Genomic DNA, 51,472 nt, shown 5'->3' with positions numbered 1-51,472 from the left:
GTCGGCGGCGAAGGACGCGGCGAACTTTGCCTTGTCGAGGAGCAGGAAGCCATCGACCGGCGGCAGGATTGGCGGCACCGGCGCGCCGGCCGGCGGGTTGGCGATCAGCGTTGAGACGGACTCGCCCTTGTCCGGCGCGAAGGCGGCGATGTAGACCACGGATTGAACCTTCTCATCCGTGCCGGCCTCGCTGATGACGACGCCGCCATAGGAATGGCCGACCAGCACGACCGGTCCCTCGCTCTTGGCGATTGCCTGCCTGGTGGCAGCAACGTCGGCAGCAAGCGAAGTCGTCGTGTTTTGAACGATGCTTACGTTGTAGCCGTCCTTCTTCAGGATGTCGTAGACCCCCCTCCACCCGGTGCCATCGGCGAAGGCACCGTGAACCAGAACGACAGTCTTTGCCCCCTTCTCGGCGGCGAATGCGGTGGTGCCGGTGGCGACCAGTAAGAGCGAGGCGGCAGCGGCAAGCAGAGACTTCTTCAACATGTGCGCAACTCCTTTATTTGTTAGCGCGACAATCATTATCGCGATAATTATTTAAATACGCCCCGTCGAGCCAGCTGTCCAGTGTTTTATTATCGCGATAATGATTTCCGTGGTAAGATCATGAAAAGCCACGGACAAAACAGGAGATGACCGATGACCACCCCGGCGCCACTTCCGCTCGACAGCCAGCTGTGCTTCTCGATCTATGCAGCCGCGATCGCCATCAACCGCGCCTATAAGCCGATGCTCGACGCACTCGGCGTGACCTATACGCAATACCTCGCCGTCAGCGCGCTGTGGGAACAGGATGGCCTCAGCATATCGGCCATCGCCGACCGGCTCGGCCTGGAGCCGAGCACCATCACGCCGGCGGTCAAACGGCTCGAAGCGGCGGGTTTCCTTTCAAGACGCAGAAGCACCACTGACGAGCGGTTGGTCGAGGTCTTCCTGACGGCCAAGGGCAAGGAACTGCACCCCAAGACCGCGTGCCTTACCGACACGCTGCTGCGTCGCTCAGGCTTTAGCGTGCCCGAGATGATCGACCTCAACGAAAAGGTCCAGATGCTGCGCGACGGCCTCACGCGGGAAGAACAGCCGGATGCCCGCAGTTAGCTCCATCTGCGCGCAATGAAATTGCGCTTCCACGACCGGCAATCGCGTGCCCCGAACTTGGAAATTCCCGTTGGAGCGCTACACTTTAGAGAAAGGTGTTGGACCATCGCCTGCGAACACCGGAATAAGTCGCGCCTCCTGCGGGTCGCACAAGGCATCGGGCAGAAATCCATCCCGCCTCCTGCATGACAGAGGATCGTCGACATGAAACATGCTCTTGCCGCCCTGACCGTCACCCTCCTTCTCGCTGGCTGCACCACGGGCGTTTCGACCTACGGATACTCGCCGAACCTTGAGCCGATCCCCGGCAGCATCACCTATGGCGGCCAGCCGCGCACCAAGCTGACGAAGGCCCCGGTCGGCAGCATCGTCCCGCATCAGTTCATCGACCAGTACGGCCGACGGGTCTCCGAGACCTACGTTATCGAACCGGACCGCTCGCTGCGCCTCGTCAGCCGGCGCTGGCGGCCGGATGACATTTTCGATTTCGACGACTGAGCCTGCCGCGGGACGGCGAGCGGGTGATGCAAGGCGACGGGTAAAGACGGAAAGTGCCCGCCTGTAGATCGACATGGCCAATACGCCCGCGCGCGTTCTCAGAACGCCCTTCACTTTGTTTGCCTGCGTCTCTCTGTGGATCGCTTCCGTCTTAAGGCGTTGTGCGTTCAAGCGGACCGACGAACTGCGCTGAGACCCAGTCGCGCAGCACCTTCGTTGCCGATCGATCGGCCGCGCGCGGGCTATAGACGAGATCGTAGCGATAACTCTCGAGCGAGAGCGCAAAGGGCTGGACGAGGATGCCGGAGGCAAGCTCCTCAGCGACCAACGTCAAGCTCAAGAGGCCAATGCCCTGCCCGGCAACGACGGCTTGCACCGCATGGATTTCATCAGTGAACGAAAGGCCGCCAGCCGCGTCGATGTTTCCAACCCCGGCGCGCTCCAGCCATTGACGCCAGACCGGCGCGCGCTCGTCGTCGCGCCGCATCGGCCCCCACTCGAAATGGACGAGCGTCGCCTGCCTCAGGTCATCGACGGATGTCGGCGCAAGTCGCGGCACGCAAACCGACGCGAAACGATCCGCAAACAGCGGCTGCGACAGCAGGCCGGGATAGTGCCCGGTTCCGTATCGTATGGCTGCATCGGCGTCGGCATCGAGATCCACCGTCCTGTTCGACGCATCGAGGCGCAGCGTCCAGTCCGGATAGGCCTCGCGAAAGCTGCCGGCAAGCGGCGCCAGCCGCTTGGCAACGAAGGCCACGGTGGACGTCAGCCGCGCCACCTTGGTGTCGCGATTGCGTCTGACTTCACCGATCGCCTGCTCGAAGCGATCGAGCCCGTCGCGCAAGACGGGAAACAGCGTGTGTCCGGCCGGCGTCAGCCGTACCTGGCGCGTGCCGCGCTCGAACAGCTTCAGTTCCAGCAGATCTTCAAGCTGGCGGATCTGATGGCTGACAGCGGTCGCCGACACGTTCAGTTCGTCGGCCGCCTGTTTGAAGCTCAAGCGACGGGCGGCGGCCTCGAAGACCCGTAAGGCGCCGAGCGGCGGCAACTTCCTCATGATCCCTCAACACATGATCTGAGTTCATCTATCGCCTGAAAAATCGTCTTTTGTCAGCCGAGTGGAGCCTCATCATATTGAGTTCAACAGCCAAGGCAACGACGCCAGGCTGAGGAAAACTCAAGCATAGAGAGCTAAGCCCATGTTTCTCGAACAGGTCATCACCAAGCCCGATCCTTACGCCCCGTTCCTGCTGTCGCAGGCCATCAAGGCCAACGGCTTCGTCTTCGTCTCCGGCCAGGCCGCCATCGGTGACGATGGCGAGATCGTCGGCGAGGACGATTTCGACCGTCAGGCCGAGCAGGCCTTCCGCAATCTCGATCGTGTGCTGACCGCCGCCGGCTCCAGCCTTTCCAGGGTGGTGAAGGTGACGATCTTCCTGCGCTCGATGGAGAATTTTTCCAAGATCGTCGAGCTGCGCCGCAAGTGGTTCTCGGCACCCTATCCCGCCGACAGCATCATCGAGGTCTCCTCGCTCTATTCACCGAAGGCGATGATCGAGATCGAGGCGATCGCACTGACTGAGGATCGCTGAGATGAACGTGCACAGCACAGTCGATTCGCCGGTTCTGACCGGAACGACACTGAGACGGTTGGCCTTCGCCAACCGGTTCTCCGTCGCGCCAATGACCCGCATCAGCGCCACTGCCGAGGGCGTGCCGACCGAACGCATGGTTCGCTACTACGAGCGCTTTCCCAAGGGTGGCTTCAGTTTGCTGACCACCGAAGGCATCTACACCGACAAGGCCTATGCGCAGACCTATAGGGGCCAGCCGGGGCTTACCGACCCGGAGCAGGCGGAAGGCTGGAAGACGGTCGTCGATGCCGTGCATGCCGCCGGCGGGCGCATCTTCGCCCAGCTCATGCATGGCGGCGCGCTTGCCCAGGGCAACCGCTTTCGCAGCGACACGGTCGGACCCTCATCTCTGCAGCCGAGGGGCCAGCAGATGGTCTCCTACCACGGCGAGGGTCTCTACGCGGTGCCGCGGGAGATGGACGAGGTGGATATTGCCGAGGCGATCTCAGGCTTTGCCCAGGCGGCACGGCTTGCGATCGACATCGCCGGCTTCGACGGCATCGAGATCCATGGCGCCAACGGCTATCTGCTCGACCAGTTCTTCACCGACTACAGCAACCGGCGGCAGGACCGCTGGGGCGGCGACATCGGCAAGCGGCTGAACTTGAGTCTCGCCGTGCTGGAAGCTGTTCGCGGCGCGGTCGGCAACACAGTGCCGGTCGGCATCCGGCTTTCGCAGGGCAAGGTCAACGACCTCAAGCACAAATGGACGGAGGGCGAGGAAGGTGCAGCCGTGGTCTTCAAGGCGGTGGCCGAAAGCTCCGCGGACTTCGTGCACCTGACCGAGTTCGAAGCCTGGCAGCCGGCTTTTTCGGACGACGGAAAATCGCTGGTGGCCCTTGCCCGCCAGCACGCGCCGGATCTGTTCGTCATCGCCAATGGCGGCCTGCACGAACTCGCCCGGGCCGAACAGGTGCTTGAGGCCGGCGCCGACATGATCGCGCTCGGCCGCGGCGCGCTCACCAACCCCGACTGGCCGCGCATCGCCGCAGAGCAGCGTGAGCCTCGCCCGCTGCAGCTGGAAATGCTGGCGCCGATCAGCGACATCAAGGACACAGAGCTTCGGTATTGAGACGGCAAAGGGCGGCGCATTGAACGGCGCCGCCCCGACCTCTGGCAACCGGAAAGGCCTGCTTTAAGCGCCGGAAAGATCCCCACTCCCTCATTCCGGCCCTGTGCCGGAATCCAGTGACCCGACGTCATCAGGGTCAAAAGACCCTTCAGCCCAAGGACTTGGGCTGACTGGATTCCTGTGACAAGCACAGGAATGAGGGAAATTTAACCGACACCGTTGCAGCGCAAAGCCGCACGTCCAGCTTGGCGATTACGTCTGGCGGCAACCGCAACCTCGCCCCACCCTTAAGCCCCAGCGACGAACCGATACGCGGCACCGTTCCGCTCAGCCCGCCCGACGCCAGGATAGCTCCAGTGGTAGCCGAGCAGCGTCAGCTTTTGCGTGGCCGCCCGGTCGACCAGCATCTTGCGCGTCTTCAGCGCCAGATCCGGGTCGGTATCGAAGCCGAAGTGCCAGTCCGGGTGTTCGAAGAAGACGATGTTGCTGGTCGCCGCATCGCCCGAGATCACCAGCCCGTCGCCGCCTTCCAGCTCCAGCGAGATATGGCCGGGCGTGTGCCCGCGTGTGTCAAGCACCTGCATGCCGGACACGATTTCGTCGCCCGGCTTCACCAGAGTCAGCCGCTCCTTGACCGCGAAGAGGTCGCGCTGCGCGCCGCGGGCAAAGCCGTGCAACGCCTTCGGCATGGTGTTCTCGTAGTTCGGATCCGTCCAGAAATCCCATTCGCGTTCCGAGACGAAATACTGCGCATTGGGAAAGGTGAGTTTACCATCTGCCCCAACCGTGCCGCCGGCATGATCCGGGTGAACGTGGGTGAAGACCACCTTGGTCACCGCGGACGCGTCGATGCCCGCTGTTGCCAGATTGGTCGACAGCTTGCCGGCGCTCGCCTGGAAATTGCCGCCCGATCCATTGTCGACGACGATCAGGTCGCTGCCGGTGCGGATCACCGGGATGTTGGTGTGGAACGGTGCGCCCTCCGGCGTGCCGCCGAGCCGACGCATGATCCCGTCGCGCTCCTCCGGTGCTGCGTCCGGCAACACGATGCTGACCGGCAGGGTCAGGAAGCCGTCGCTGACGACGGCGAGATCGAAAGCCCCGTGGCTGAAGCGGTGGGTATCGGCGGCGTAAACGCCCTTCGGCAGCAGCGGCAAGGCGGCGCCAGCGACAGAGCCGGCCAGAAAGGAACGGCGGTTGAGGCTTGAGGTCTTCTCGTCAATGCGGGTCATGGATCGGTTCCTTCTGTTTTCGGGGAAGAGCGACCGGCCGGTGGCACTATTCGGCGGCACCGGCCGGCGTCAGGGGTCAGGACCGGGCGAAGTCGAGCAGGTCGGCGTTGAGCTGATCCTTGTGGGTGTCGGTGATGCCGTGCGGCGCGCCGGGATAGACCTTCAGGGTGGCGCTCGGAACCAGTATCTTCGAAGCGCGGGCGGCCGCATCGATCGGCACGATCTGGTCGTCGTCGCCATGGATGATCAGCGTCGGCACGTCGAACTTCTTCAGGTCTTCGGTAAAGTCGGTCTGCGAGAAGGCAACGATCGAGTCATAGGTATTCTTGTGCCCGCCCATCATGCCCTGCAGCCAGAAGCTGTCGATCATACCCTGTGAGGCTGTGGCGCCTGGCCGGTTGAAACCGAAGAACGGGCCCGACGCGATATCGCGATAGAGCTTTGAGCGATCCTTCAGGCTTGCGGCCTGCAGGCCGTCGAACACCTCCTTCGGCAGGCCGCCGGGATTGCTGTCGGTCTTGACCATCAGCGGCGGCACTGCGGAGATCAGTCCGGCCTTGGCGACGCGGCCCGTGCCATGGCGGCCGATATAGCGGGTGATCTCGCCGCCGCCGGTGGAGAAGCCGGCCAGGAAGATGTCGTTCAGATCAAGCGCATTGATCAGGTCGGCCAGATCGTCGGCATAATGATCCATGTCGTTGCCGTCCCAGGGCTGGGAGGAGCGGCCGTGGCCGCGGCGGTCATGCGTGATGACGCGAAAGCCGTTGTTGGCGAGGTGGAAGGCCTGTGCCTCCCAGCTGTCTGACGACAGCGGCCAGCCGTGGCTAAGCACCACCACCGGGCCATCCTTCGAACCCCAGTCCTTGTAATAGATCTCGACGCCGTCGCGGGTGATGATGCGGCTGCCCATAGCGGTTGCTCCCAGAGTAGCATTTGTGTTTGCGGGTGTGGTTTCGGCTTTCGCCGGGCGAATGACGGCCGGGACGGCGGCGGCTGTCGCCGCGGCGCCAAAGGCGGCCGAAAGAACTGTGCGGCGCGAAAGGCCGGTGGAGACTGCGGTGGAAACTGCTGTTGCTTCAATCATTGTCCTGCCCTCTTCCATCTCGGTTGATCTGCAATCTCCGTTCCGGAGCGCTGGTTGAATTGATAGAACGAGCGGCCTAACCTCTCGACCGGCAAAGCTGACAACGATGGGGGCAGAAGTGACAAAACCACTCGAAAGCGAACCGGCGGAGATCGGCATCGTCGTTTATCCTCGGGCGCTGAAGTCGGCGGTCCATGGACTGACCGACATGTTCCAGGTGGCCGGCATGCAGGCGATCGAACAGGGTGGCGCAAGCGCACCGCTGGTCCGCATCACCCACTGGCAGCTTCAGGAGGATGGCTCGGTTGAAAAGACCCTCGACACCCATCCCGGCCCCTCCTCCGGCCTCGTGGCGCTGATCCTGCCGCCGACATTGGCGGAGCTGCCGGTCGGCGGGCGCGTGGGCCAGCTGCCCGCCTTCGTGCGCCAACTGCATGCGGGCGGCACCACCATATGTTCGGTCTGCGGCGGCGCCTATCTGCTGGCGGAATCCGGGCTTGCCGCCGGCCGCACCATCACCACTCACTGGTCGCACCAGGACCTGATCGCCGATCGCTACCGCGACGTGCGCATCGACACCGACAAGTTGCTGATCGACGAAGGCGATATCATCACCGCCGGCGGCATGATGGCGTGGATCGACCTGGGGCTGAAACTCGTAGACCGGTTCCTCGGAACCAATGTGATGCTGGCAACCGCCCGTTTCATGATCATCGATCCCGGCGCGCGCGAGCAGAGCTATTACAGCGTCTTTGCGCCGAAGCTCGACCACGGTGACAGCGTCATTCTGAAAATCCAGCACTGGCTGCACGGCGCCAACACCAAGGGCGTGACGCTGCAGATGATGGCCGAGCGCGCCGGGCTCGGCGACCGCACCTTCCTCCGGCGCTTCCAGAAGGCAACCGGCTTCAACCCGACGGAGTATTGCCAGCGGCTGCGGATCGCCAAGTCGCGCGACCTCCTGGAGCGCTCGCACCTGTCGATCGAGCAGGTGGCGTGGCAAAGCGGCTACGACGATACCAACGCCTACCGCAAGATTTTCCGCAAGATCCTCGGCCTGTCGCCCAGGGAGTACCGCTTGCGCTTCTCGGTGTCGGACGGCGGACGCCGCCCGGCCATGGCAGGCCTTGCCGGTGCCCTGCCCGCCTGACCATCGTCTCGGTTCTACCGATCGACGTCCGAGCGCGTTCAGTCAGCGCTCGGCTTTCGCCCCAGGATCTGCCGCGCACCGCTCTTGGAAAAGGGCTGTACCAGCTGGCCGATAAAGCTGCGCGACACCTTGCCGGTAATGCCGATATCGGTCGACGACGGCCGATCGGGATTGAAGTAGGTGCCGAACAGCTGGTCCCAAAGCACGATGTTTTCGCCGTAGTTGCTGTTGCCTTCCGCCAGGTCCTTCGAGTGGTGCCAGCGGTGAAGCCGCGGCGTCGAGAAGATCCAGTCGAGCGGACCGGTGCGCATCTCGACATTACAGTGGGTCAGAAGGCCGGTGAAGGCGGTGACGGCGCCGATCCACAGAAACACCGGCAGCGGCGCCCCGAGCAGATAGAGCGGCAACTGGCTAAGGCTCACCTTGATCAGGGAATCGATGACGTGGAAGCGCCCGGTGTTGAGTACCCAAAGCCGCGTCACGCTGTGATGCAACGCGTGGAAACGCCAGAGCCCAAGCCGCTCATGCGCCAACCGGTGGGCGGCATAGAGCCCGAACTCGGCAATCACCAGCCCGAGCACCACCTGGGAGATCATCGACCAGTGCGCCGGCCAGATATGCGGTTGCGAGCCGAAGAACGGCTGCGCGAAGATGGCGACCAGCAACGGGAACGACGCACCGAAGGCCGCGGCAATCTGCACTATCCCCTTCGTCAGAAATGTATGGCCGAGATTGTTGAGCGTCTCGCCGTCAGGCGCCAGCCAGGCCGGCTCGTAAGGCATGAGACGTTCGAAAAGCGCAATGATCGCCACCACCGAGAGGTAGACGACATTGAACCAGAGCACCGGCGACGATGTGGCAAAAGCCAACCCGGCCGTGGCCAGCCCACCGACGTAGAGCGCCGGCCACAGCAGGATGGAGGTTGCGTATCGCAGCGGCGATGAAGAGCTATCGTGATGAAGAGTCATATCGTTTGACCACTTGTGCTGGAAATCGAAGGGGCGGCATCGCGCGCTGTTCACGCCACGCCTAATCTTCGTCTCGGCGAGAGTACCGTTCCGCTGGGACATCGCAGCTATGGTCATGACGATCGCCGTTGCACCCGTCACCGCAGGGCGGCGAGCGGTACTGGACGAACTGCCGCTCGAGCGCAAAACGATCACTGTCGCTCTCTTCCAAGCGGCTGTGTTCCATCTGTGATGACGCCCCGAGCAGGTGACATGCCAGTAGACCGATCTTGAAAAGACACATGGGATAATGCCAATCCTCATCATTGGAGCATTGGCGGCAAACTCGACTGATTTCATTACACCAGCATTGCAGTTGGGTGCAGCCGCGAGCCATCGCCAACGCATGCATCCCCGCCCCCAACCGGCGCCGTTGAAACATCGCGGTTTCCGTCAGGTCCGCGCGATCACCTGTCGCGCCACGGCGACACGGATCCGGTGTATGATGCCCGCATTCAGATCCAGCGATCGTTCTGCGCGGTGCGGTCGCCACCGGCGTGACCGGTATTGAGCACGCCGCGCGGCTCGATCAGCAGCAGCCGCACCTCGTTTTCGGCAAACGGCTTGTGCTCGACCCCCTTGGGAACCACGAACATCTCGCCTGGGCCGATCCGCACGGCGCCATCGCGAAAATCGATCCGCAGGACGCCCTCAAGCACGATGAACGTTTCGTCCGTCTCCGGGTGGTCGTGCCAGACGAAGTCGCCCTCGATACGAACGAGCTTGAACTGATAGTCGTTCATCTCGGCGATCACCCGTGGCTGCCACAGATCGCCTATCCTTTCGAGCTTTTCGGAAAAATTGATTGCCTTGCGGTCGGTCGTGTCTATCCCATCCATCGTCATGTTCCTCGTTCGATTGATGCGCCAACATGCACCGGCCCCCCAACACCGATCTTGAACGATCGTGCGCGCATCCGGTCGGCACCTCGGCAAAAACGCAGCCGCGGTCATCGCCTAAGGCATGTCGCGCAAGCATGTGCAGCGGTTTTTCGATAACGACATGCCAAGCGAATCTGAAAGATCGCGACACGCTTTAACGCCCTCGGTGCGGGCAGCCGCAGGCGAATATTCCCATATTGCCTGCAATTCCATCTGATGTATCTTGTCTCCCTTCGGCATTGGCTATGGACGTCCATGAAGGAGGTTCGAATGCATGATATCCCGCAAGCTTCGGGCAAACAGTTAAGTCCGGATGATATCGAAATGCTGCAGCGGGTTTTTGACGCCACCTGCTTTGCGGCGCGCGTGCCACGCCGCGGCGAACGGGCCGAGCGGCTGGCCAAGTTCATCATGGATGAGTTTCGCATCGGCAACATCGACGAACGGACGCTGCTGGAATGCGCGTTGTGGCGCGAACGGCGCCGGATAGCGGTAAATACGGAAGAGTTGGAAACGGTCGAGATCTGGGTCGCCAGACCCGGCCGACGTAATCCGCGTTACCACTGAAGCGCGTCGCGCCAATAGAGCACGTCGTTCCAAGGGAGCACCGTTTTTTTTGCGCAATGATCGGAGTGGAAACAAGGGCTCAAGGCGGGTCACTTGAAACCGCTCGTGCGTGCCCACGTGAAGACCCACAAAAAAATGCGGCCTCTCCGTGGATAAACGAGACCGCATTCAAGATGTGTAATGGCTTATTCTATGCCACTCTTGCCAACACGACCACAACTGCAACGGGCCGAATGTGGCTATTTCTGGCCTGTCATCGAAATTTCTCCGAATGCGCCAGCCGAGAAGCTGTCCGGGACGATGGGACACTCAACCGCCGGAAGCTGAAGCACGTCGCGCAAAAGTGTGCAGCGGTTTTGCGATAGCGACATGCGTGAAAACAAGAACTTAAAGCGCGCCAAGCGAATCCTAGAGATCGCGACGCGCTTTAACGAACGCCGCGAGGCGCCTTCCTGGCGTGCAAAAACGGCCGGGGCTGCAAGCAACCCCGGCCGATCCACCGCGCTGTCAAACCGTGACCGCCTTCTGCAGCGCCGGGCGTCCTATCGGACGCGCGAAGGTCGCTGCAGCACTTTGAACTGCTGCGTGTTTTTATCCTTAAATCGAACAGGATTTAAGGAAACACGCAGTAGCAGATCACGGGACCATCCTGCGCATCCACGCGCTCCCCGATACGCTGGAACCCGTTGCGTTCGAGCACCCGTTGGGAGGCGATATTGTCGATCGAGGTCTCGGCTGAGACCGCCGAAATACGGGTATCCCGCTGCGCTTCCGCCAGCAGCGAGGCCACCGCACGCGTGGCCGCCCCCATGCCCTGCCGGGTCGGCGCGACGCCGTAGCCGATGTGCAGTTCGCCCCCTTCGGGGATCCGAACGACCGAGCAAAGGCCGACGATCTCGTCGCCTTCTACGATCATCCAGGCGGCTGGGGAAAAATGCGGACGGAGCCCGTTGGCAAGATCGGCCAGCATCTGCAGCACGTCGGCAGGCGCAATCGGGCTATCCGGCACCAGTCGCAGATCTCGCGGCGCAATGCCGCTCAGCAGTGCGTCAAAGTCACTCTCAGTCGCTTCGATTATCATGTTCAATCCCACACTACAGCGCAGCCCGTCGCACATGATGCGAAGGCTTGCCGTAACGTTCTCATTGTTCTGCATATTTCCCTTGTGGATCGATCCCGATCCGAGAGGTTGTGCAGCAGACACGCCACCAAGGTGGCGCTCCAAAGCCGGGCGGAGAAAGCGCGCCTAGACCGTCATTCCAGTCGCAAAGGCTGTCGTCTCCACCGCCGCAGCCGGTGAGATCTCAAGGATGGCAACCGAAATCAAAGGCACTCTCCCGGAATTGAACCGATCGATGGGCGCCATCGATCCGGCGACCGCAGGCCGCTCGCCTATTAAGCACAACTGGCGGGCGATTTGAAGCCACCGCTGAACGCCGCTCTCATAGCACCATTCGTCGCCCCGACCGGCGGCAGTTGGCCCGGCCATCCTGGCAGTGAACCGCCAGGGAGCCGCAAGCGGCATGCCGGCGAACGCGGAATTTTCGACGCAGTGGAACCACCGTTCGCGTCGCGAATTCTAGCCTCCAGTACGGGAGGTTCATCATGTTTGCATCGGACACGAAAGGACAGTTCAGCCGGGTCGTCAAAAACTGGAACACGCGATACGATCTGGAGGAGTTTATCACCGCATCCGGCCTACCGCCGTTGGAAGCCCGCGAGATTTTCGCGAAATACGGACCCTACAAGGCGGACCTCGACCGATTGATACCTGCGCGCGCGCCGACAGATGCCGGCAAGGCGAAGTAAGACGCCGCCGCATATGGGAGGTTCAAATGCATCACCATTCCAGGCATCCTGCCAACAACCTGGATTGTGCGTTCAGCCCAGCGGAAATCGCCATGCTCCAACGGGTCCTCGACACAGCCTGTCTTGCCGCAGGGATGCCGCGTAGCGACTATCGCGCCGATCGCCTGGCAAAGTTCATTATCGGCGAATTTCGTTCCGGCACACGTAGCGAGGCAGCCCTGTGCGAGCGGGCAATGTGGTTCGAGCGCAGAAGCGCACCATGGTCACCGACGCCCACGCAGTAACGCCGCCGAGGCGAAAGGTTCGTCGACGCCGGGCGTTGCCGGCCATCAGCCATCCGCCTCGCTGTTGCCATCTGACGACGCGCAAAAGCGGCCGGGGTTGCTAAGCAACCCCGGCCGCACCTATCCTATTGTATGGTAACCGCCTTTCGGCCTATCAAGACGTCAAACGATCCCGCCCGCCCGGCCGCAAAGATGCAGCCTCAAAAGACAGGCAAGGGCCGAGGACCGTCACAAGATTGGTTCGCGCACTCAGGACATGTTATAAACGCTCATGACCCAAACAGAAGAAGACCTCGAGCTTTCGGAATTGTCCGGCGAGTTTGCCGACGACGATGTCGTCGTCCATATCCGCATCTCGCGCCCGACGGGTTCCAATCTCGACTGGACCCTCGAGGTGATCGACGAAGAAGGCTACTCCACCGTCTGGGAAGATTCTTTCCCCACCGACCGCGAAGCCTATGAAGAATTTCTCGCCACCATCGAGCGCGATGGTATCCAGACGTTTACGGAACATCCCGTGCAGACGCTTCACTAAAAAGTGCGAAGCGGTTTTCCGTCAGGAAATGCGTAAGAGCGAAGAGATAGAGCGCTACAGAGATTCCGCCCAAGTCGGAAACGCTCTTGCGAAGCGCGATCTCCGGGATTTTCAAGAGCGTTTGGGTGGCCGGCCGTCAGTTCTTCAATGTCTTCTCCGCACCACCGACCGGCCAAAGCAAACCGGTAGGATGGATCACACGATCACCCCTTGCCGACAATGACGAACACGATCCGCCGGATCGCCTCGGCAAAGCTGACGCCGAGCGCCATGGCGGCAATACCGGTGACGCCGAGCGCGCCGATGCCCATCAGTTTCCAGCGCTTGACGTCGTCGGTCACCGGTTTCATCTCTGCGACGTCACCGCCGAGCGTCAAGACCGAAGCCTCGAGATCGCCGACGCGGTCGACGAGTTGGTCCATGCGCTGATGAACACCAGCCCGGCTGCTCGTCGCCTTGTCCTCGGCGCGTTGCGCGCCCTCCTCGATCCGGCGGATCGATTCCTGCAGACTGCGCATGCCTGCGACCAGTTCGCCAAGTTGGCGATGGACGCTCACATCGGTTTCAGCCGGATACATTGTGCCGTCCCCCATGCCGTACGCAATCGGCCTTTGACCAGACCGCGGCGGCACACAGACCGACGACCGTGCGGTCGATCTTGCGCTGGTCTGCCGGCGTCGCGCCGCGTGCGCTGACCAGATCAGTGCCGACGACGCTTTTAAGCCCCTCGACATTTTTCGGCGCCGAAGTCCCACAGCCCGCCAGCATCAATGCAGGTATCGTAATCAAGGCGCTTTTCCTGAGCGCGGTTCGCAGCGTCATCGTTCTGCCTTTCGATCGCTTGAATAACGGACCGGGCGCCATCCGCCCTTAATGCGTGCACCGCCCAGATGATCGCGGCGAGCACGAGCCCGCCGCACAGGATCCTCAGCCAGGCGATCATGCCGGATCGAGCCGCTTGCGCAGGAAGAGGAAGGCGCCAATCACAAAGGCAACGGCAATGATGCCAGCAAATGCCCATTGCAAGGGGCCACTGCCAGTGAACGCAAAACCGAGCGAGGAAAGAATGCCCGCGAGCCAGGAGATATTCTCCTTGCTGACCACTTCAGGCGGCTTCGGCGCAGCCGTGACGGTGTTGGAGGCAACGAACTCGCCCTTTGCCCAAAGGCCGACTTCGGCAGACCGGCGATTGACCAATCCCTTCACGCGGCGGCCGCCCGCATTGACCCACTTCATCAATTCCAGCGGCACGGCGTCGTAATCGCCAGCGTTCAGCTTTTTCAGCAATGTCGACTTGCCGAGCCTGCCGGTGTTGAAATCGAAAGAGACCAGCACGGCGAACTGGTTGTCGGTCACCGGCACCGTGACAAGGCGCGCGACACGTTCCTCGAATTTCGCGAGATCCACCTGAAGGATCTGTTCCGCCTCGGCCTCGGTGATCACCATGTTCGGTTTCACAACGGGCACGCCGGCGGCGCTGGTGTGGCCATAGCCGATGGTCCAGACACCGGCGACGTCGCGATAAGCCTTGGTCTTCAGACCTTCCCACTGTTTGACGAGCGAAAGGCCCGCCGCATTGATGCGTCGGTTCATGTTCATGTCGTTTGTCCTGTTTAGATTGGGAACCAGAAGCAACGATGATGCGTTGCTACGGCATGCCTCCCTGATCGCAGCCGACTTGGGGAGACATGCAGCAATTCAAAGTCCTGCATCGACCTTTGTGCATCCTATTGGACGCACAGTGCTGCAGGCGCTCAAAAGGGGGATTTCGCCATGATGGATGCCGCATTCGTGAAGATGACCACGCTGGCCATCGTCCTTGTCAGCTGTGTCATTATGGTACAGCCCTACTGACAAAGCTGGATGCGGGCGCATCTTTGCAACGGGCCGCGTCGCGCAAGCGACATGACGCCAAGCTGCGCTGATGTTGACCTGTTGGACGGGATAGCCTGCGGTTGTCCGGCAACAGGCATACTGCAGAGCGATGTCCGGCATCGCTTGAGGTTGGCGCGCTGCCGGTGGCCGATACACGGACGACCTGGGCTGAAACAATTTTCGGCCTCATGATAGCGTCGACAATTCTCGCCGGACCGCTGAAGTCCGGTTGCGGTTCTCTCCTTGCCGGAAACCAAAATCGCTCCCGCGCAATAGATCGACACCGGCGCGGGTTGGTATTCGCTGTCGTGTCCGATTGAAAGATCAAAACCAACCGCGCCGGATTGAAGGGTGTCAGGCAAAAGTGTGACGGCATTTCAATAAGGACATCCGCGACAAGCGACGCCTGGAGATCGCGACACACTTCAAGAGACAGATGGCGGCTTTGGCGGCGACAGGGACTGCAACAAGCTCTTGAGGCTCTCGCTGTCGGCGAGATGTGCCTTCTCACCACGATCGTCGCTGCATCTCTCGCGCAGGCTGCGCAGAAAGACAGCGACATCAGAGAGTTCGCCAACCTCGACCCGCACCTGCGCCTGGATCGTCCTGTAAATCTCCTCCAGTTCCAAGGCTTTATCAGCGCTGGCGGAGCCGGAAAGCGCAGAAACCCTTGCCTTGAAATCATCCAGCAGACCATCGAACTCACGCGCGTCGCGTGCGGCCTTGGCCTCCAGGCTTGCAATCAGCATGTCGAGAATATCGAGATGTCGGCGCTCCACTGATTGCAGATCGAAGGCCGCCCGCAGCTCCTTGCGGGTGCGTTCGCCTTTGCGCAAGTGCGCCTTGAGGCGCACGCCATTCTCGGCGCAGCGCCTCATGATGTCATCGATCGAGAATTGCCCCTCCACCAATTGGTCAAGCAGGGGCCGAATCAGCGCCGGCGGCGCCGTGACATTCAGCGCGGCCGAATACAGCGCCAGGTCGATCGAAGCATCCGGCATAAGCTACCTCCGCCTCATATGGCCTCGTGACGCGAGACTAACAGTATCCATCATGCGGGAGGGTTGTTTTAGTGACAATGCTTTCCTAATCGTTAAGCGGAGTCATCGGTTCTTCACTTGGGCACATGCCCGCTATCTGCAGAACGCCGTGAGTTACGACACCAGCGACGAATGCCACCGCCGCTACACCACTTGACGGGGGCCGCTGTGCGCAACAATCCTCGTATCGAGCGGGCAGGCGTTTCCGTCGAAGATGCCGAGGCCGTCGAATTGTTGGCATCGGACTCTGGAAGATGCCGGAAGGACTGACGAGAGACCTCGTTAGCACAGCCCCTTACCCCATCTATTCGCCACATTCGCATAACGCCCCTGCCGGACGTTCGTTCCCTAAACCTGGCTGTTGACTCTCGGCCTAAATGAGAACATTTGTAGAACATACCGATTGAGAAGGCCTGCAGCATGAGTGACGAAACCGGCGCGACCAAGAAGACGGAAAGCGGCCCGTTCGTGCATTTGTGCGAGAATCCGGACTGCAAGGCATGGGGCGGTTTCGGCTTCGCCCACGGCAGCGCGACGCCCAATTGGTATTGCTTCGAACACCGGATCGAATGGCCACCGGCCAAGAAATCCTAATTTCACCGGCGATGCGGCCGCCAACCTAAAACCTGCCAGATGAAAACTCCGGGAAGGCACCCCGGACAAGGAGAAACCATGTTTGCCGCTCAGGAAGCTACCCAGGCCGACGCCGTCGATCTGGCTGCAGACGAATTCACCGCCGCCCTCGCCTGGCACAATGGCGACGCCGTGGCCACGATCAGGACCCTACTCGCCGACTGCCGGCATCTGCGCGAGCAGCTCGCCCTAGCCGAAATTTCGATGAGCCTGGGCTTTACCCGTGGGTGGCGCCCGTGCCGCGAGCCGGCCGCCGCAACTATGGAAAGATCGAGCGCTTCAGGCTGACCATCATGCCGGAACAGAATGGTCTAACCCGCCGCCAGCGCATGCACACCCTGTCCAAGGCCGAGGAAACCCGCCAGATCGTCAGGATCGACTGTATGTACTGCCGCATCACGCATCGTTATCGCTGTCGCGACTTGCTGCAGCTTTGCGGTGACGTGCCAGTCGACGAGATCGCGCCCCAATTTCGGTGCGATATATGCAAACACAAGAATTACTTGAAGGCAGAATTCGAGTTGCCATGGGGCGCCGACACTGGAAAGCTCCGCATCCGAAAGCTGGTGAGGATCAAGACGCTTCTAAAACCAGTGTGGAAAGACGACTTCTACTGAAGGTGATCATGAGCCATGTGCAATCTCTACAATTTGACCACGAACCAGCAGGCTATCCGTGATTTCGTTTCGGTGACACACGATCTGGTCGGCAACCTCGAGCCGTCAGTCGACATTTACCCGGATCGTTTCGCGCCGATTATTCGAAACAACGAGGATCGGCGCGAACTCGCCATGGTGCGTTGGGGTATGCCTTCGTCGAGTAAGGCGCAATTGGAGGCAGCGACGAAGCGCGCGGATAAGCTTCGCGCCAATGGCAAGGAAGTCGACTTTGACGAACTCCTGAAAATGGAGCCCGACGGTGGCACCACCAACGTCCGCAATACCTCAAGCAAGCACTGGAAGCGATGGCTCGGCGTAGAAAACCGATGCGTTGTTCCCCTCACCCGTTTTGCCGAGCCGGACCCGGCTAACAAGGTCGAAGGCGGCCGCACTCCAAATGCATGGTTCGCCAGCATAAGTGACGAGCCGTTGATGTTCTTTGCCGGCATTTGGGTGAAGGATTGGACGAGCGTTCGAAAGATCAAGGAAGGGCTTATCACGATCGACCTCTTTGCCTTCCTGACGACAGAGCCCAACAGCATCGTTGCGCCGATCCATCAAAAAGCGATGCCTGTGCTTCTGACGACGAAGGCTGAGGTCCAGGCGTGGCTAATCGAACCTTGGTCAGAAGCCCATGCCTTGCAGCGTCCCCTGCCCGAGGAGAAGCTCAAGATCGTTCAGGTGGCGGAAATGCAAGCGCCTGCCAACACACCGGAGGCACTGCTATTCTGAAGAAATGGATTGCCGGCTTTGCCACCGCTTTCGTGTGCTGCCATGCGGCCGTCGCTGCCGAACCGCTCGTCGGTCGAGCTACGGTAATCGACGGCGACACGATCGAAATCCACGGACAACGAATCCGTCTAAGCGGCGTTGATGTTCCGGAAAGCTGGCAGCGGTGCGATGATGTCCAGGGCAATCCCTATCGCTGTGGCACGGATGCCGCTCTCGCGCCCGATCGATTTCTAGCCGAATCTCGTCCGACGTCTTGCCGGCCGGTTGATCGTGATCGAAATGGACGCGTGGTTGCCGTCTGCCATCGCGCGGACGGCGCCGACGTGGGCACATGGCTCGCCGAAAAGGGCCATACCATCGATTGGGCGAAATACAGCGGCGGTGCCTACCTTAAGGCCCGGGAGGCAGCGAGAGAAAATGGACGTGGCCAGATCGGCCAGGAGGATCTCTTCCGCCTTGGCCTCGGTGATCATCATGGTGGGCGTCACCTCCGGCGCGCCGGCCGCGCTGGTATGACCTAATCAATGGTCCAGATGCCGCCGACGTCCGGATAGGCCTTCGTCTTCAGGCCTTCCCACTGTTTCCATTTGGTTCACCTTGTTGTTGAGGAAGAAAGGAAAGGGGCGCGCGGAATCCAGCTTCCAAATTTTTCTTGCTCGCTTTAAATGTGACCAGATTTCCACCAGAGGGCGAAAAATTGCTGAATCATCCGCATCGCGACAAGACGACGGAGGTCGCATTCCTAGACGAGTACAAAGAGGTCGGTTTTTGCCTGGTTCGCGGTATTCTCGATAGCGAGGCCTTGCGCCCGGTCGAGGAACGCTGCCTACAAATTCTTGAGCAGTTTTCGGGCCAGCGTTTCTCAGGTTTAGACGATCCCGATCTGGTCAAATATCTGACGGGCAGTCGTGAAGCGGAACAATTCCTGTACCAGGAAATCCGGCGGCACCCTGAGCTTGTCGACCTGTCACTAAACGGGAATATCGCCAGCGTGTTGCGTGCGCTGTTGGAGAAACAGCAAGTCGACCTCCTAGAGAAAATCCCCTTTCGGATTGATTGCCCCATGGTCCTGCGGGAACTGGCTGTGTGGCACCAAGATGTCCACTATGTGAAAGGGGCAACCGAAACCATTACTGCGTGGATTCCTCTTTTTGATGCCGGCTTCAAGGAAGGGTGCCTTCTGGTGATGCCGGGCACTCATAAGCTCGGTCAAATTCCCCATGAGGTGAATGTCCTCGGGAAGAAGTTCTATCCGGCCGGCATCTTCGACAATCCGGTCAAATACGTCGAAATGAAGCGCGGAGACGTCCTGTTCTTCAACTCGTGCCTGTTGCATTCTTCAGGCAACAACATCAGCGACACCATCCGCTATAGCATCCAATCCCGATACCTTGGGGCCGATGCCGTGAGCGACGAAGTGATGGGCAAAAGGATCTCCGTACAATGAAGTCGCGCGACAGCAAAAGCCAGTCCAAGAACGATCTCAATCAGTTCTCCGGCGCCGCCGCGTTGTTCGAAAGTGAAGCGATCGATCTCATCGAGCGGATCGAAGCTTTCCCAAAATACGCTTCGCGCCAATCCATAGCGAAATTCCTCACCAAGTATGAGATATTTAAGAAGATTCTCGGCGTGAACGGATCGATCGTCGAATGTGGAGCTTTGCACGGTGCAGGCACGCTGACATGGGCAAAGCTGTCGGCGATTTTCGAACCAGCGAACCATACTCGCAAGGTTTTTAGCTTCGATACATTCGAGGGGTTCCCGTCAGTCCACGAGAATGACAGCGCTAAGGGAACGTTCAACCAGATGCATGTGGGCGGCCTCACAGGTAGCAGCGAGGAATCGGTGCGCAGGGCCATCGAGGTTTTCGACATGAACCGTCCAATCAGCCACATTGCGAAGGTGGAGCTGGTCAAGGGCGACATCATGCAGACCGCCGATGCATTCGTGGAAGCTAACCCCCATTTGGTCGTCGCGCTCCTTTATCTCGACTTCGATCTATACGAGCCGACGAAGAAGGCACTGGAGGTCTTTTTGCCCAAGATGCCCAAGGGGTCGATTATCGTGTTTGACGAACTCAATGCGCAGATATTCCCTGGCGAAACGCGAGCCGTGGATGAAGTTGTGGGGCTGCGGAACCTGAAGATAGAGCGCTTCCCCTTCGATTCGTACGTTTCCTACGCGCAACTATAGCTTCAGAGGTTGACGGCCGCCGTCCACATGGCGTCGATCTGGCCTTCAGTCAGGCCAAGCGCGGCGCCGACGGTCGCGATCAGCGGGTGCATACGGTTGAAGGTGGTCGCATATTGCCATTCGATTTTGGCGGTTTCCTTGTTGGGCCCCTCCGGCATGGTGTCGATCGCCTGTGTCACCTGCGCCGGGCTGTAGCCACCCGATACCAGACCGAGGCGGAACTGCCGGGCAGTGAGTGGCGGCATCTGGGCTCGCAGCTCTTCGGGTGTCGGCGCAGGCGGCGGCACGTAAGGATCGACCGGGAAGCCCGGATTAGCCGCCAGCCAGTCCTTCAGTACCGGCGCGAGCCCGAAGGGGTCGCTGACGCGATAGGCATAATCAACGATTGCCTCCGGTTCGCCGCCGCCAAATGAGACGGTGAGATTAACCATCAGGGCATCGTCGTGGTTTTCCGTGATCTTCCCCACGGACACAAGGGCAAAGGGCGGTGGCGCTTCTGGTGCTGGTGAGTTGCTGATCTCTTCTTCGACCATCTCTTTCTCCCTTGTTACGCCACACGCTGGAATAGAACCTCGGACCCAGCGTAGGACGTCATTCCACGGCATCGCCATGTTCCAGACAAGGTCGCACCTGTTCCACCGAGCGCCGCCGTTACATATTGAGCGGTGCTACTTGACCAAATTTTGAGGGTGGACGCTTGGTTTCTAGCGCCCTCACCACTCCCAACTGTAACCGCCAAAACTGTTCCAAGCGGGAAGTTCGTTTCACCGCTGTTCGAGCCCTTGTAGATCTGGGCCAGATCGGTGGCATGGTAGCCGTCGACCGTGTCGGCGTTGCCGGCGCCGTTCGCGTAGTTGACGTTGAAGTTGGACGGATTGTAGACATACATCTGGGTGCCGGTGCTACTGGCATCGCCACCCCAAATCCACGCCGGCTGCCCAGCCTGCCCATTCCAGTTGAACTGCATGTTGGTGCCGCCAGCCGCGCCGTTCATCTTCAGGAATCTGGCGGATCCTGCGTCTCCGGTGTTGACAGTGACCTTGTTGAGCAAGGCATTGTAAAGATCGACGCCAAAGCTAAGCATACCGCCGGCAAAGACGACGTTGCCGTCGGTCTGATAAGTGGCTGATCCGACCTGTAGGTGGGCGGCCGGCATCACGTATTTCGAGCCGTCGTAGTGCAAATATCTGGAGCCGCCGCCCAAGAAGACGACGCCAGTGCCGTTGCCACGAGTAGCGGTGATGTCACCATTGACCGTGATGCCAGTGGTTTGAATCGGCCCATCGATCTGTAGCAGGCCATCCGACTCCCTGAACTGTAGAGCCCTGACGAACACGCCGGAGGTATTGTAGAGGTTGAGCCGCAGGGAGTTGTCAGTGACTTCGTTGTAGAGCAGGGCTCGATTGATGCCGATGGCCGTCCTGAACCAGAAATGTTTATTGCCGTTGCTGTTGATGTAAAAGTTGCTTCCGGTCGTGACAATGTCCCCGGACATCCCTAGTGACGTTCCAGTGATCTGGCCGGTAAAAGTCTTCGCCGTCATCGTCGCCGGCAGCCGCGCGTCTGCGATAGTACCTGTCGTCAGGTTTGAAGCATTGTTAGCTCCGAGCGTCGCACGTGCCGTTGCCGCGTCCACGTCATCCAGCAGCGTTCGAGCAAAAGGCGTTAGTGCGGTGGTCGCGTAGGCGTCCAATGCGGTCGTGTAAATCATCTGATCAACAACAGTTACCAGACCGGCGATTGATTGCAGGCCAGCATCATAGGCCTGCACGTTCGTCCCGATTTCAACGCCGAGCGCAGTGCGCGCAGCGCTGGCCGACGTCGCACCGGTACCACCGGCTGTGACTGGACGAGGCGCGTTGGCATCTGCGGCCAAGTCGTCGATCAGCGTGTTGTAAGGCACGCTCTGAATGGTAGTGTTCGGCACGCCTTTCGTGCCGGCCGGAGGGGTGTAGACACCGCCAGTTCTGGGCATGGACATTCTCCATAGAAAAAGCCCCCCCAAAAGGAGCCTTGCAATTTCGGTATTCAGCAAGCCGGATCGCAGAATGGCTCAATCTACGCCGGCAACACGCCAGTCTATGGCAACACGACGGCCAACGTTTACGGCAACACCGCTTACGCAAACACAACCTATACCGGCGGCCAGCCGATCAACATTCCGATGTCTCAGACCACCGTCATCGTCGCAATGTTCAAGGCACCAAACATCCCAGCAGGCGCGCTTAATGCTGCGGAAGTCCACGCCGCCTCAAAGCCGAAGAAGAAGAAAAATGCTCCTTCCACCTGACCTCAAAACTGCCGTTGAAGGGTTCGCCAAGGAGCGCGGTGTCACACGAGAGCAAGCCATCGCCCTGATCATCCGTGATTGGGCGAGCGGCAACGGCTACCTGGCTTTTGTCGACGAGGATTGAGCAAACCCCGTTCTCATCTATTTTGATGCTATGCAGATCGATCACAACCTGCATGAACAGTCCCGCGCAGCGCTGAAAATCATCGGCGTGCTTGCGGCTGTGACTGTCTGTCGGTCTTTATCCCGGTGATCTTCGGGGTCCGTTGGGTCGTTGAATTGCTTCCCGCCGACGCTGTCGGAGCGTTCGGGATTGCTTTCCGCATTTCGAGCTGCCGCACCCGCTCGTTTGACAGCATTTGCTGCTCGATCATAGATCGCGCCACAGCCTTCATTTCCGGGGTCGCAAAGTCGTTCGCCAGCAACTCGTAAAGGCGGGGATCAACGCCACCTGCCGACTGCGCGACCTGAGCCGGCTGTTGCTGATCAACGGCCTCTGCCTGTTCGATCTGTTGCGGGGTCGAAGGCGCGCCGGTGTTAAGCGCGTCCATGATCCCGCCGCGTGCGACTGCAAGCTGCTGCGATCCTTGGAACTGCGCGGGTAGGCCTTGCGGCAACGGCTGCGACAGAGGCGGGGCAAGAAGTGCAGCGACTTCGCGCGGCGGCTCCATGGCGGGCGCCTGAGCATCCCTGCCCGGGAAGCGCGCGGCGTATTCCGCCGTTTGCTCGAATGCCGCGACCTCGTCGGAGAGCGAGCCGCCACCCTCCTGCATTGCCGAGTCGACAAAAGGTGAGGCGAACGGGCTTCCGCTCTGCTGGGGCATGTCGCCTCCGGGCATTGCCGACCCAGCTTCGGCTGCGTTCTGCGGTGCACGCCCGATTTGGCCGGCGCTATCGCCGATCAGCGCCAGCGCCTTTCCACGGTGCCCCGCCATCTGCTGTTCGACCTTGTCACGCACGGTTCCGGGTGCGCCGCCGTTGTTGGCGTCAGATGCGCCATAGCGCCCAACCCTTCCAGCATTGATGGCGCTGTAGATATCAAGCAAGCCCATGCCTGGTTGTACGCCCGCCTTCCGAAGGTAACTGACGACAGCGCCGTTCTCACCGAGCTGAGAAGTGACAGGATTGTTCCAATCGACGCCATGCTCTTTCGACTGAGGCTCCCCGAACTGAATGAAGCCTTCGTGCTGACCGTATTGCGTCGTCGGCCCCTTCTTTCTTGGGTCGAAAGTGCCGGCCGTCTCGTATGAAATAGCTGTTGCGAGCTCAACTGGATCGACGCCGAGCGCTGAGGCTGAGGAAATGATGCCGTTGCGGATCTCGTCATTGCCAATGGTCGCAACGGGCATGTTACCCCTGCTGTCGACCTTCGGCATGGCGCCGGACTTGGTCGCCGTCGCACGCGCGGGCGTGCCGAGGATCGAGTTGTAGAGGGTCGAGGCCGCATCCGTGGCGGCCTTCTCTGCCTTGTCGGCGCGATACTTGCCGAAACCGACGGCGGCGCCCTTCAGCAACGCGCCGATCCCTTCCGCGGCCGTCTTCGGCTGTGCGCCCATGATCTGCTGCGAAAGGGCATCAATCACCTGCCGCTTGCGAGCGAGCGACTGCGCGGTTTCGCCAGTGTCGCCGCCAAACAGAAATCCGACCATTAATAGAGCCCTCCATTACGGCCCATCGTTAAAAAGTTGGCGAGGCCATTCAGCGCCGAGGGCTGGGCAGCTCCCGGGGTCACCGGAAACGCGGCATTTCGCTTCGCCATTCCAGCTGCAACGACAATCGTGAGGGCACCCGCGCCGTCGGCGACGTTCTGGGGCATCGGCTGTCCCATGATCATTGCCTGCCGTTGCTCGGCGAGCTTTTGGCGGTTCTGGGTGGTGTCGGGTTTCTGCAAGCCGGTGTAGACAGCAAACGGGTTCATGCGCTCTTCTTTCTAACCGGGGCAGAGAACAGCATCCCGTAATCGACGCGACGCAAACCGTCCGAACCCTTGGAGACCGCTTCCGGACGCACCTTCTCCACCTCCTGAGCCATCACGCCGATGCGCTTCGGGGCGCTCTTGCCCTCGCCCTTGTATCGGTACTCGTAGAGCCCGCCGATGAGCTTTTTGTCCTTCTTCGCGCGCTCATCCGATAGAGCTGCGAAGCCGGCGAGACCACCAAGGACCGAGCCGATGCCCGCCTGTTTTTGATTGTAAGCGCCGACTTTGTTCGCGTAGTCCTGCTGAACCATGCCGGCGTAATCGATGTTCGGGATGCTCTGCCCCTGAGTCGGAACGAAATTCGGGTTGTTGACCTGAGCGCCGGAAAGCAGGCTCGAAATCTCGTTGATCGGCTGGTTTCGCAGCGCATATTGCTCGTTGAGATATTGCGACCGCGCCTGGTTCTGGGCCGCAAGCTGGGCCTGCTGTGCGTTGAACGTCTGGTCTTTGAGCGCGTTGTTCGCCGCGGTCTGGGTCTGGTTGTTCTGGTACATCTGCTGGTTGGCGGAGTTCCCGAACGTTGCCGAGGCCAGGCCCTGATCGAACTTCTGCTGCTGGGCGGTGTTGTTCGCCTGCAGCTGCGCCTGGTTCTGCCCAAACTGTTGCTGCTGGGCGGTGTTCGCGAACTGACCGCTCGACAGCATCTGGTTATAGGCCTGCTGCTGGGCGTTGTTCTGGAAACCTGCCTGATCACGAGCGAGACCGGCGAGACGTGATTGCTCCTGACCCGCATTGAGGATCGCGCCGAACCGAGCGTCGTTCTCCTGCCTCGTCGCTGAATCGATCGCGCGGTTATAGGCCTCGGAACCCGGCTGCAGTCCCTGATTTGCAAGCTGCGTTTCGAGCACGGATCGGCTCTGCGCGAGCTGCGGGTTCATCCGCTCCATCAGCGCATTTTCATAGCGTGAGGTGTCGGAGCTGTAGTCGTAGGTTTTGGTGATGTCGCCAGCGTTCCCCAGCGATTTCTGAATGTTTCCGGCGTCCGCAATCGTGCTCTGGACGTTGCCAGCATTGCCGAGGCTGGTTTGCAGGTTTGGGCCTGAGCCATACTGCGTGTACTGCGGCAGCCCAACTTTCGAGGGGTCGCCGGCAGCCGGCGCACCGTCCAGATTGAACGGCTTGCCCAGCAGATCCTGTAGCCGTCCTGACTGCGAGTTCGCGAGCTTCGACAGATTGAGTTCGGCGGCATCGTTTTGGATTTTGATGGCCTGCTGCCCGGGCGAAAGCGTCTGCGTTGCAGTCCATGTTGGCAGATCGTAGACGGCTCCGCTCATCGGGTCCGTCCATTTGTTGGTGCCAGTCTGCGAATACGTCAGGCTGCCGTCGGGTGTGACCTGGTTGACGTTGCCAAGATAGCCGTTGGCGATGGCCGTGCCGATGTTCGTCGAGGTCTGAGCCGCCGCCGTTTCGGGCGGATCGGGAGCCTTCGGTGCTTTTGATTTGCCCATGGTTTACCTCCGATTGACGGGATGCGCCCGCCAGTCGTCATCTGTCAGAGTGAACAGGATTTCCGCCTCGTCGCGACCGCGCAGGCGAGGAATGCGATAGGACTTGAAGCCGAAACGTTCGGCGATCTCGATCATGCCGGCATTGCGCTCGGAGACCCGCAAGACAACGACCTGGCAACGGAGTTGATCGAAGGGGTAGCCGAACATGCCTTTGAGCATCGGGCGCGTGAGCCAGCGCCGGCTCGTCCCCGCCGCTGACAGTTCGATGACGCCGGCCTCGGGCGCGTAATTGTGGAATACGACACCAGCGACAAGACGATCGTCGTCAACGAGCCCCAGTGTCGTGAAGTTCTCCCATCCGCGCTCGCAGCTCGGAATTTGTCGGGCAATGAACAAAGCGACGGCTTGGTTGATCTCGGAGGCGCTCTCTCCTCCCCAAACCAGTTTCAAGCGCTGGCCTCACCGACGGACACTTGCAGTGTGGCAAGGTCAACTTCGACATCGAGCTTCACCGCCCCGCCCGACGTCATGACACAGCCGACAGCAAGCATGTCGCCGCTTGCTCTGACGTTCTGGCGAAAATCGTAGCGCATCAACTCCGATACACTATCCCACATCGCGACATCCCAAAGGCCGACGTCCCATTCGGCCGAGGTCGTATTACCAAGGGTGACACCGCTGAAATTTGGCGTGGTCTTGTCGAAGTCGGCCTTAGCGAACAGCCGGACTTTAGGGCGCGACTTCCCGCGAAAATACATATGCGCCATGGTGGCGGTCGCGCGCTGACCAAACTGGCCCGCCGGTGCGAATTGCGAAAGGTAGGTCCCGCTGAATGTCAGCCCTCCATCGGTTCCGCTCGTATCGCCCTGCCAGACATACCCATCGATCGAGCCGAAGAAGAGCCCACCTTGCAGGGTTTCGTAGCAGAGCGCCTGCCAGTTCGTGATGGTCGACCACCGGCCGGTGAGCACGTTCAAAACAAAGGTCGTATCGGCGACGACGGTGTTTTCAGGGAACGCGACGAAGACAAGGTTTTGCTCCGGCCACTGCTTCAGCGTCCAACCGCCACCGGTCGCGTTTGCTGCCCGCTTCCAATCGTCTTCGATCGGCCGCGATACGGAGACGAGGCTCAACGCCTGCCGGTCGCGCTGGAAAACCTGCGAAATCGGGGTGAGCCCGTCACTCGTGGCAACGAGGATATCGGCTCCGGCTCGGATCCAGGCGTTCTTTCCGAGCGGCTTGCCGATCTGATAGACACCCTTCAGCGCAAAGTTGTTGGCGTCGCTCGGATCAGAGCCGGCATAGACTGCGACTTCTCCCTCGGTCGAGACAAAAACACACATATCCGACAGGCCATCGCCGCTTTCGAGCGACCATGAAAAGCCGGTCATCAACGAACCGCCGCGCTTCATGACCCCACCGAGCGGAAACAGGACGGCCGCCCCACCCATGGCATTGATGGGCAGGTAGTAGGCATCAAGCGTTGCGTTCTTCAGGAAGAACTGCCGGTTCTTGAACATCCAGCCATAATTGAGCTGCGGCATGGTCGTGCCGTCGATGAAGGTGATGGCCGGCGCTGTCGTCCAGCTCGTGCCGTTGTAGATCCGCCGATCGTTCGCGCCGTTGAGGCAAATGAGGTTCGCGGCGCCAGCGTTAGTATGCTGGAAGGTACACCAATCACCGCCAGCGAGGCCCGACACATCCGCCGCAGTCGTGGTTGGTGGCGCTGCCGGCGAACTGACATTATAGATCGCGGTGTTCGTCGCGACGAAGAGCTTCTCGGTGGCGCCATACTTGTACTTGAAGGCGCTCTTGATATCGCCCCCGTCAGCCACGAGACCTCTTTTCTGCGAACCGCCCCTGATCTTGCACCCGACCAACGTCGGGAAGAAATTGCGCAGTACGGTCGCTGAACCAGGCTTTTGAGAAGCCATGTCCGTCGCCGTAACGAGGCCGTCGCGCGGTGCAGGGAATGTCACCGGTTGCGATGATTGCATCTGTCCGACACTCGCCGAGCCACGATTGCTTTGGCCGATACGGCCGGGTCTCACCGCCATCTTCATGATGCACCCCGATTGGCGTTGATTTCTTGCAGGAGGTCGGCCTCGAACTCAGCAAGGGCGTCGTCGAATGGTAGGCCCTTCTGCCGCTTCCAGCGCCACAGGATGCCTTTGACGAGCAAACGCTCAGGGAAAAGCGGGGCGTCGTCGTCGGCCGCCAGCGTATCGCCCGACCCTTCAGGGTCGTGCAGCACCCAGAACTTCGACACGTAGTCGATGACCGATGCGACGCCGGATGCTGCCGGCGAAAACAGGATCTGGTTGCCCTTGATGAAAAAATACGGCTGGGCCGATACGACGCCGACAATCACGGCCCACTGTGAACTGTTGGTGATGGGCCGATAGAATGCACCTGCAGCACTGCGCACGGCGCCGCCTGGTGTCATACGCTCGTAGTCAGCCGGCAACGGCTCGGGCGAGCTTTGTGCAACCCGTTCCTTCAGCATCTGCTGCCAGTCAGCGCGGCGCGCGATTTCGTCGCCGGCCTCCTGGGCAAGCGCAACCATCGTCTGCGCATTCGGGTTCGCCGAACCGTAGACGCTGTCGAAGCGATCGAGCGCGACGACGTCGCAAACTTCATTGATCGACGAAAGCAGCGTCATGGCGTCGGCCCTCCAACTACCACTTGGGCATTGCCCCAGCGCGACCGCTCGTCTCCGATTTTCAGGCCGGAGATAGCAAGCAGCTTCAACTGCTGGGCTGCGCCCACCTTGCCCACGTCGCGTTCCCAGATCGCGATCTCTTCGACGAGCGAATAGAGGTAGGCATCTGCCGCCTTGTCCAGGAGCCAGTTCGTCGTATTCGCGGGCGTCAGCGGCGGGATCTTGCCGTAATAGGTGATGGTCAGGTTTCCGTCGCCGACGGGCCGAACATTAATGGTGCTGCCAACAATCGCGTATCCGGTCGGGATGCCGGCGCGGCCCATATAGCTTTCAGTGAGCTGTTGCAGGGCCACGGCCCGAATGGAAGCCCCATTGGCGTTCTTCACCTCACGCGCCTCGAGGAAGTCCACCGGCAACGTCCCGGTGCCGTTGGTGACGGCGACAGTGTCCACGATCTCCATTTCGGCCACGCGCAGGAAGCGATTGAGCTTCAGCTCTGCCAGGCCGAGGAAACGCGGGAAGAGGTGCGCGATATCGTTCCGGCCGCTGTATTCGCCAGCGTCGACGAGCAACGACGCGTAGTCGGCGATGGCGCTCATAGCGGAACCCTCCGGGCACGCTCGGCCTCGGCATACATGCGGGACCGATCAATGAGACGAGAGACGCGCTCATTCGCTTCCTTGTGGCCTTCAGGATCCTGCTCGGCGCTGGGCCGGCTCGCCTCGATGGCCTTCACCTGCCCTTTGACGCGGTCGAACTCAACGATCATAGGTGGCCGTCCTTTGTGCGCCAGGCGCGATTGTCGGAGTTATTCAGGAATTGCTTCACAAAGCGGTCGTCGCCCTCGCTGTGGGCCTGCACGAGGCCGCCATCGTGGGCGATGTTCAGCGGAATCGACGCGACCCGGTGCCAGTCGCCGCGCCATGCCTTTTCGGCGCTGTTGCGGACGTCCTGGTTTTCGCTGATGAGGTTGTCGACGGGGTAGTCGACCCGGAAAACGTCTTTCTCCCCGTCGAAGTAATGCCAGACCGAGCGGCCCGTCATCGGGTCGTGATCGTAGAGCGTCCAAGCTCCATCACGAATGATCATGCGGAATCGCCTGGAAGCGGGTCGGCGCGCCCGGCTTTGCCGGCGTCGATCAGATCCTTGGCGATTTTGACGGGCACCATAAGCTCTGTACCCGCCGGCACCCGCTGTTCGTCCTCGGCCCAGAAATCGTAGAGCAGGCGAATGGGAACACCGGACTTTTCGGGCTTTTCATCCGCTAAGGTCGGCGGGGTCGTCGTTGGCTTGTTAGGATCTGCCATTTCCGTTTCTCCTGAAATGGAAAAGGCGAGCCGAAGCCCGCCCTTTCTCAGATGATGACGATGGTGATGGAGCCGACGCGATTAGCTCGCGCCGGACAGGCCGAAGAGGTCGGCTGCGACGCCGAGGCCCTTCTCGTTGTGCACCTTCAGCGCGCCTTCGCCGATGATCACACCCTTGTCGGCGTCGCCCGTCTTCGCGACGTCCTTGTCTTCCTGGATCTCGCGGAACCAGAGGAAAGACAGCATTTCGGGATCGATGAAGAAGGCGTTGCGCGACTGCTGATTACCGGTCGCCTGCACCCGGTTCGGGTGGATCATGACCGTACCAAACGGGCCTTCGTAGTAGTCAGCCGTTGCAACGATGGTGTTGCGCTCGCCGCCCCTGGAAACAGCGTAGCGGAACGGTGCAACATTGCTGTCCGACATGAAGGTGACGAACACGCTCTTCACGTAGGGCGAAACCGAGACGTGGCGGAAGTTCGCCCCGCTCTGGTAGCCCTGCTGCATAACGCTGTCCAAGATGGGCTTGGAAAACGCACGCTGCGTGCCATCGGTCGGCGCAACTGTCAGGCCGGTACCGGCGTTAAATCCACCGTTGGCGCCGGCGGCGCCGCGGGAGACGTTCGACGTGATCCAGGTATTGAGCGAGCCGAATTCGCGGGTAGCACCACCGACAGAGGCGTTGGTGTCGACGATGGCGAATTCGACGTCCTTGCGGATCTCGACGCCCTTTTTCAGCTTCTGGTACTTGCGTTTTTCGACGCTGCCGGCGTTCTCGACTGCCTCCTGGGAACCCGAAATGATCCAGTCCTTGCGCAGGATCTGAGTATAGTTGCCGAGGCGAGCCGGCGGCTGGATGGTGCCAAACGTATATTCGTCACCTTCGGGTTTGATGTTTGCGCCGGGAGCGGCCAGCTCATCCGTTTCCCATTCGGGATGCGTGCCCTTGGTCGTGCCCTTCTCGATCAGGGAATAGATTGGGGTATCCTCCGGCGTGATGCGGGACACCACATCGGAAAGCTGTTCCCGATTGCCCTTGGCGTTCGTCGTCTGGAAGGTGTTTGCCAGTGCGGCCATGTTTGTATTCCTTTGAAGCTGGGGTTAATCGAAGTCGATGGACATCGCGTCCTTCATCGACCCGGTTTTGGACAACCGCTGCAACGCTTCCTTGTTCTGACGAATTTGCTGGTTGGCGCCACCGTTCGGCCGAGGGTTCGGCGTGGCCGGGGGCGCTGCCGTCACCTTCGTCAGTGCCTTATGCCGCGCCTGCTCTGCCTTCATCCCGATCTGGGCATAGTAGGCCAGGCCGAACAGTCGATGATCCGAAACGCCCTTCAATTCCTGATCGGAGAAACCAAGCTCACGCGCCGCCGTAAACGCCTGATCGAAGAAAGCCTTGCGGCCGTCTTCCTTCGTCGTCTGCGGGAACACCTGCGCCAGCCTCTCACTCTCGGTTTGAAGCGTCTCTTCGGTGGCCGTCGATGCGAGTTCGCCGGCCACAGCGCTTGAATCGTTCGCCAGTTCAATGATCTGGTTGATGTTTGCCAAGCCGTCGTCGTACATCGCCTTTTGGCGGGTGTATGCGGCGGGGTCCTGATATGCCAACGACCGCGGCGGCTCAGGCGGCAAACGTTCTGCCAGGTAGGAAGCGATACCCTTGACCGTGTTGACCACGCGGGTTGTCATGCCCTCAAGAGCGCGGCCCTTGTTGGCGGTCTCCTGAGTTTTGTGTCTGTAATCGCGCTCCCGCATATACCCGAGCTTGAGCTCGGACAACGGCACCTGATCGCCCCCCTTCAGGGTAATGATCTGGCTGGCCGCGTCGCCGTTCTCGGCCCCGGCTGGCTCGTCGCCTTCGGTGTTGTCTACGGTCTCGCCGGCCTCTTGACCATCCACTGTGGTCTCATACGGCGCATTCGTCGACTGCCCGTCTTCCTCTTCCTGCGCGTTGGCCTCTCCGGGCTCGGCAAAGTCGACGTTCGCGGCGTCGTCGATGGTGAGTGCGGCGCGGCCGCTATCACCCTCCCCGACGAACGGGGAATTGGTGGCTGCGTCTGACATGTGCTTGGTTGCCTTCTAAAGGTTTGGCCCGGGCCCTATGCCGGGGCGCCCTTACCGTCGGTATTGGCTTGTTCCTCGGCGAGGAACTTGAGCTTGCCACGAAATTTCCTGATGGCCCGCACTTCGGCCGCAAAGGCGGCGCGGGTTTCGTCGTCAACGAGCGGAGCGTTGATGCAGCCGTTGATGGCTACCATCTCCAACTCGTCCATAACGAGGTGATAGAGTGGGTTGTCGAGAAGGGCCCGCGCTGCGGCGGATTTTTCACCACTGTTCATGCGCCACGTCCTGCACGATAGAGTGCCCCGAAATCTTCATCGTCAACTGTCTGGCGCCAATCTGCCAAACAAGCCGCACCTAACGCCCCGGCGGCTCCCAGACTGTTGAATTGGATGATTTTCTTGAGGATGGGATGTGGGTTGACATGTTCGCGTATTCGAGCCGCAACGTCTGGACCGACGGTCTTTATGTAATTTGGGCCGGTCAGGTAGGCGCGCAACGCCTCCCCCATCAACTCTTTCGACACCACGTCTTTATCGTAACCAACATCACTCGGCCCAAGTCTACGTGGGCCAGGCTTATTACCAGTGAGCAGGGTATCGTAGATTTGAAGGAGCTGATCCTCAAGGCCTTCGGTCGGGATGTTTCCCACGATCTGGTCTATGACGTGGCCGGTTTCGTGCCCAAGAACTCGATGAACATCGTTCGGGTGCAGATCGTTGGCGATGCCAACTAGTTGTGGCTGTCCGGTTCTGGTGTCAACAAAGGTACCACCGTGCCCGCCCCCGATTTCTTCTCGAGGCGTGAAACGAGGAACTTGGTTTGTTCCTCCTTCGACAACTCCTGCCAGTTCTCGGGTAGAGAGACTGGTATCAGCTTGCTCATTCGTCCGCCTTCCCGCGATGTATCGAGCCGTGAGGGGGCGCCCCTCAATATCGAACATGAGGCGGCCTGTGTCATCGGCAACCGCTCCGTCCGGATAATCCGCCTCGAATGGTCGTTGCGGATAGCTTGGCGGATCATGCTCCATTTCCCGGTTTGCGGCAAGAACTCTGCTCCTCGGCTTTCGCATCACGGCAGCGGGAATGTTCCCCGTAACAGCGAGACCGGCGGTATCCATCGCCCGCGAAAGCCCTTCTTCACTCAAAGGGTCGACTTTGCCAGCGTACACATCCCCTGGAAGCGTTAGGCCCGACCAAGCCGCTTTGACCATATCTGCCGGGATACTATCGTTCAGGATGTAGCGAACAAGCTTCTGGCTTGTGCTTTCGTTCATCCTGGATGCCCTCCGATCTGGACAGGCGAAACTGGCTCACGCGTGAGCAGCTGCGCGGCGTTGGTCTCTCGCTTGAGCGCGAGTTCGGCGTCGATCTGGTAGCGCTTCAACGCGCCGTTCTGCTGGATTTCCGCAAGCTTCAGCTCCCGTTCCATCTCCAGCTTGCGCTTGGCGTTTTCGCCGTCGATCCGGGTCTTCTCGGCCGCCAGCTGCGCTTCCATCTGCAGCCTCTGCATGGCCGCATCCGGCTGCTGTTGCTGCTCAGTCGCCTGCATCCGTTTCTGGATGTCCTCGGGCGTCGGCTTGGTGAAGTAGAGGTCGGGCGATTTCAGCCCCGCCGCTTCCACCGTCTTGGCAATGCCGTTGTAGAGGTTGTCGGGCGAGACATAAGGGTTGTCGGGCCCAAGCGTCATCAAGAGCTTTTCCTGCAACTGCTGGATCATCTGGATCATCAGCATGTCGCGCTCGCGTGTGCCGGCGCCAAGGCCGGTGTTGACAGTCGCGTCCATGCCGGCGTTCCAGTGGCGAGGGTCGAAGGTCACCCATTGCCCGCGAAGCCGCACGGCCCGCGGCCGGTCCTGGTGCCTGATGACGAGGCCGAGCAGGCCCTTGAACACCCGTTTCAGCCCTTGCGCAAAGGTGCGCACCATCAGCTCCGTCTGGCCGATGCCCGCCTGCTCCACCAGCGCCGTCGCCTTCGCCGTCATGTTCTGCAGCGCGTCCGGCGCCATGCCGCTGGAGGCGTCAGAAATGCCGGTGCGGTCGGTCGCCTCCTGGTCGAGATAGCCGAGCATCGAAAAGGATTCCCGCGCCACGAACGGCACGGCGGTGTAGCCGACAGCCCCGCGCACATCGACGCCCTGGCCGACGCGGATCGGCTGGCCGAACTTCGGGTTCAGCACCGATTCCGGGTTCTGGATCACACCTTCCTGCACGATCGGCTGCTGGTTGTTCTGCCAGTAGAGATTGTCGAGCGTCTGGCGCAGGAGCACGGTCTTCACCCGCTGGATCTCGGCCATATCGTCGGTGACGGAGTTGCCCTCGCGCTGGTGCGGGCGGCGCTCGGTGATGAGATCGGCAAAGGGCACCTCGTCCCATTCCTCGTCGTCCAGCAAGTTGTCCGGCCCGATACCGCCGGCAAAGACCAGGCGGCGCAGCTCGGCGATACCGTCGTCGTCGGCGTCCACCTTCACGTAGAGTTCGTAGTATTCCACCTCCTGCAGCGCGGTCGGCGTCGCCTCCCCGTCGCCAAAGACATCGCGCCGTCGGGTGAATGCCTCGTCGTCGCCGTCATGGTCGCCGGCGACAGTAAAGCCTTCCACCTTCGCTCGGTCATAGCCCATGGCGATGAGGTCGGAGCGGCGCATGCGCCGGTTGATGCCGGTGATCGGACTGTCGTCGATCGAGATCGCGTCCGGATGGATGAGAAACTCTTCCAGCGGCACCGCGGCAAGCCGCGTCGTACCACGCTCGCCGGTGCGGCGGATCTTCACGTTGAAGACCGGCTGCTCCACGCGCGCCGTCGGCAGCTCGATCGCCTCGACCGATTGCGATTGTTCCAGCACCTCCACCGCATCGTCGGCGATCAGCTGCACCAGCGCCGCCTCATCGAGCCCGGTATGGCTGGAAACCTCGACGGTCTGCTTCTTCTCGTACCACCAGCGGATCACGCCGTTCCTGAGCTTCAGCGCATCGTGCGCCGCGTCCTGCACCGCGTCATAGCCGTCGCTCTCGGGAAAGACGATGTAGTTGATATAGTCGGTCGCCTGCTCGGCGCCCGCCTCGTCGCCCTGGTTGACCGGCTCGTACTCGACCACCTTGTCGTTGCCGAGCACGGTACGAACGAGCGAAGGCAGCACCTTCTTCACCGCCGCGCGCACGTCGCGCGAAACCACCTTGGAGCGGTTGGCGTCGGACGGCACGTCCTTCATCACCCCGTCGTAATATTCCATCGCCCGGATGCGGTCGACCGACAGCGCGTCGCGATAGGTCTCGCAATCCCGGACGAGCTGGCCGACGAGGTCCGCCAGCGCCTGTTTTGTCATCGCTGCCATTACACAACCTTCCGATCCATAAATTTCCAGGCGGCCGCATCGGCCTTCACCCGGGCAAAGCGTTTCATCATCAGCGCGTAGCGACAGGCCGAGAGAACGTCGTCGCGTTCCTTGACGATCCGGCCGTCCTTGCGGTGGTAGAGCCTGAATTCCTCGAACCATTCGCCGCAGGTGGAAAACACCTTGAAGCGCCCGGTCTGCATGCGTTGCAGCATGTCGGATATCCCTGCCTCGACACCGTTGGTGCCGTCGTCGAAGGTCGCCCGCTCCTGGAGCATCGCGAGCCCCTGCCCGCGATATTGCGCTGCCAGTTGCTCGCCCGAGCCCTTGTCGTGCTGCAGGCCGTCATGCGGCCATGACCAGGGCAGCCAGGCGCCCCAGGGTTTTAAGCTGGCGGCATGGATGATCGGCGTCGCCTCGCGCTCGCGGTAAACCTTCGTCACGTAGAAGATGTCCGCATCCCGGTCCCAGGCACAGGCGACGGCAGCAAACGGATGATCCCAGCCAAAGTCGAGCCCGCCGATCTGCACCCAATGGCCGGGGATCTCGAAAGGCTCGATGCGGATCTGCTCCTCGGTCACCGGGAAAATCCGGCCCGACCCCAACGTCGGCACGCCCTTGGTGCGCGCTTCCTTCTCATGAGCGGGATAGCTCGCGATGATCTTCGCCCGCTCCTGCGGCGTATAGTGCTCGGCATCGTCGATCGTCATCGTCACCACCGTCCTGTCGTCGGAAGGCTCCAGCAGGTAGCGGCTGACCACCGAGCTCATGCCCTTGAGCGGCGTAAACGTCACGGCGACCGAGCCTCCGGTCGCATTGGTGCGGGTGATGCCCTCGAAATAGACGTCCTCCGGCGGCTCCTCGTCGAACCAGACATAGTCCACGGTGTTGGCCTGCCACTTGGCGCGGCCCTGCTCATAGGCCTTCAGAAGCAGCGTCGAGGTTGCGCCCGAAGCGTGGCGCACCGTCACGCTGTCGAGCGCGCCCGAGGCGCTCGATCGGCGCGTATGGGAGACGATCGCCGCCTTCGGGATATAGCCGGTGCCCCAGTCCTCTTCGCTCATTGGCGGGCCGACGAGCAGCCGCTGCACGCCATCGCGTGTCAGCTCGTGCGATTCCGAACCACCGATCATCGTGATCGGCCGGTCGAAGCGTCGGCCCGCCCACCATTCCGGGTAGTCGCCAGTCAGGTGCATGGCCGCTTCGGCCGCTCCTGCCAGCGTCTTGCCCAGCTGGTTTCCAGCCATGAAAAGCCGTTCGCGAAAGGTGGCGCCCGCCAGATGAAAGGCGGCCTGCCTGGCATAGGGCCGGTAGTAGCGCAGCCTATTCGTGTTCTGCCGCCGCCCGATCTCCATCGCCAGTTCCATCCGCTCCCTGAGCAGCGAGGAAAGGCTTGATCTTGGCGTCGAGCTTGCGGATCCGCTCGAGGAGTTGCTCATCCGTCATCTCCCCGATCTGGTTGACATTGACGGTCACGTCCTTCGGCATCAGCGAAGCCACGGCCTTGAGGAAATCATGCGGGTTCTTTTCGATCAGCGCCTGGATCGCCGCCGCCCCTCGGCTCTCCCAGGCGCAAAGCATGTCGTCGAGAAAGAGCTCGCCGAGCTTGGAGCGCACCGCCTTGCGGGCGCGCGTTCGTGCAGGTGCACCCGCCCCGATTGGGGCTCCGACCCGCGACTCGCGCGGCAGGAAACGCCCCGTCTTCGGGTCCTTGGCTGGTTTTCCGATACTCATGATCAGGACTCCCATGCAGCGCCAATGGCGCCGCAAAGCTCTTTACAATCGCTCAGGCATCCGCGCGCGCAGCAAGCGGCAAACGAGCAACAGCCTTCCGATATCCACGGGAAATTGCGCGGACCCACTTGACCTTAGGTTGTATTCTGTCACCAATACTAATTTACAGGCCGCGCAAAGGCGCCTCATACCGGATAAGACAGGTGAGTTAGAGACATAACACATTCAAATTGCAGCATAATTTATCCATTCGATCGTCCCGATTTTGAGGAATTATGCCAATGAATAAGACGGGTGTCTGATGATCCAAAACGCAGTCAGAAGGTTGAAGACCATTTTCACGCCGCGGCTGTCCGCCGCAAATGTCTCGCCCAGGTTGCTCGAACTCGCCACGTCAGGAAATCTCGACGCCCAGGCAGTGCTCGGCGAAATCTATTTCAACGATGGCCGCGAGGAAAACTACGCCGCATCCTACCACTGGAACGGACAGGCAGCCCGCCAGGGCCACGCCGCTTCGCAGGCCCGCCTCGCAACGATCTATGACAAGGGCCTCGGCGTCGAGCCCGATCCACAGGAGGCAATTCGCTGGTGGCGCAACGCCGCGCGCAAGGGACATCACGGTGCCCGCCAGGCAATCGACAGGCACAACCGGGATGACGGCGGTGTCGACCTGAACACGGCACCGGCCGGCTTCTGCGCGGCACTCGATGCTCGCGGCAGGCACCGGGGGGCAGCCAAAGGAACACCCGCAGACAGCCTGTCGCCGCAGGCGCTGGAGATATCGGAAGAAGAACAGATTGATGGCGGCCGAGGCTGAGCAGACGAGCAACACCGCGTCGACACAGCTATCGACGTTATCCCGCGGTCTCAGCCCCCTGAAGCTGAGCAACACGGCTTTGACGACGCTTCATCAATCAACTCCCCCGATAGGAGCAGCGACGACGAATGATCCAGCATTTATGGACGTGGCTGCGTGCAATTTTCGCCGGGAAGGCCCGTCGACAGCCTGTATTGGCCGATCCGCCGCCGCCAGGCGCCACGACCATAGCACCGAGACTGATCGAACTCGCCAAGGGCGGAAACGTCGACGCGCAAGCGGCGCTCGGAGAACATTTTTTCGGCGATACCGAGGAAAACCTGGCTGCCGCCTACCACTGGAATGGGCTGGCTGCGCGCGGCGGCCACATCGGCGCTCAAGGGCGGCTGGCCACGATTTACCACGAGGGGCTAGGCGTCGAGCGCAACCCCAAGGAGGCGTTCCGCTGGTGGCATAGCGCGGCCCTCCAGGACCATTACGGTGCGCAGATGATGATCGCGGCCGCCTACGAACTTGGCATCGTCGTGGAAGCTGACCTGGAAGAAGCCGCCTACTGGGTTTCCCGCTCGTATTTCGGCGCAGGCGATCGTCCCGAGGCCCTCGAATTTGTCGGTGCCTATTACGAATCGGTCATACGGAAGTTATCCGAGGAGCAACGTCTTCGCGTTGCTGAACGCTTGCGCCACCTCGCAGAAACGACATCACGATAAGCGTCGCCGAACGACCTTATCAACGTCGTGCAAACGCGCAACGCTGTCCTTCCAGCAAGGACGACACGCGAACAGGGCACGGCCCTTCCAAGAAGCCGAGAAGCACGTGAGGCGCGTCGGCCAATTCGAGAGAGAGAGAGAGAGAGAGAGAGACATCTGGATGGACAGCCGCGGGCTGCAACCTGCAGGAGCGCGATCGACCGTCTCGTGCCTCCAAAAATGAAAAAGGCCGCTTCGATTACGAAACGACCATCCTGAAATATCCTTAGCCCGCTTCCGGCAGAATGGCAACCCCTTCGCACAAAATTTGTTCTAGTTTCGTTCTTTTTTTTGGATGGCGCCCGCCTGGCCAGCCACTGGGCAATCAAAGGCGCGTGACGTGCGCCGCTTTCTCGTGATTTTGGCTTGCCGGCATCAGGCGTTGAATGCCGGGGCGCATCGGGCTGATCCTTGAGATTGCGCCGTCCACGAGAATCGGCACCGCCACCTCATGCACCGGCGACGCTCGCAGACGCTGCCGTTCGCCCTATGCCGGGGTTGCGCGACCACGCATCAGCAGCAAGCCATCCTCAAATCTCGCCGGACATTTCCAACTTGCCCGGAACAACTCAAGCGCCACCTTCGTTGCCCTTTCGGATGAGCCTTTGCCGGCCCTGCGTATCGGTTAGGGATAACGTGCAGGTATTTGGTTGCGCGCGTCCGATTGTGCTATCATCGCCTCAGGGAGGAGAATGTCATGGAGAATTTCTTCGCACTACTCGCCGTTGTCGTCGGTTCCGCCGTGCTGGGCCTTGCCCTCGCCTACGGCATGCGCCGCCAGAGGGACAGCCACCCGCCACCCAAACACGACGATGCCACGCTGAAGTTCTAACGCATGTCGCGCAAAAGTGTGCAGCGGTTTTGCGATAGCGACATGCGTGAAAACAAGAACTTAAAGCAAGCCAAGCGAATCTGAAAGCTCGCGACGCGCTTCAAGGCATCTCGCCCAATGCCCGCCTTCTCCCGGTCGCGCATCGCGCGCCTCCAAACCCTCAGCCATGTCTGCGCCCCTCGGCCGCACACCCGTCAAAACGCGAAGGCCGATTGCATCACCTTCGGATAACACCCTCCTTGCGTCGAAGCCAAAATACGGAACTATTCGCGTGCCTGGCCCTTATTCCTTGGTCACGATCAAGGAGATGCAAGATGCCCCGAACAACGCTGAAGCCGCGCCTGGCCCCTGATAGCCAGGGTCTTCCAGACCCCGAAGCCAGCGACGTGCCGGATGTGCCAACGGACCAGATCCCGGATGGTGCCGACCTGCCAACCGTAGACCAGGGCCGTGTGCCGCCGGTACCTAGCCGTGACGAGGCAAATCTGGAAAGCGACGAGGCTCTGCCCGATGACGCGGAGGAAGAGGTGCGCGAGCGCGATCCGTCGCGGGAAGCCACCCGTTTCGATGAGACCCTGCCCGAATAGGCTCCGCCCAACCAGATTGGAAAACGCCCACAAGGCGGCCTGCCTATCTGCCGCACATGCGGCTGCGGAAGCCGGAAATCCGGCTCCGCCGTCGCCAAAGGCGCCCTTTGGCTTCGCCTTGCCTGTCGCCAATCACGAATCTGCGGTCGCGTCGATCGCAGAGGTCAACGTGCCCTGATGAAATAGCATCTGCCACCGGCCCGCATTGCGCTTCCAGATGGAAGACCGCAGCGCCCGTTTTTCCGATCCGTCGCTCCCCTTGCGAACGGTCCGGTAGATCAGCAACACGGCATCGGGAGAGATCGGCGTCAGCGCGAAGTCCGTCGCCTCAAGCACACCATCCGCCGGCGTGTCATCTTCCTCGCAGAGAAGTTCGATCATCTCGGCACGGTGATATCGCGTTCCCGACGCACCGAATTCGACAAAACCCTGGGCAAGCAGCGCCTCGACGGCCGTTCTTGACCGGCGCACCTCCGGACGGTGCAGCGCCTCCTCGAGCGCCCGGATTTCGTCAATTTGGACAGTACGATCAGCCATGTCTCACACGCTTTCATTTGAGAAGTCGCACAATCTCATGCGCGTCGCGCAAGAATACACCAGTGTCTTGCGACACAGACATAGACAAGAACAAGCGCAGCGGGCGATCCCGGACAGCCTTTGACCGCAGCCGCGCCCGAAAAGCGGCCTGACAGGAACCGCCACCGGTAAGCCTCCGTTAACCCAAGCCCGCCGTTTCCGCGTCCACCGAGGTCGATATACGGCATCTGCCGTATTCCCGGCACCGAGATCCCGCCGTACGAGCGACGAGCCGCGTCGCGTCAACGCCCCGGCGGGTTGCAGCGGCCGAAACCATGTGTGGAAACTAAGGAAACAGCGATGAAAACGATCATTATTACCGCTGCCGCATCGTTCGCCCTGGCGGCGATCGCAACGGCCGCAACGCCCCCAAGTTCGACCCTGAACGCCAAGCCTGCGAAGGTCGAGCAGGCGGGTACCGACACAATCGAACTGGCTGCAGGCCCCGCCAGGACCAGCAGAACCTCGACGCCAAGCAACGGCAAGGGTTACTCATTCTGAGCAAGCCCGCGGGAGCGTGTTGGCTATTTACGCCAATGCCTGTTGGTCAAACCGGTACCCGCGCAACGTCGTCGCGCATTTGAGACCTTGTCTCTCGGCATGGCCATTTCGCGGATGAATGCCGGAGCGCCCGACAGGGCTCCAGTCACCCAGGGAGGATGACCTCCCCGACAAAGACCCCGCCGATCGCAGCCGACCGGCGGGGTCTGTTTCACCTCAATAATACGGCGAGTAGCACTGCTGCCGCGGACCGCCATAGGGCTGGAACGAGTTGTCCCAGGCACGGTAGGAGCGGTAGCGGTCATAGCACCAGCTGGTGTGCCGCGGGTTTACGCCGGTTTCGACGCGCCGCGGCGGAGCGGCAATCGCGCCGCCGATGATGGCACCGGCGCCGAAGGCTGCCAGCGGATACCACCAGCCGTCATTGTGACGGCGGTACCCATCGCGATAGCCGCGATAACCCCGGTGGCCATTGTACCAGCCGTAGCGATACCCGCCGCTTCCCTGCCAGCTCGGACGCGGGCGGTAGCCGCCATCCCAGTGTGGCCGTGGACGATAACCGCCGTCCCAACCCGGGCGTGGGCGGTAACCGCCGTCCCAGCCGGGACGCGGTCGATGTCCACCATGGTTCCAGCCCGGCCGCGGGCGATGTCTGTCGCCACCCCATTCACGATACTGGACGCTCGTAACGTCGCTTTGCTGCCTCAACTGAACGGCCGCAACCGGCATGGCATTCGCAGGCGTATAGCTCGTCAGAGCCGTCACCACCGCAAGGATCACAATGCCTATCTTCTTCATCTCGACACCTATCCGTTTCGAATAGGCGCAAGCTATCCCCCCTGGACGTGAACCCATGGTGAATGCGTTCATTGTCATATTAGCATGTAAAAACACAATGATATCGGCGACACCTCATGTCACCCAATCCCACGGCGGCATGGCGGAAGATCCTGCCGTCGGCGAATTTCGTCTTGCGCGAGATCAGGCATATCTTTGCCGAGACGTCTTCCCTGCGCTCATCGGCGACACCACTTCAGCACACAGCCAGGCAGTGCAGAAGGCGGTCGCTCCCGATTTGCGTGGGGTCACCGCCGGCACTTTATCGGTTTGCCGAAAAAAGTTTCGCGCAAATGTCGGCCCTGTCTCTGGCCGTTCGTCATTCAAGCACAGAGGCCGGTTTGGCTTCGTCGATCAAAGGAGAAAAGACCATGCGCGTGATAGTAATGGTGAAGGCGACCGAGGACAGCGAAGCCGGCAAGATGCCCTCGACCGAGCTGCTCGAAGCCATGGGCAAGTTCAACGAAGAGCTGGTCAATGCCGGCATCATGCAGGCCGGCGAAGGCCTGCATCCCTCGTCCAGGGGCAAGCGCGTCGCCTTCGACGGCGCAAGTCGCATCGTCATCGACGGCCCTTTCACCGAGACCAAGGAACTGGTAGCCGGCTTCTGGATCTGGCAGGTCAAGGACATGGACGAGGCGATCGCCTGGGTAAAGCGCTGCCCCAATCCGATGCCGGGCCCGAGCGAAATCGAAATCCGCCCGGTGTTCGAGGCGGCCGATTTCGGCGACGCACTCACCCCTGAAATCATCGAGCGCGACGACCGCCTGCGCGAACGCATCGGCGGCAATTGAGTCATCTTAGGCCGGCAATGCATTTCGGACAGCCGGGGTTCCCAGTGAATCCCGGCTGTCGGCATAGGCAGCAGCCACGCCATCCTTCCAGTTGCACCGTTGCCATTTCTATCTGGCGATCACCCGGCGGAAGATCCGCAGCCGCCCGGCCATGCGCAGCGAGCCGGTCGCACTGGTGTCGCAATCCCGTGCCGCAGGACAGCAAGGCAAGCGCCAGCCGACATTCGGATGCGCATGCGCCTCACTTCCCCAGTGTGTTCTTGTAGATGATCCCGTCCTTCATGATGATCTTGAAGTTGTTGGCGGCATCGGCCACCAGGTCGATGTTCTCCAAAGGATTGCCGTCGACGAGCAACAGGTCAGCAAGCGCGCCTTCCTCGACGACTCCGAGCTTGCCCGGATAGGGATTGCGCGGACCGGACAGCGCCAGCAACTGCGCATTCGTCCCGGTCGCCATGGAGAGCGCTTCGGCAGGCGTGTACCAACGCTTGAGAGAGGCCAGGATCGCCCCCTGCTGCTGCGCCAAGGCGCGGGAGAAAAGGACATCGGTGCCCCACGCCGTCTTGATCTTGTATTTCTTCGCCAGTTCGTAGGTTCTGCCGATGCCGGGCCACACCTCATCCGCCTTGGCCCTCTCGACCGAACCTTCCGCAAAGCCTTGCCGCAACAACTCGGGTAGCGGCTGCAGGCTGAGCCAGATGCCCTTCTCGGCGATCAGCTTGGCGGTTTCCTCATCCATGAGGAAACCGTGTTCGATACACTTCACCCCGGCGGCTATCGCGATCCTGATCGCATGCGACGTGAAGGCGTGAGCCGCAACGTAGGTGCCCCAATTGTCGGCTATTTCCACCGCGGCCCGCAGCTCGGGCTCGGTAAAGGTGGTCACATCCAGCGGGCTGTGCGGTGACGAAACCCCGCCCCCCGCCGTCACCTTGATCAGCGCTGCCCCTTGCATGAATTGCTCGCGCGCCCGCAGCCGCACCTCGTCCGGGCTGTCGACCACGATGCTCCCGCCGACCTGCTCCATCCGGGCGAATGGGCCACCGATCACCCGCGGCAGGTCGCTCATCTGACGGAAATCGCCATGCCCGCTGGTCACGGTGATCATGGCGCCGGAGGGGTAGATGCGCGGGCCCTCGACAATACCAGTGTCTATCGCGCGCTTGAGACCGAACACCGGTCCGCCCACATCGCGCACGGTGGTAAAGCCGCGCATCAGAGTGTCCGTCGCCTCGTCGCCGGCGACGAGATTGTTGAAGCCGACATCGCCGAACGACTCTGCCGGAGTGGATCGCGCCAGCATTGCGTGCCAGTGCGCATCGATCAGGCCCGGCATCAGCGTGCGGCCGTTCCCGGCAATGCGCTGGGCGCCTTCAGCCTCGACAGGGTCTGTCGAGATCCGAGCGATCACATTGCCTTTGACCAGTACATTCGACGGAGCGGAAAGTGAGGTCGCGCCTTTTCCGTCGAAGATGCGGACGTCTTCGAAGAGCACATCATCCGCCCATGCAGCCGGGCAAGCGCCGAGCACGAAAAGTGCCGCAAGCCATCGTCTGCTGGACAACGGCACCTTGAAAGCTGTGCGGACGCAAGCGTACGCGGCTACGGCGTGGGACAAGGCACGCGCCACAAACGTGGCTTTCATCAACTCCTGCGATGCGAAAGACTTGATACGCACGGCAATTCTCCAACCTGAACAAGGGGATAGGTCGTGGCACGAGAAAAAGTTGCAGTATTCATTGCGATAGGGCCGAGGCGCGAGCCACCGCTCGTCCACGCAATTGCAAGGCCACGTTCGCAGTCAGGCCATCGCAATGCGGCAAGCAACGATATCAACGTCTGCTTTCGGGAACAAGCAGACGTTGACGACGCGAACCACGACTCGCCTCGATCAGGATTGCACGAGGACCGCCACAGCTGGGTTCACATCTGGTCAACTTCCTCGTCGATTGAGAGGCGTGAAAAGCCTTCTGCTTCCCCCACATGCACCCCTGGGCGACGGCGCATTTCGCAAAGATCCTCGAGGAGTTTCAAGCAAGCGTGCATCGTGAGCCGCCGGCCCCGACAGGAGCACCGCTTGATCGCATTCCAAAGCGGGAAGTCTGAGCGGCGCGCCTCAAAACATTTCCAGGAAAAGTGCCAAAGGGCTGTCCGCCAGAAAATGAGAGGATGTTGGGTGCGGGATGCACTGGCTTCCAACTCTCAAGCCTCTAAAACTGGCTGCTTTTGCATTGCCTGCAACCAAATTGTTCCGCCCGTGCCTCGCCGTGATCGGGGGACGGAACGAGACCTCTTATCGAGCATCGTCTGGCTCCGCCCTCAGGCGGCCACAGCATCCAAAAGCGGCCGCCTATGGCTTTTTACCAGAGGTTCAAACCGCCACCCTTTCCCTCGAAAGCCCGAGGTGCCAGTGCAGCTCGGTCAGGCCGCGCTTCAGCCAGACCAGCTGTGGCTCCGGCATGGTGCGCAGCACCTCGTAGTCCATGACGCAGACATTGAAGACCGTCGTTTTCACCCGCGGCCCGTCCGGCAGCTTCAGGAGCACGCCCTCGAGCTCCATCATCCGGTTGGTCGCAACCCTTGCTGCCCGCGTCCGCTCAGTGGTCGTCTCGCCCTCAAACCCTTTGACGCTGAACAGAGACTGCGCCCTGACGCTTGGGAAGGGAATACCGGTCAGGCTGTAGTAGCGCGCCATCTGCCGGGCATATTCGTCGCCCGCCTCGCGCTCATGTGCGGTCAGCTTGCCGTCGAGGAACATCCGCCCGAGCGTGTAGCCGGCGAAGGGACTGCCGGCATCCACGCCCTTCATTCCTGAAAAGTGCTGACGCTGCCGCGCCGCGATGACGACCGAGCGCACCTCTCTTTCCGTTTCGCCGTGCTTGATCTGCCCGCCGGGATAGCGCGCCACGTCCGCCTTGCGCGGCCGGCCCGCCTTGCTTGCCCGCTTGATGCGAATGCGTTCTGCCTTGGATGTCATCTGTTCTTCCTTCTGCTCGTCTGCGTTCCATTGCCCATGCGCATCCGACCGAAAGCCGGAGGCCGGCTGCGGCAAGGCGGATACCCGTTTCGAAAATGCGAATTTGTCAGGGTGCGCCGGGCGCGCCGCTCAGGGCGGCGTCATGCTCGTCCGGCGGTTGGCCCAGCGGCAACTGCGACCCACCGCCGAGGTAGGCGAGCAATCCGCCAGCGGTGACATCCCGCCCCTCGCCACCGATCGCGATCGCCTGTGCCCGGGCCACCACCCTTCGATCCCACCGCTTGGGGGCCGCCTCATCGCCTCACCCTCCCCTTGTTGACCGCGTGCAGCACCGAGGTGTGGTCGCGCCTGAAAATCCGGCCGAGCGCCGGCAGCGACAGGTCCTCGCGCTCGTCATAGACCGCCGCCATGCAGCGGTGACGCGGCTCGACCAGGCGCCGTTCCCGGCGAACCCCGATCACATCGGCCCAGCCGATACCGGGATAGGCCAGCAGCACCTCATCGACGATCTCGCGCACCGGCCGGCGGCTGAAGAGGCCGCCGTCAACGCTCGCGCCGCAAAGCAGTTGCGCCTGCGACAGGATCCGCGCTTCGGCGTCGGCAAGCGCCAGCTCCAGCTGCAGCACCCGCAAGCGCTGCGCCTTCACATGCGCGCTCAGTGCACCGAGCAAGTCCTCCGGTGCGAGCGGCGCGTCGCTCCCCGGCGCCCGGACGGCAGCCGTCGGCGCATCCGCCTCCGTGCCATGCGCCATCGCCAACCCGTCCAAGGGGGCGGTGGCATCGCCGTCGCTGTGTCGCCCGTTGGTCTCCCCGTTCCCTGCGGCGAGGCCTTTCGGCCACATTGTCGCGTCAAGTCCTGTCGCCGGCCCCGCCATCGGCCCCGTCATCGAATCTCTCGTTTCAGGCTGCATGGCTTGCCACCTCCCCGGCAAAATCGATCGTCGAGCCCAAGGCCTTTGCCTCGGCCACATCGTTTTCAAGCCGCGCCCGAAAAGCGCGCTGCTCCGCGGTCGGCTCAGCCGTATCGGGAAGGTCGAGCATCCGGGCAAGCGCCGCAGCCCGCTCGATCGATCGCGCCTCTCCGGGCATGGTCGCCGTCGCGCTGGTCGCCGCTTGCTCGGCACGGAACTGGCGAAGCAGCAGCCGAACCCGCTCGCGGACCTCTGGCGAGCGTTGGGCGACCGGCATTGCCGGGCTCAGCGCCTCCGTCATCTCGCGCTTGCGGGCCAGCTCGGCACGGGCGGCCGCCGCCTCGCTCTTGGCGAGCGCCGCCAGCACGGGCGGCTTGGGAATGGCGCCCAGAAGCACGCTGGCGTTGCCGGCATAGTCGCCGCGGATCAGCTTCTGCGTCGCCGTCGAAAGGCCGCAGGCCGGCACGCCGGAAAGCGCATATTGATAGACCGGCAGAAGCTTTTTCGGGTCGATGCCCTGCGGCATGGTCATGCCGGCGGTCTGCATCACGTTGAGGCTGCGCAGGATCGCATCGTCGCCCGCAGGCGTCAGCCGTTCAGTGAGCGCGGTAATCTCCCGGCTCAAGGTCGAATGTCGGTTGTGTGTTGATAAGGTCATCATGTTCAAGGTTTCCATTGAGTTCGCGTTCTATCGCTTGTCGGCATTCCCGCTGGTGGCGGGCAAAGGCGCTTTCGCCTGGGCTCGCCTGTGGCCGGTGGTTCTTGCGTGGCCGTGCGGCATTGCGCATCCAGTTGCGCCAGGTGGCCAGCCAGTCGAGCTTGGCCGCGTCCCGTCCGGATTTCGCCGTCCAGTAGTCGCGGAATTTTTCAAGCTCCAGCTCCACCTCCGCCTCGCCGAACCCCAGCCGCGCGGCAAAATCCCGGTCCGGCTGGAATTGCTCGGGAAGGCGCACCGCGCGCCTGCCGCCTGACAATCGGTGCGATGGCGAAGGGGGTTGGGTGTTGTCGGGAGAGTTAATTTCTTTAGGGGGTGTGGGGGACCTTTCTTTATCAGAGAGGGCAGCGCCGCCCGTCGCCGTGACCGCCCGTGACGTCACGTGAGCGCGGTGGCGCTGTTGCCGTTCGCGATCGCTCGCCCGGCGCCGGTCGATGTCCGATTGCTGGCCGGCTTCGGCCGCGCGCACGGCGCACAGGATCATCTCCGGTGTCGCACCGCACTGAACCAGAGCCTCGACGATCGATGTGATGCGCATCGCCTAGACCTCGACCGTCACGGCGCGCGCTGCGCCGACGAAGCGTTCGGCTCGCCCCTGCGGCAAATGCCGCAGCACAAATCTGGTGAACCGTGCCGCGACGGCGCCCGGTCGATCAGGCGGTGCCAGCTCCGCCAGGATCTCGCGCTGTGGCGACAGCGCACCGCCCAACAACCGGACGAAGGCAGGCGCGCAGCGCCGCCGCAAGCACCGGTCCGCCTTGGCGCACCGGCCGCGCGTGCGTCGGCTCGAACGAACGGCCGCGCCATCCGTCCATTCCGCCGCACTCTCTGTTGCCGGCGAAGCCAGGCAACGCAGAAATCTCTGTAAACTCGCGTCACGCATAACGTCGTCTCCTCATCAATGTCCGCACGGGTTCGCCTCGCCAAAAGCGGCGATCGGCCTTGGCGTGCGATGCACCTGCTCTGGTTTCCTCCGCCTCCCCGCCGGCAAGCCGCCTGAACCCCCGCTTGCAACGTGCAAGGACGGGGCTTGGGGGCGAGGCTGGGTCCAGCCACGCAACCCGTGGCGCTAGAGCGCTGCGCGTCCGAAATGCCGGGGCATCCGGAATGTCAGGGCATTGGAGATGCCGGAGCATCCGCCCTGACGCGCAAAGCCCGCTCCAGCCTTTCCCCGCGCATGATCCCGCACCGAGATCGCATCCGATCGTCGGGGGCATGCGTCAGATACGGCTTGCCGGCGCCGAAATGGCAGCGAGGGGCCACCGGGGAGGAGGTGGGCAGCGGCCCCTCGCTATGATCGCCGCCTTGGCTGCTCCCGCGCGTACCGGATCGGCACGCAAAGGACGCTGCAGCCGCGCCGCATGTCATCCACACCGAACCGTTCCCGGCTCGGGCGCCATGCGACAAGGCAGCGATCAGTCTCGTCTATGGCCCTGCCCGTCGTTGCCGACGTCGCAAACGGCCAACAATTTCCGCGACCTCGTTTCCATCACCTGTGGGATCAGGCAGGTCGCAATCTCCTGGGGGATCAGCAAGGTCGCAATCCCCCCCGCCATCACATTCCGGCGGCGGCAAACAGCCGACGAACGCTCTGACGATATCCGGGCCGGACATCAGGTTTTTCCCCCTGTCTCGCCCCACCGGCGCGAACGCGTCGTCGAGTTCGCGTTGCAGCGCCTCGAAGTCGATGCTCGGCAGGATTTCCTTGCCCCGTGGGTCTTCCCTTCCCTGCGCCGGACCCTTGCGGGACAGCGTTGTCCGCTCGGACAGGACCGTTCTGCTCCATCGGCTAAGCCTGCCAGACAATACGATCTCGCCGGACGCTCCCCTCCAGCCCGCGCGCCGCCGGCTGCAGCCGAAGACCGGGCTGGCAAACCAGCTGACGGCGGCAAGCGTCACCGAAGTGGCGGAGAAGGCTGCAAGCCCGGCAAAGACCGGATTGCCGAAAATCGTATCCGTCACCGGCTCAAGCATGGGCTGCCTCCACCACGACAAGCGCGCGTGCCCGGTTTTTCAACCGGCGGATGGCCCCGCGCTCCTCCATCGCCGCCACCATCCGCGAGATCCCTGATTTTGAGCAAAGACCCAGATGGTCCTTCATCTCGTCGAATGTCGGCGAGACGCCGTTCTTGTCGGCGCTGTAGCTGCGGATGAAGCTGAGCAACTCGCTCTGCCTCGGCGTCAGCCCGTGCGGCCGGCGCGCGGGGTCCCTGGAGCCCCTTGGTTTCCTTGTTCGGGTCGTGGCGGCAGTCATCGGCTCACTCCAGCAAGCATGCAGTCATCGCCCATGCGGCGCTCTCCGGCGCGTCCCCGGCCATGATCGGGCCTGGTGCACGAAGCGCCGGACCCGACGCCCGCAGGAACAGGCCGACCGGACCGCTCCGGCTTGAAGCGGCAACCGGGAAAATCGGTCCCAGAAGATGCGATTGACTCTTTGTTTCCGTTCATATCCTATCAGTAATAGGATCAGGCCATCTTATCAAGAGGAAAAATCCTATTGGACGTAATAAGCGGAATCTGGAATGCCATTTCCATGGATCAATTGCGGCGCCTCATCCGGGAAGCAGTCGATGCGAAGAGGACGACCTACAAGGATCTGTCCATCGCGATCGGGAAGAACCACGCCTATATCCAGCAGTTCGTCGAGCGCGAGAGCCCGCGCGAACTGCGCGAGCGTGATGTGCGCGCCATCACTGACCTGATCGGCACGACGCCGAACGCGGGAGAAGCCAGCCACCCCCGCAACGCCACCGGGTTCAATCCGCAGATCGTGCCCGGCGAGCAGCTCGTCGGCCATCGCGACCTGCCGATCTTCGTTGCTGCCCAGGGCGGCGACGGCCATGTGATCGTCACGTTCGATGCTGTCGAATACGTCAAGCGCCCCTCGGTGCTTGAGGGCGTCAAGGGCGCCTACGGCATCTACCTCACCGGCACCTCGATGATCCCGGCCTATGAGCCCGGCGACATGGCGCTGGTGCACCCGCACCTGCCGCCGACCCGCGACAAGGACGTCGTGCTCTACCACGTGCCGCCTGCCAACGATGCCGAGGCGATCATCAAGCGCCTGGTGTCGTTCAACGACCGGGAATGGACACTGAAGCAGTACAATCCCTATCTGGAATTCACCGAGAGCCGGGTGGAGTGGTCCTTCTGCCACCGGGTCGTCGGCAAATACAGCGCCCGCTGACGCCGCCCGACACCGCCCGGCAACATGGCCTCGCGACAAGCCGGCCAGCGCTTACGCCTCAGCCTCACGCCGCAATGGCTTGAAAAACAACAAAGCCTTGAAAACAGCGGCACACCTGACGCAACGTTAGGCGCGAAAAGGCGACACCACAATGCAGGCGGCGCCACGGGCGGCCGAAATCGCCCCTCAATCTTCTCCGCCGAAAGCCACCGCCCGACAAAAAGCCCGGGAACCGGCGCGGCTCTCGGGCTTTTCGCTTCGACCTGAAAGCCGGCAAACACGGCGGCGGCACGCATGGAATCCGGGTCGCTTCGACGACACCGTCTGCGCGCAGCGCCGGGCCGGCGGCCCTTTGCCAGGCACGGCCATCACCCTGCCATCGAACACAAGCGACATGAACCGGCGACATGAACCGGCAAATGGCCCCGGCCGGCAAGACTGCCTCGCGCGATTGCCGATGCGCCTACGCGGCCATGACCTCCTGCATATCCAAGGGCAGGTCACCGCCGATGAAAAGGATGGTCGCATCCTCGAATTCACCGGTCGACAGATCCCCTGCCCGACTGAATGCGACAACGCCGACCTTGGTCGACGCCAGCCTTTCCGCCAGCCTGAGCGCGTGGTCGGCCCCGGTCGCCTGCACCGGGATGTCGGCGAGCAAGGCACCCCGATTTCCCCGGGTGAAGCTCTGAACGACGAAGTAAGTGACCATGTCATGCTCCTCTCTGCCACCTGCAATGGCAGCACCAAGCTGACTCAATCCCTCGAACAAAACAAGAACAAACTGGAGGATATCGACAGTCCTATCAGAAAAATCCTGCCGAAAGTATATTTCCTATTGACGGAAATATAGGATTTTTCCTATCATGAGTTACCCATCGAAACAAGGGAAGCCGGAGCCGCAGCGTGCCCCCGAGCCCGTGCCGCCTGCTTCGCCAGGGAGAAGGCATGACAGTGACATCGACACGGCAAAACCAGCCTGCGGCCCCGCTCACCCAGAGCCGCGAGATCATCCTTGCGGTCACCACGCTCGGGCGCGGCCATTTCATCGAGGAAAGCGATTGCTTCGGCACCACCTTTGCCACCGCCGCCGAATGGCTGGAGGCCCATGACGGCGAACACGCCACCAGGCTCATCCGCTTTGATCTCGACGCATTGCACGGCGAAGACATCTCCGAGGCCATCGCCGACGC

At 61.5% G+C, this 51,472-nt stretch carries 66 protein-coding genes and 1 pseudogene (2 of these 67 running past the window's edge); 25 read left to right on the top strand and 42 right to left on the bottom strand.

The window, feature by feature from the left end; all coding sequences use genetic code 11:
* On the bottom strand, nt 1–489 hold the 5' portion of the coding sequence (locus tag BLJAPNOD_RS12030; RefSeq protein WP_115419967.1) for an alpha/beta hydrolase. The gene continues 276 nt to the left of window position 1, outside the view; the window shows 489 of its 765 coding nt (coding positions 1–489); the start codon lies at nt 487–489; its stop codon lies beyond the left edge, outside the window.
* 153 nt (nt 490–642) lie between these two features.
* On the opposite strand from BLJAPNOD_RS12030, the gene BLJAPNOD_RS12025 reads away from it, so the two are divergent.
* Together BLJAPNOD_RS12025 and BLJAPNOD_RS12020 are read left to right on the top strand one after the other, a co-directional pair.
* A complete protein-coding gene (locus BLJAPNOD_RS12025) occupies nt 643–1,101 on the top strand; it encodes a MarR family transcriptional regulator (protein WP_115419966.1) in 459 nt (152 codons plus the stop codon).
* A gap of 204 nt (nt 1,102–1,305) precedes the next feature.
* Nucleotides 1,306–1,599 (top strand): hypothetical protein, encoded by a 294-nt coding sequence (locus BLJAPNOD_RS12020; protein ID WP_077504432.1) that lies wholly within the window; start codon nt 1,306–1,308, stop codon nt 1,597–1,599.
* A gap of 151 nt (nt 1,600–1,750) precedes the next feature.
* Here BLJAPNOD_RS12020 and BLJAPNOD_RS12015 read toward each other — a convergent pair whose 3' ends face one another.
* The gene (locus tag BLJAPNOD_RS12015; protein ID WP_115419965.1) at nt 1,751–2,659 is read right to left on the bottom strand and encodes a LysR substrate-binding domain-containing protein; all 909 of its coding nucleotides are present in this window, start codon (nt 2,657–2,659) and stop codon (nt 1,751–1,753) included.
* Between the two features lie 142 nt (nt 2,660–2,801).
* Between BLJAPNOD_RS12015 and BLJAPNOD_RS12010 the strand changes: the two genes are divergently transcribed.
* Nucleotides 2,802–3,194: a RidA family protein gene (locus BLJAPNOD_RS12010; protein ID WP_115419964.1), complete on the top strand. Its 393-nt coding sequence runs from the start codon at nt 2,802–2,804 to the stop codon at nt 3,192–3,194.
* 1 nt (nt 3,195) lies between these two features.
* Nucleotides 3,196–4,308, top strand: a complete 1,113-nt coding sequence (locus BLJAPNOD_RS12005) for an NADH:flavin oxidoreductase (RefSeq protein ID WP_115419963.1) — start codon at nt 3,196–3,198, stop codon at nt 4,306–4,308.
* A 287-nt stretch (nt 4,309–4,595) separates the two neighbouring features.
* Here the strand turns inward: BLJAPNOD_RS12005 and BLJAPNOD_RS12000 are convergent, their stop codons facing one another.
* Together BLJAPNOD_RS12000 and BLJAPNOD_RS11995 are read right to left on the bottom strand one after the other, a co-directional pair.
* On the bottom strand, nt 4,596–5,540 hold the full coding sequence (locus BLJAPNOD_RS12000; protein WP_115419962.1) for an MBL fold metallo-hydrolase: 945 nt from the start codon (nt 5,538–5,540) through the stop codon (nt 4,596–4,598).
* A 76-nt stretch (nt 5,541–5,616) separates the two neighbouring features.
* Nucleotides 5,617–6,624, bottom strand: a complete 1,008-nt coding sequence (locus BLJAPNOD_RS11995; RefSeq protein WP_115419961.1) for an alpha/beta hydrolase — start codon at nt 6,622–6,624, stop codon at nt 5,617–5,619.
* A 118-nt stretch (nt 6,625–6,742) separates the two neighbouring features.
* On the opposite strand from BLJAPNOD_RS11995, the gene BLJAPNOD_RS11990 reads away from it, so the two are divergent.
* Entirely contained in the window at nt 6,743–7,774 is a 1,032-nt protein-coding gene (locus tag BLJAPNOD_RS11990; RefSeq protein WP_244610929.1) for a helix-turn-helix domain-containing protein, read from the top strand.
* 38 nt (nt 7,775–7,812) lie between these two features.
* Here BLJAPNOD_RS11990 and BLJAPNOD_RS11985 read toward each other — a convergent pair whose 3' ends face one another.
* A complete protein-coding gene (locus BLJAPNOD_RS11985) occupies nt 7,813–8,742 on the bottom strand; it encodes a sterol desaturase family protein (protein WP_115421268.1) in 930 nt (309 codons plus the stop codon).
* A 109-nt stretch (nt 8,743–8,851) separates the two neighbouring features.
* Here BLJAPNOD_RS11985 and BLJAPNOD_RS36365 point away from each other — a divergent pair, with 109 nt between their 5' ends.
* Complete coding sequence (locus BLJAPNOD_RS36365) at nt 8,852–8,974, top strand: hypothetical protein (RefSeq protein ID WP_256372317.1); 123 nt, start codon at nt 8,852–8,854, stop codon at nt 8,972–8,974.
* A gap of 262 nt (nt 8,975–9,236) precedes the next feature.
* Here the strand turns inward: BLJAPNOD_RS36365 and BLJAPNOD_RS11980 are convergent, their stop codons facing one another.
* Nucleotides 9,237–9,620, bottom strand: a complete 384-nt coding sequence (locus BLJAPNOD_RS11980; RefSeq protein ID WP_115419959.1) for a cupin domain-containing protein — start codon at nt 9,618–9,620, stop codon at nt 9,237–9,239.
* 312 nt (nt 9,621–9,932) lie between these two features.
* Here BLJAPNOD_RS11980 and BLJAPNOD_RS11975 point away from each other — a divergent pair, with 312 nt between their 5' ends.
* Entirely contained in the window at nt 9,933–10,229 is a 297-nt protein-coding gene (locus BLJAPNOD_RS11975; RefSeq protein WP_115419958.1) for a hypothetical protein, read from the top strand.
* A 613-nt stretch (nt 10,230–10,842) separates the two neighbouring features.
* Here the strand turns inward: BLJAPNOD_RS11975 and BLJAPNOD_RS11970 are convergent.
* A complete protein-coding gene (locus tag BLJAPNOD_RS11970) occupies nt 10,843–11,310 on the bottom strand; it encodes a GNAT family protein (protein ID WP_077504440.1) in 468 nt (155 codons plus the stop codon).
* Nucleotides 11,311–11,834: 524 nt separating this feature from the next.
* Between BLJAPNOD_RS11970 and BLJAPNOD_RS11960 the strand changes: the two genes are divergently transcribed.
* Both BLJAPNOD_RS11960 and BLJAPNOD_RS11950 read left to right on the top strand, forming a co-directional pair.
* The gene (locus BLJAPNOD_RS11960) at nt 11,835–12,038 is read left to right on the top strand and encodes a hypothetical protein (protein WP_077504441.1); all 204 of its coding nucleotides are present in this window, start codon (nt 11,835–11,837) and stop codon (nt 12,036–12,038) included.
* A gap of 555 nt (nt 12,039–12,593) precedes the next feature.
* Nucleotides 12,594–12,857, top strand: a complete 264-nt coding sequence (locus BLJAPNOD_RS11950; protein WP_077504443.1) for a hypothetical protein — start codon at nt 12,594–12,596, stop codon at nt 12,855–12,857.
* 203 nt (nt 12,858–13,060) lie between these two features.
* Here the strand turns inward: BLJAPNOD_RS11950 and BLJAPNOD_RS11945 are convergent, their stop codons facing one another.
* The 5 genes from BLJAPNOD_RS11945 to BLJAPNOD_RS11930 form a co-directional block, all read right to left on the bottom strand.
* Nucleotides 13,061–13,435, bottom strand: a complete 375-nt coding sequence (locus BLJAPNOD_RS11945; protein WP_115419955.1) for a DUF1515 family protein — start codon at nt 13,433–13,435, stop codon at nt 13,061–13,063.
* Nucleotides 13,422–13,679, bottom strand: coding sequence for a hypothetical protein (locus BLJAPNOD_RS35940; RefSeq protein WP_115419954.1), 258 nt, complete (start codon nt 13,677–13,679; stop codon nt 13,422–13,424). The genes BLJAPNOD_RS11945 and BLJAPNOD_RS35940 overlap by 14 nt, the downstream gene beginning before the upstream one ends.
* Nucleotides 13,576–13,800 carry a hypothetical protein gene (locus BLJAPNOD_RS35365; protein ID WP_158556118.1) on the bottom strand — a complete coding sequence of 75 codons (225 nt, stop codon included), beginning with the start codon at nt 13,798–13,800 and terminating at the stop codon, nt 13,576–13,578. The genes BLJAPNOD_RS35940 and BLJAPNOD_RS35365 overlap by 104 nt, the downstream gene beginning before the upstream one ends.
* Nucleotides 13,797–14,450 carry a lysozyme gene (locus BLJAPNOD_RS11935; RefSeq protein WP_115421267.1) on the bottom strand — a complete coding sequence of 218 codons (654 nt, stop codon included), beginning with the start codon at nt 14,448–14,450 and terminating at the stop codon, nt 13,797–13,799. Before BLJAPNOD_RS11935 ends, BLJAPNOD_RS35365 begins: the two co-directional genes overlap by 4 nt.
* A 707-nt stretch (nt 14,451–15,157) precedes the next feature.
* A complete protein-coding gene (locus BLJAPNOD_RS11930) occupies nt 15,158–15,733 on the bottom strand; it encodes a hypothetical protein (protein WP_077504446.1) in 576 nt (191 codons plus the stop codon).
* Nucleotides 15,734–16,192: 459 nt separating this feature from the next.
* Between BLJAPNOD_RS11930 and BLJAPNOD_RS35615 the strand changes: the two genes are divergently transcribed.
* The 4 genes from BLJAPNOD_RS35615 (at nt 16,193) to BLJAPNOD_RS11915 (ending at nt 17,796) form a co-directional block, all read left to right on the top strand.
* Entirely contained in the window at nt 16,193–16,366 is a 174-nt protein-coding gene (locus tag BLJAPNOD_RS35615) for a hypothetical protein (RefSeq protein ID WP_199565934.1), read from the top strand.
* A gap of 78 nt (nt 16,367–16,444) precedes the next feature.
* Entirely contained in the window at nt 16,445–16,693 is a 249-nt protein-coding gene (locus tag BLJAPNOD_RS11925; protein WP_115419953.1) for a hypothetical protein, read from the top strand.
* A gap of 5 nt (nt 16,694–16,698) precedes the next feature.
* Nucleotides 16,699–17,022: a hypothetical protein gene (locus BLJAPNOD_RS11920; RefSeq protein ID WP_115419952.1), complete on the top strand. Its 324-nt coding sequence runs from the start codon at nt 16,699–16,701 to the stop codon at nt 17,020–17,022.
* 15 nt (nt 17,023–17,037) lie between these two features.
* Nucleotides 17,038–17,796 carry an SOS response-associated peptidase gene (locus tag BLJAPNOD_RS11915; RefSeq protein ID WP_115419951.1) on the top strand — a complete coding sequence of 253 codons (759 nt, stop codon included), beginning with the start codon at nt 17,038–17,040 and terminating at the stop codon, nt 17,794–17,796.
* A 230-nt stretch (nt 17,797–18,026) separates the two neighbouring features.
* Here the strand turns inward: BLJAPNOD_RS11915 and BLJAPNOD_RS11910 are convergent, their stop codons facing one another.
* Nucleotides 18,027–18,272: a hypothetical protein gene (locus tag BLJAPNOD_RS11910; RefSeq protein WP_115419950.1), complete on the bottom strand. Its 246-nt coding sequence runs from the start codon at nt 18,270–18,272 to the stop codon at nt 18,027–18,029.
* A gap of 221 nt (nt 18,273–18,493) precedes the next feature.
* Between BLJAPNOD_RS11910 and BLJAPNOD_RS11905 the strand changes: the two genes are divergently transcribed.
* Entirely contained in the window at nt 18,494–19,243 is a 750-nt protein-coding gene (locus BLJAPNOD_RS11905; RefSeq protein WP_158556117.1) for a phytanoyl-CoA dioxygenase family protein, read from the top strand.
* On the top strand, nt 19,240–19,989 hold the full coding sequence (locus BLJAPNOD_RS11900; protein ID WP_115419948.1) for a TylF/MycF/NovP-related O-methyltransferase: 750 nt from the start codon (nt 19,240–19,242) through the stop codon (nt 19,987–19,989). Before BLJAPNOD_RS11905 ends, BLJAPNOD_RS11900 begins: the two co-directional genes overlap by 4 nt.
* 2 nt (nt 19,990–19,991) lie before the next feature.
* Here the strand turns inward: BLJAPNOD_RS11900 and BLJAPNOD_RS11895 are convergent, their stop codons facing one another.
* A complete protein-coding gene (locus tag BLJAPNOD_RS11895; RefSeq protein ID WP_115419947.1) occupies nt 19,992–20,522 on the bottom strand; it encodes a hypothetical protein in 531 nt (176 codons plus the stop codon).
* Nucleotides 20,523–20,536: 14 nt separating this feature from the next.
* Nucleotides 20,537–21,964 (bottom strand): hypothetical protein, encoded by a 1,428-nt coding sequence (locus BLJAPNOD_RS35935; protein WP_244610928.1) that lies wholly within the window; start codon nt 21,962–21,964, stop codon nt 20,537–20,539.
* Nucleotides 21,965–22,262: 298 nt separating this feature from the next.
* On the opposite strand from BLJAPNOD_RS35935, the gene BLJAPNOD_RS35360 reads away from it, so the two are divergent.
* A complete protein-coding gene (locus BLJAPNOD_RS35360) occupies nt 22,263–22,403 on the top strand; it encodes a hypothetical protein (protein WP_158556116.1) in 141 nt (46 codons plus the stop codon).
* Nucleotides 22,404–22,482: 79 nt separating this feature from the next.
* On the opposite strand, the gene BLJAPNOD_RS35355 is transcribed toward BLJAPNOD_RS35360, so the two are convergent.
* The 17 genes from BLJAPNOD_RS35355 to BLJAPNOD_RS11805 form a co-directional block, all read right to left on the bottom strand.
* Complete coding sequence (locus BLJAPNOD_RS35355) at nt 22,483–23,928, bottom strand: hypothetical protein (RefSeq protein ID WP_077504450.1); 1,446 nt, start codon at nt 23,926–23,928, stop codon at nt 22,483–22,485.
* Nucleotides 23,928–24,197, bottom strand: coding sequence for a hypothetical protein (locus BLJAPNOD_RS11880; protein WP_077504451.1), 270 nt, complete (start codon nt 24,195–24,197; stop codon nt 23,928–23,930). The genes BLJAPNOD_RS35355 and BLJAPNOD_RS11880 overlap by 1 nt, the downstream gene beginning before the upstream one ends.
* Nucleotides 24,194–25,705: a tail fiber domain-containing protein gene (locus tag BLJAPNOD_RS11875; protein ID WP_115419945.1), complete on the bottom strand. Its 1,512-nt coding sequence runs from the start codon at nt 25,703–25,705 to the stop codon at nt 24,194–24,196. Before BLJAPNOD_RS11875 ends, BLJAPNOD_RS11880 begins: the two co-directional genes overlap by 4 nt.
* A 3-nt stretch (nt 25,706–25,708) precedes the next feature.
* Entirely contained in the window at nt 25,709–26,155 is a 447-nt protein-coding gene (locus BLJAPNOD_RS11870; RefSeq protein WP_115419944.1) for a GNAT family protein, read from the bottom strand.
* A complete protein-coding gene (locus BLJAPNOD_RS11865; protein ID WP_115419943.1) occupies nt 26,152–27,768 on the bottom strand; it encodes a hypothetical protein in 1,617 nt (538 codons plus the stop codon). The genes BLJAPNOD_RS11870 and BLJAPNOD_RS11865 overlap by 4 nt, the downstream gene beginning before the upstream one ends.
* The gene (locus tag BLJAPNOD_RS11860) at nt 27,765–28,367 is read right to left on the bottom strand and encodes a hypothetical protein (RefSeq protein WP_115419942.1); all 603 of its coding nucleotides are present in this window, start codon (nt 28,365–28,367) and stop codon (nt 27,765–27,767) included. Before BLJAPNOD_RS11860 ends, BLJAPNOD_RS11865 begins: the two co-directional genes overlap by 4 nt.
* On the bottom strand, nt 28,364–28,966 hold the full coding sequence (locus tag BLJAPNOD_RS11855) for a hypothetical protein (protein WP_115419941.1): 603 nt from the start codon (nt 28,964–28,966) through the stop codon (nt 28,364–28,366). The genes BLJAPNOD_RS11860 and BLJAPNOD_RS11855 overlap by 4 nt, the downstream gene beginning before the upstream one ends.
* Nucleotides 28,963–29,136 (bottom strand): hypothetical protein, encoded by a 174-nt coding sequence (locus tag BLJAPNOD_RS35350; protein ID WP_158556115.1) that lies wholly within the window; start codon nt 29,134–29,136, stop codon nt 28,963–28,965. Before BLJAPNOD_RS35350 ends, BLJAPNOD_RS11855 begins: the two co-directional genes overlap by 4 nt.
* Complete coding sequence (locus tag BLJAPNOD_RS11850) at nt 29,133–29,456, bottom strand: hypothetical protein (RefSeq protein WP_115419940.1); 324 nt, start codon at nt 29,454–29,456, stop codon at nt 29,133–29,135. Before BLJAPNOD_RS11850 ends, BLJAPNOD_RS35350 begins: the two co-directional genes overlap by 4 nt.
* A complete protein-coding gene (locus BLJAPNOD_RS11845; RefSeq protein ID WP_077504458.1) occupies nt 29,453–29,674 on the bottom strand; it encodes a hypothetical protein in 222 nt (73 codons plus the stop codon). The genes BLJAPNOD_RS11850 and BLJAPNOD_RS11845 overlap by 4 nt, the downstream gene beginning before the upstream one ends.
* Before the next feature lie 81 nt (nt 29,675–29,755).
* On the bottom strand, nt 29,756–30,751 hold the full coding sequence (locus BLJAPNOD_RS11840; RefSeq protein ID WP_077504459.1) for a DUF5309 domain-containing protein: 996 nt from the start codon (nt 30,749–30,751) through the stop codon (nt 29,756–29,758).
* Nucleotides 30,752–30,775: 24 nt separating this feature from the next.
* Nucleotides 30,776–31,735, bottom strand: coding sequence for a hypothetical protein (locus BLJAPNOD_RS11835; RefSeq protein ID WP_077504460.1), 960 nt, complete (start codon nt 31,733–31,735; stop codon nt 30,776–30,778).
* 35 nt (nt 31,736–31,770) lie between these two features.
* On the bottom strand, nt 31,771–32,010 hold the full coding sequence (locus BLJAPNOD_RS11830; RefSeq protein WP_077504461.1) for a hypothetical protein: 240 nt from the start codon (nt 32,008–32,010) through the stop codon (nt 31,771–31,773).
* Entirely contained in the window at nt 32,007–33,008 is a 1,002-nt protein-coding gene (locus tag BLJAPNOD_RS35170) for a hypothetical protein (protein WP_147294542.1), read from the bottom strand. The genes BLJAPNOD_RS11830 and BLJAPNOD_RS35170 overlap by 4 nt, the downstream gene beginning before the upstream one ends.
* Nucleotides 33,005–35,062: a phage portal protein gene (locus BLJAPNOD_RS11815; RefSeq protein WP_115419938.1), complete on the bottom strand. Its 2,058-nt coding sequence runs from the start codon at nt 35,060–35,062 to the stop codon at nt 33,005–33,007. Before BLJAPNOD_RS11815 ends, BLJAPNOD_RS35170 begins: the two co-directional genes overlap by 4 nt.
* Nucleotides 35,062–36,501, bottom strand: coding sequence for a terminase large subunit (locus tag BLJAPNOD_RS11810; protein WP_115419937.1), 1,440 nt, complete (start codon nt 36,499–36,501; stop codon nt 35,062–35,064). Before BLJAPNOD_RS11810 ends, BLJAPNOD_RS11815 begins: the two co-directional genes overlap by 1 nt.
* A complete protein-coding gene (locus tag BLJAPNOD_RS11805; protein ID WP_199565933.1) occupies nt 36,386–36,796 on the bottom strand; it encodes a hypothetical protein in 411 nt (136 codons plus the stop codon). Before BLJAPNOD_RS11805 ends, BLJAPNOD_RS11810 begins: the two co-directional genes overlap by 116 nt.
* A 301-nt stretch (nt 36,797–37,097) precedes the next feature.
* On the opposite strand from BLJAPNOD_RS11805, the gene BLJAPNOD_RS11800 reads away from it, so the two are divergent.
* The 4 genes from BLJAPNOD_RS11800 (at nt 37,098) to BLJAPNOD_RS11790 (ending at nt 39,781) form a co-directional block, all read left to right on the top strand.
* Complete coding sequence (locus BLJAPNOD_RS11800; protein ID WP_115419936.1) at nt 37,098–37,613, top strand: SEL1-like repeat protein; 516 nt, start codon at nt 37,098–37,100, stop codon at nt 37,611–37,613.
* Nucleotides 37,614–37,741: 128 nt separating this feature from the next.
* The gene (locus BLJAPNOD_RS11795; RefSeq protein WP_115419935.1) at nt 37,742–38,323 is read left to right on the top strand and encodes a tetratricopeptide repeat protein; all 582 of its coding nucleotides are present in this window, start codon (nt 37,742–37,744) and stop codon (nt 38,321–38,323) included.
* 736 nt (nt 38,324–39,059) lie between these two features.
* Nucleotides 39,060–39,194 carry a hypothetical protein gene (locus tag BLJAPNOD_RS36360; RefSeq protein ID WP_256372316.1) on the top strand — a complete coding sequence of 45 codons (135 nt, stop codon included), beginning with the start codon at nt 39,060–39,062 and terminating at the stop codon, nt 39,192–39,194.
* A gap of 314 nt (nt 39,195–39,508) precedes the next feature.
* Entirely contained in the window at nt 39,509–39,781 is a 273-nt protein-coding gene (locus tag BLJAPNOD_RS11790) for a hypothetical protein (RefSeq protein WP_115419934.1), read from the top strand.
* Between the two features lie 132 nt (nt 39,782–39,913).
* Here BLJAPNOD_RS11790 and BLJAPNOD_RS11785 read toward each other — a convergent pair whose 3' ends face one another.
* Nucleotides 39,914–40,318: a DUF4440 domain-containing protein gene (locus BLJAPNOD_RS11785; protein WP_115419933.1), complete on the bottom strand. Its 405-nt coding sequence runs from the start codon at nt 40,316–40,318 to the stop codon at nt 39,914–39,916.
* 339 nt (nt 40,319–40,657) lie between these two features.
* Between BLJAPNOD_RS11785 and BLJAPNOD_RS11780 the strand changes: the two genes are divergently transcribed.
* On the top strand, nt 40,658–40,858 hold the full coding sequence (locus tag BLJAPNOD_RS11780) for a hypothetical protein (RefSeq protein ID WP_115419932.1): 201 nt from the start codon (nt 40,658–40,660) through the stop codon (nt 40,856–40,858).
* Nucleotides 40,859–41,074: 216 nt separating this feature from the next.
* Here the strand turns inward: BLJAPNOD_RS11780 and BLJAPNOD_RS11775 are convergent, their stop codons facing one another.
* Nucleotides 41,075–41,656: a BA14K family protein gene (locus BLJAPNOD_RS11775; protein WP_115419931.1), complete on the bottom strand. Its 582-nt coding sequence runs from the start codon at nt 41,654–41,656 to the stop codon at nt 41,075–41,077.
* Between the two features lie 410 nt (nt 41,657–42,066).
* Here BLJAPNOD_RS11775 and BLJAPNOD_RS11770 point away from each other — a divergent pair, with 410 nt between their 5' ends.
* Complete coding sequence (locus tag BLJAPNOD_RS11770; protein WP_115421266.1) at nt 42,067–42,489, top strand: YciI family protein; 423 nt, start codon at nt 42,067–42,069, stop codon at nt 42,487–42,489.
* A 241-nt stretch (nt 42,490–42,730) separates the two neighbouring features.
* On the opposite strand, the gene BLJAPNOD_RS11765 is transcribed toward BLJAPNOD_RS11770, so the two are convergent.
* From BLJAPNOD_RS11765 to BLJAPNOD_RS11730, 8 genes and pseudogenes are all read right to left on the bottom strand, one after another.
* Complete coding sequence (locus BLJAPNOD_RS11765; protein ID WP_115421265.1) at nt 42,731–44,134, bottom strand: amidohydrolase family protein; 1,404 nt, start codon at nt 44,132–44,134, stop codon at nt 42,731–42,733.
* 726 nt (nt 44,135–44,860) lie between these two features.
* On the bottom strand, nt 44,861–45,466 hold the full coding sequence (locus BLJAPNOD_RS11760; protein ID WP_115421264.1) for a hypothetical protein: 606 nt from the start codon (nt 45,464–45,466) through the stop codon (nt 44,861–44,863).
* Between the two features lie 293 nt (nt 45,467–45,759).
* Nucleotides 45,760–46,377, bottom strand: coding sequence for a helix-turn-helix domain-containing protein (locus BLJAPNOD_RS11755; protein ID WP_244610927.1), 618 nt, complete (start codon nt 46,375–46,377; stop codon nt 45,760–45,762).
* Nucleotides 46,367–47,035 carry a hypothetical protein gene (locus BLJAPNOD_RS11750; RefSeq protein WP_244610926.1) on the bottom strand — a complete coding sequence of 223 codons (669 nt, stop codon included), beginning with the start codon at nt 47,033–47,035 and terminating at the stop codon, nt 46,367–46,369. The genes BLJAPNOD_RS11755 and BLJAPNOD_RS11750 overlap by 11 nt, the downstream gene beginning before the upstream one ends.
* Entirely contained in the window at nt 46,974–47,630 is a 657-nt protein-coding gene (locus BLJAPNOD_RS35165) for a hypothetical protein (RefSeq protein ID WP_147294541.1), read from the bottom strand. The genes BLJAPNOD_RS11750 and BLJAPNOD_RS35165 overlap by 62 nt, the downstream gene beginning before the upstream one ends.
* 3 nt (nt 47,631–47,633) lie before the next feature.
* Nucleotides 47,634–47,975 carry a hypothetical protein gene (locus BLJAPNOD_RS35160; RefSeq protein ID WP_147294540.1) on the bottom strand — a complete coding sequence of 114 codons (342 nt, stop codon included), beginning with the start codon at nt 47,973–47,975 and terminating at the stop codon, nt 47,634–47,636.
* 542 nt (nt 47,976–48,517) lie between these two features.
* Nucleotides 48,518–49,066 carry a hypothetical protein gene (locus tag BLJAPNOD_RS11735; protein WP_115419929.1) on the bottom strand — a complete coding sequence of 183 codons (549 nt, stop codon included), beginning with the start codon at nt 49,064–49,066 and terminating at the stop codon, nt 48,518–48,520.
* A 7-nt stretch (nt 49,067–49,073) separates the two neighbouring features.
* A pseudogene (locus BLJAPNOD_RS11730) lies at nt 49,074–49,277 on the bottom strand (repressor LexA); the annotation flags it as partial.
* A 348-nt stretch (nt 49,278–49,625) separates the two neighbouring features.
* Here BLJAPNOD_RS11730 and BLJAPNOD_RS11725 point away from each other — a divergent pair.
* The 3 genes from BLJAPNOD_RS11725 to BLJAPNOD_RS11715 all read left to right on the top strand — a co-directional run.
* Nucleotides 49,626–50,279: a S24 family peptidase gene (locus tag BLJAPNOD_RS11725; protein ID WP_115421262.1), complete on the top strand. Its 654-nt coding sequence runs from the start codon at nt 49,626–49,628 to the stop codon at nt 50,277–50,279.
* A 151-nt stretch (nt 50,280–50,430) separates the two neighbouring features.
* Complete coding sequence (locus tag BLJAPNOD_RS35345; protein WP_158556114.1) at nt 50,431–51,132, top strand: hypothetical protein; 702 nt, start codon at nt 50,431–50,433, stop codon at nt 51,130–51,132.
* 95 nt (nt 51,133–51,227) lie between these two features.
* A protein-coding gene (locus tag BLJAPNOD_RS11715; protein WP_115419927.1) for a hypothetical protein crosses the window boundary here: on the top strand, nt 51,228–51,472 show its 5' portion. 187 nt of this gene lie beyond the right edge of the window; the window shows 245 of its 432 coding nt (coding positions 1–245); it begins with the start codon at nt 51,228–51,230; its stop codon lies beyond the right edge, outside the window.

The sequence above is a fragment of the Ensifer sp. M14 genome (genome assembly GCF_003355565.1).
Lineage (GTDB): Bacteria > Pseudomonadota > Alphaproteobacteria > Rhizobiales > Rhizobiaceae > Ensifer.
The sequence above is the reverse complement of the archived record's forward strand: the minus strand, read 5'-3'. Positions and strand labels throughout refer to the sequence as shown.

What these genes read in the sequence shown, in the direction of transcription:
- BLJAPNOD_RS12025 (WP_115419966.1), top strand. Translation starts at nt 643, where the DNA reads ATGACCACCCCGGCGCCACTTCCGCTCGACAGCCAGCTGTGCTTCTCG.
- BLJAPNOD_RS12020 (WP_077504432.1), top strand. Translation starts at nt 1,306, where the DNA reads ATGAAACATGCTCTTGCCGCCCTGACCGTCACCCTCCTTCTCGCTGGC.
- BLJAPNOD_RS12015 (WP_115419965.1), bottom strand. Translation starts at nt 2,659, where the DNA reads ATGAGGAAGTTGCCGCCGCTCGGCGCCTTACGGGTCTTCGAGGCCGCC.
- BLJAPNOD_RS12010 (WP_115419964.1), top strand. Translation starts at nt 2,802, where the DNA reads ATGTTTCTCGAACAGGTCATCACCAAGCCCGATCCTTACGCCCCGTTC.
- BLJAPNOD_RS12005 (WP_115419963.1), top strand. Translation starts at nt 3,196, where the DNA reads ATGAACGTGCACAGCACAGTCGATTCGCCGGTTCTGACCGGAACGACA.
- BLJAPNOD_RS12000 (WP_115419962.1), bottom strand. Translation starts at nt 5,540, where the DNA reads ATGACCCGCATTGACGAGAAGACCTCAAGCCTCAACCGCCGTTCCTTT.
- BLJAPNOD_RS11995 (WP_115419961.1), bottom strand. Translation starts at nt 6,624, where the DNA reads ATGATTGAAGCAACAGCAGTTTCCACCGCAGTCTCCACCGGCCTTTCG.
- BLJAPNOD_RS11985 (WP_115421268.1), bottom strand. Translation starts at nt 8,742, where the DNA reads ATGACTCTTCATCACGATAGCTCTTCATCGCCGCTGCGATACGCAACC.
- BLJAPNOD_RS36365 (WP_256372317.1), top strand. Translation starts at nt 8,852, where the DNA reads ATGGTCATGACGATCGCCGTTGCACCCGTCACCGCAGGGCGGCGAGCG.
- BLJAPNOD_RS11980 (WP_115419959.1), bottom strand. Translation starts at nt 9,620, where the DNA reads ATGGATGGGATAGACACGACCGACCGCAAGGCAATCAATTTTTCCGAA.
- BLJAPNOD_RS11975 (WP_115419958.1), top strand. Translation starts at nt 9,933, where the DNA reads ATGCATGATATCCCGCAAGCTTCGGGCAAACAGTTAAGTCCGGATGAT.
- BLJAPNOD_RS11970 (WP_077504440.1), bottom strand. Translation starts at nt 11,310, where the DNA reads ATGATAATCGAAGCGACTGAGAGTGACTTTGACGCACTGCTGAGCGGC.
- BLJAPNOD_RS11960 (WP_077504441.1), top strand. Translation starts at nt 11,835, where the DNA reads ATGTTTGCATCGGACACGAAAGGACAGTTCAGCCGGGTCGTCAAAAAC.
- BLJAPNOD_RS11950 (WP_077504443.1), top strand. Translation starts at nt 12,594, where the DNA reads ATGACCCAAACAGAAGAAGACCTCGAGCTTTCGGAATTGTCCGGCGAG.
- BLJAPNOD_RS11945 (WP_115419955.1), bottom strand. Translation starts at nt 13,435, where the DNA reads ATGTATCCGGCTGAAACCGATGTGAGCGTCCATCGCCAACTTGGCGAA.
- BLJAPNOD_RS35940 (WP_115419954.1), bottom strand. Translation starts at nt 13,679, where the DNA reads ATGACGCTGCGAACCGCGCTCAGGAAAAGCGCCTTGATTACGATACCT.
- BLJAPNOD_RS35365 (WP_158556118.1), bottom strand. Translation starts at nt 13,800, where the DNA reads ATGATCGCCTGGCTGAGGATCCTGTGCGGCGGGCTCGTGCTCGCCGCG.
- BLJAPNOD_RS11935 (WP_115421267.1), bottom strand. Translation starts at nt 14,450, where the DNA reads ATGAACCGACGCATCAATGCGGCGGGCCTTTCGCTCGTCAAACAGTGG.
- BLJAPNOD_RS11930 (WP_077504446.1), bottom strand. Translation starts at nt 15,733, where the DNA reads ATGCCGGATGCTTCGATCGACCTGGCGCTGTATTCGGCCGCGCTGAAT.
- BLJAPNOD_RS35615 (WP_199565934.1), top strand. Translation starts at nt 16,193, where the DNA reads ATGAGTGACGAAACCGGCGCGACCAAGAAGACGGAAAGCGGCCCGTTC.
- BLJAPNOD_RS11925 (WP_115419953.1), top strand. Translation starts at nt 16,445, where the DNA reads ATGTTTGCCGCTCAGGAAGCTACCCAGGCCGACGCCGTCGATCTGGCT.
- BLJAPNOD_RS11920 (WP_115419952.1), top strand. Translation starts at nt 16,699, where the DNA reads ATGCCGGAACAGAATGGTCTAACCCGCCGCCAGCGCATGCACACCCTG.
- BLJAPNOD_RS11915 (WP_115419951.1), top strand. Translation starts at nt 17,038, where the DNA reads ATGTGCAATCTCTACAATTTGACCACGAACCAGCAGGCTATCCGTGAT.
- BLJAPNOD_RS11910 (WP_115419950.1), bottom strand. Translation starts at nt 18,272, where the DNA reads ATGATGATCACCGAGGCCAAGGCGGAAGAGATCCTCCTGGCCGATCTG.
- BLJAPNOD_RS11900 (WP_115419948.1), top strand. Translation starts at nt 19,240, where the DNA reads ATGAAGTCGCGCGACAGCAAAAGCCAGTCCAAGAACGATCTCAATCAG.
- BLJAPNOD_RS11895 (WP_115419947.1), bottom strand. Translation starts at nt 20,522, where the DNA reads ATGGTCGAAGAAGAGATCAGCAACTCACCAGCACCAGAAGCGCCACCG.
- BLJAPNOD_RS35935 (WP_244610928.1), bottom strand. Translation starts at nt 21,964, where the DNA reads ATGCCCAGAACTGGCGGTGTCTACACCCCTCCGGCCGGCACGAAAGGC.
- BLJAPNOD_RS35360 (WP_158556116.1), top strand. Translation starts at nt 22,263, where the DNA reads ATGCTCCTTCCACCTGACCTCAAAACTGCCGTTGAAGGGTTCGCCAAG.
- BLJAPNOD_RS35355 (WP_077504450.1), bottom strand. Translation starts at nt 23,928, where the DNA reads ATGGTCGGATTTCTGTTTGGCGGCGACACTGGCGAAACCGCGCAGTCG.
- BLJAPNOD_RS11880 (WP_077504451.1), bottom strand. Translation starts at nt 24,197, where the DNA reads ATGAACCCGTTTGCTGTCTACACCGGCTTGCAGAAACCCGACACCACC.
- BLJAPNOD_RS11875 (WP_115419945.1), bottom strand. Translation starts at nt 25,705, where the DNA reads ATGGGCAAATCAAAAGCACCGAAGGCTCCCGATCCGCCCGAAACGGCG.
- BLJAPNOD_RS11865 (WP_115419943.1), bottom strand. Translation starts at nt 27,768, where the DNA reads ATGAAGATGGCGGTGAGACCCGGCCGTATCGGCCAAAGCAATCGTGGC.
- BLJAPNOD_RS11860 (WP_115419942.1), bottom strand. Translation starts at nt 28,367, where the DNA reads ATGACGCTGCTTTCGTCGATCAATGAAGTTTGCGACGTCGTCGCGCTC.
- BLJAPNOD_RS11855 (WP_115419941.1), bottom strand. Translation starts at nt 28,966, where the DNA reads ATGAGCGCCATCGCCGACTACGCGTCGTTGCTCGTCGACGCTGGCGAA.
- BLJAPNOD_RS35350 (WP_158556115.1), bottom strand. Translation starts at nt 29,136, where the DNA reads ATGATCGTTGAGTTCGACCGCGTCAAAGGGCAGGTGAAGGCCATCGAG.
- BLJAPNOD_RS11850 (WP_115419940.1), bottom strand. Translation starts at nt 29,456, where the DNA reads ATGATCATTCGTGATGGAGCTTGGACGCTCTACGATCACGACCCGATG.
- BLJAPNOD_RS11845 (WP_077504458.1), bottom strand. Translation starts at nt 29,674, where the DNA reads ATGGCAGATCCTAACAAGCCAACGACGACCCCGCCGACCTTAGCGGAT.
- BLJAPNOD_RS11840 (WP_077504459.1), bottom strand. Translation starts at nt 30,751, where the DNA reads ATGGCCGCACTGGCAAACACCTTCCAGACGACGAACGCCAAGGGCAAT.
- BLJAPNOD_RS11835 (WP_077504460.1), bottom strand. Translation starts at nt 31,735, where the DNA reads ATGTCAGACGCAGCCACCAATTCCCCGTTCGTCGGGGAGGGTGATAGC.
- BLJAPNOD_RS11830 (WP_077504461.1), bottom strand. Translation starts at nt 32,010, where the DNA reads ATGAACAGTGGTGAAAAATCCGCCGCAGCGCGGGCCCTTCTCGACAAC.
- BLJAPNOD_RS35170 (WP_147294542.1), bottom strand. Translation starts at nt 33,008, where the DNA reads ATGAACGAAAGCACAAGCCAGAAGCTTGTTCGCTACATCCTGAACGAT.
- BLJAPNOD_RS11815 (WP_115419938.1), bottom strand. Translation starts at nt 35,062, where the DNA reads ATGGCAGCGATGACAAAACAGGCGCTGGCGGACCTCGTCGGCCAGCTC.
- BLJAPNOD_RS11810 (WP_115419937.1), bottom strand. Translation starts at nt 36,501, where the DNA reads ATGAGCAACTCCTCGAGCGGATCCGCAAGCTCGACGCCAAGATCAAGC.
- BLJAPNOD_RS11805 (WP_199565933.1), bottom strand. Translation starts at nt 36,796, where the DNA reads ATGAGTATCGGAAAACCAGCCAAGGACCCGAAGACGGGGCGTTTCCTG.
- BLJAPNOD_RS11800 (WP_115419936.1), top strand. Translation starts at nt 37,098, where the DNA reads ATGATCCAAAACGCAGTCAGAAGGTTGAAGACCATTTTCACGCCGCGG.
- BLJAPNOD_RS11795 (WP_115419935.1), top strand. Translation starts at nt 37,742, where the DNA reads ATGATCCAGCATTTATGGACGTGGCTGCGTGCAATTTTCGCCGGGAAG.
- BLJAPNOD_RS36360 (WP_256372316.1), top strand. Translation starts at nt 39,060, where the DNA reads ATGGAGAATTTCTTCGCACTACTCGCCGTTGTCGTCGGTTCCGCCGTG.
- BLJAPNOD_RS11790 (WP_115419934.1), top strand. Translation starts at nt 39,509, where the DNA reads ATGCCCCGAACAACGCTGAAGCCGCGCCTGGCCCCTGATAGCCAGGGT.
- BLJAPNOD_RS11785 (WP_115419933.1), bottom strand. Translation starts at nt 40,318, where the DNA reads ATGGCTGATCGTACTGTCCAAATTGACGAAATCCGGGCGCTCGAGGAG.
- BLJAPNOD_RS11780 (WP_115419932.1), top strand. Translation starts at nt 40,658, where the DNA reads ATGAAAACGATCATTATTACCGCTGCCGCATCGTTCGCCCTGGCGGCG.
- BLJAPNOD_RS11775 (WP_115419931.1), bottom strand. Translation starts at nt 41,656, where the DNA reads ATGAAGAAGATAGGCATTGTGATCCTTGCGGTGGTGACGGCTCTGACG.
- BLJAPNOD_RS11770 (WP_115421266.1), top strand. Translation starts at nt 42,067, where the DNA reads ATGCGCGTGATAGTAATGGTGAAGGCGACCGAGGACAGCGAAGCCGGC.
- BLJAPNOD_RS11765 (WP_115421265.1), bottom strand. Translation starts at nt 44,134, where the DNA reads ATGAAAGCCACGTTTGTGGCGCGTGCCTTGTCCCACGCCGTAGCCGCG.
- BLJAPNOD_RS11760 (WP_115421264.1), bottom strand. Translation starts at nt 45,466, where the DNA reads ATGACATCCAAGGCAGAACGCATTCGCATCAAGCGGGCAAGCAAGGCG.
- BLJAPNOD_RS11755 (WP_244610927.1), bottom strand. Translation starts at nt 46,377, where the DNA reads ATGCAGCCTGAAACGAGAGATTCGATGACGGGGCCGATGGCGGGGCCG.
- BLJAPNOD_RS11750 (WP_244610926.1), bottom strand. Translation starts at nt 47,035, where the DNA reads ATGACCTTATCAACACACAACCGACATTCGACCTTGAGCCGGGAGATT.
- BLJAPNOD_RS35165 (WP_147294541.1), bottom strand. Translation starts at nt 47,630, where the DNA reads ATGCGCATCACATCGATCGTCGAGGCTCTGGTTCAGTGCGGTGCGACA.
- BLJAPNOD_RS35160 (WP_147294540.1), bottom strand. Translation starts at nt 47,975, where the DNA reads ATGCGTGACGCGAGTTTACAGAGATTTCTGCGTTGCCTGGCTTCGCCG.
- BLJAPNOD_RS11735 (WP_115419929.1), bottom strand. Translation starts at nt 49,066, where the DNA reads ATGCTTGAGCCGGTGACGGATACGATTTTCGGCAATCCGGTCTTTGCC.
- BLJAPNOD_RS11725 (WP_115421262.1), top strand. Translation starts at nt 49,626, where the DNA reads ATGGATCAATTGCGGCGCCTCATCCGGGAAGCAGTCGATGCGAAGAGG.
- BLJAPNOD_RS35345 (WP_158556114.1), top strand. Translation starts at nt 50,431, where the DNA reads ATGCAGGCGGCGCCACGGGCGGCCGAAATCGCCCCTCAATCTTCTCCG.